59 protein-coding genes and 1 tRNA gene (1 of these 60 cut by a window edge) are annotated in these 55,058 nt (G+C 61.1%); 44 read left to right on the top strand and 16 right to left on the bottom strand.

Annotated features, from left to right (window positions below):
- The 4 genes in view from bcsA to bcsN are tightly spaced (at most 2 nt apart) and all read left to right on the top strand, a layout consistent with a single transcriptional unit that may run on beyond the window.
- Positions 1-1,502, top strand: the 3' portion of a protein-coding gene (gene bcsA / locus ADU59_RS25460; protein ID WP_244506510.1) for a UDP-forming cellulose synthase catalytic subunit. The gene continues 718 nt to the left of window position 1, outside the view; only the last 1,502 of its 2,220 coding nucleotides appear in the window; its start codon lies off the left edge, out of view; it ends in the stop codon at positions 1,500-1,502.
- Positions 1,495-3,882 carry a cellulose biosynthesis cyclic di-GMP-binding regulatory protein BcsB gene (locus ADU59_RS25455; protein WP_068957906.1) on the top strand — a complete coding sequence of 796 codons (2,388 nt, stop codon included), beginning with the start codon at positions 1,495-1,497 and terminating at the stop codon, positions 3,880-3,882. The genes bcsA and ADU59_RS25455 overlap by 8 nt, the downstream gene beginning before the upstream one ends.
- A gap of 2 nt (positions 3,883-3,884) precedes the next feature.
- Complete coding sequence (locus ADU59_RS25450) at positions 3,885-5,975, top strand: bacterial transcriptional activator domain-containing protein (RefSeq protein WP_139093224.1); 2,091 nt, start codon at positions 3,885-3,887, stop codon at positions 5,973-5,975.
- Entirely contained in the window at positions 5,972-6,898 is a 927-nt protein-coding gene (gene bcsN / locus ADU59_RS25445; protein ID WP_068957902.1) for a cellulose biosynthesis protein BcsN, read from the top strand. The genes ADU59_RS25450 and bcsN overlap by 4 nt, the downstream gene beginning before the upstream one ends.
- Before the next feature lie 10 nt (positions 6,899-6,908).
- Here the strand turns inward: bcsN and ADU59_RS25440 are convergent, their stop codons facing one another.
- Both ADU59_RS25440 and ADU59_RS25435 read right to left on the bottom strand, forming a co-directional pair.
- On the bottom strand, positions 6,909-7,790 hold the full coding sequence (locus ADU59_RS25440; RefSeq protein ID WP_068957899.1) for a LysR family transcriptional regulator: 882 nt from the start codon (positions 7,788-7,790) through the stop codon (positions 6,909-6,911).
- Positions 7,791-7,803: 13 nt separating this feature from the next.
- Entirely contained in the window at positions 7,804-8,121 is a 318-nt protein-coding gene (locus ADU59_RS25435; RefSeq protein WP_068957897.1) for a putative quinol monooxygenase, read from the bottom strand.
- A gap of 125 nt (positions 8,122-8,246) precedes the next feature.
- Here ADU59_RS25435 and ADU59_RS25430 point away from each other — a divergent pair, with 125 nt between their 5' ends.
- The 4 genes from ADU59_RS25430 to rirA all read left to right on the top strand — a co-directional run bounded on the left by ADU59_RS25430 (position 8,247) and on the right by rirA (position 12,824).
- Positions 8,247-9,743 carry a CoA-acylating methylmalonate-semialdehyde dehydrogenase gene (locus tag ADU59_RS25430; protein ID WP_068957895.1) on the top strand — a complete coding sequence of 499 codons (1,497 nt, stop codon included), beginning with the start codon at positions 8,247-8,249 and terminating at the stop codon, positions 9,741-9,743.
- A 197-nt stretch (positions 9,744-9,940) separates the two neighbouring features.
- Positions 9,941-11,032 (top strand): YjgN family protein, encoded by a 1,092-nt coding sequence (locus ADU59_RS25425; RefSeq protein WP_068957893.1) that lies wholly within the window; start codon positions 9,941-9,943, stop codon positions 11,030-11,032.
- On the top strand, positions 11,022-12,092 hold the full coding sequence (locus ADU59_RS25420; RefSeq protein ID WP_068957891.1) for a M48 family metallopeptidase: 1,071 nt from the start codon (positions 11,022-11,024) through the stop codon (positions 12,090-12,092). Before ADU59_RS25425 ends, ADU59_RS25420 begins: the two co-directional genes overlap by 11 nt.
- A 267-nt stretch (positions 12,093-12,359) precedes the next feature.
- Positions 12,360-12,824: an iron-responsive transcriptional regulator RirA gene (gene rirA, locus ADU59_RS25415; RefSeq protein ID WP_068957889.1), complete on the top strand. Its 465-nt coding sequence runs from the start codon at positions 12,360-12,362 to the stop codon at positions 12,822-12,824.
- Positions 12,825-12,844: 20 nt separating this feature from the next.
- On the opposite strand, the gene ADU59_RS25410 is transcribed toward rirA, so the two are convergent.
- Positions 12,845-13,267 carry a response regulator gene (locus tag ADU59_RS25410; protein WP_083198418.1) on the bottom strand — a complete coding sequence of 141 codons (423 nt, stop codon included), beginning with the start codon at positions 13,265-13,267 and terminating at the stop codon, positions 12,845-12,847.
- An 85-nt stretch (positions 13,268-13,352) separates the two neighbouring features.
- Positions 13,353-13,970: a helix-turn-helix domain-containing protein gene (locus ADU59_RS25405; RefSeq protein WP_158515767.1), complete on the bottom strand. Its 618-nt coding sequence runs from the start codon at positions 13,968-13,970 to the stop codon at positions 13,353-13,355.
- 413 nt (positions 13,971-14,383) lie between these two features.
- Here ADU59_RS25405 and ADU59_RS30745 point away from each other — a divergent pair, with 413 nt between their 5' ends.
- The 9 genes from ADU59_RS30745 to ADU59_RS25370 all read left to right on the top strand — a co-directional run bounded on the left by ADU59_RS30745 (position 14,384) and on the right by ADU59_RS25370 (position 22,276).
- On the top strand, positions 14,384-14,557 hold the full coding sequence (locus ADU59_RS30745; RefSeq protein WP_158515766.1) for a hypothetical protein: 174 nt from the start codon (positions 14,384-14,386) through the stop codon (positions 14,555-14,557).
- Entirely contained in the window at positions 14,554-16,149 is a 1,596-nt protein-coding gene (locus ADU59_RS25400) for an ABC transporter substrate-binding protein (RefSeq protein WP_068957883.1), read from the top strand. The genes ADU59_RS30745 and ADU59_RS25400 overlap by 4 nt, the downstream gene beginning before the upstream one ends.
- A 96-nt stretch (positions 16,150-16,245) precedes the next feature.
- Positions 16,246-17,250, top strand: coding sequence for an ABC transporter permease subunit (locus ADU59_RS25395; RefSeq protein ID WP_068957880.1), 1,005 nt, complete (start codon positions 16,246-16,248; stop codon positions 17,248-17,250).
- A 9-nt stretch (positions 17,251-17,259) separates the two neighbouring features.
- The gene (locus ADU59_RS25390; protein WP_068957878.1) at positions 17,260-18,153 is read left to right on the top strand and encodes an ABC transporter permease subunit; all 894 of its coding nucleotides are present in this window, start codon (positions 17,260-17,262) and stop codon (positions 18,151-18,153) included.
- Entirely contained in the window at positions 18,153-19,007 is an 855-nt protein-coding gene (locus ADU59_RS25385; RefSeq protein WP_083198426.1) for an ABC transporter ATP-binding protein, read from the top strand. The genes ADU59_RS25390 and ADU59_RS25385 overlap by 1 nt, the downstream gene beginning before the upstream one ends.
- The gene (locus ADU59_RS25380; protein WP_068957876.1) at positions 19,004-19,831 is read left to right on the top strand and encodes a dipeptide ABC transporter ATP-binding protein; all 828 of its coding nucleotides are present in this window, start codon (positions 19,004-19,006) and stop codon (positions 19,829-19,831) included. Before ADU59_RS25385 ends, ADU59_RS25380 begins: the two co-directional genes overlap by 4 nt.
- 110 nt (positions 19,832-19,941) lie before the next feature.
- A complete protein-coding gene (locus ADU59_RS25375) occupies positions 19,942-20,286 on the top strand; it encodes a RidA family protein (RefSeq protein ID WP_068957874.1) in 345 nt (114 codons plus the stop codon).
- A 370-nt stretch (positions 20,287-20,656) separates the two neighbouring features.
- A complete protein-coding gene (locus tag ADU59_RS30955) occupies positions 20,657-20,827 on the top strand; it encodes a hypothetical protein (protein WP_099050934.1) in 171 nt (56 codons plus the stop codon).
- Positions 20,828-21,148: 321 nt separating this feature from the next.
- Positions 21,149-22,276 (top strand): AI-2E family transporter, encoded by a 1,128-nt coding sequence (locus tag ADU59_RS25370; RefSeq protein WP_068957872.1) that lies wholly within the window; start codon positions 21,149-21,151, stop codon positions 22,274-22,276.
- 61 nt (positions 22,277-22,337) lie between these two features.
- On the opposite strand, the gene ADU59_RS25365 is transcribed toward ADU59_RS25370, so the two are convergent.
- Positions 22,338-23,135 carry a response regulator gene (locus tag ADU59_RS25365; RefSeq protein ID WP_068957870.1) on the bottom strand — a complete coding sequence of 266 codons (798 nt, stop codon included), beginning with the start codon at positions 23,133-23,135 and terminating at the stop codon, positions 22,338-22,340.
- A gap of 249 nt (positions 23,136-23,384) precedes the next feature.
- Between ADU59_RS25365 and ADU59_RS25360 the strand changes: the two genes are divergently transcribed.
- Entirely contained in the window at positions 23,385-23,585 is a 201-nt protein-coding gene (locus ADU59_RS25360) for a NepR family anti-sigma factor (RefSeq protein WP_068957868.1), read from the top strand.
- A gap of 82 nt (positions 23,586-23,667) precedes the next feature.
- Here ADU59_RS25360 and ADU59_RS25355 read toward each other — a convergent pair whose 3' ends face one another.
- The 3 genes from ADU59_RS25355 to ADU59_RS25345 all read right to left on the bottom strand — a co-directional run bounded on the left by ADU59_RS25355 (position 23,668) and on the right by ADU59_RS25345 (position 25,094).
- Entirely contained in the window at positions 23,668-23,916 is a 249-nt protein-coding gene (locus ADU59_RS25355; protein WP_068957866.1) for a YMGG-like glycine zipper-containing protein, read from the bottom strand.
- Between the two features lie 55 nt (positions 23,917-23,971).
- Positions 23,972-24,127 (bottom strand): DUF3309 family protein, encoded by a 156-nt coding sequence (locus tag ADU59_RS25350; RefSeq protein WP_068957864.1) that lies wholly within the window; start codon positions 24,125-24,127, stop codon positions 23,972-23,974.
- 97 nt (positions 24,128-24,224) lie between these two features.
- Positions 24,225-25,094 carry an alpha/beta fold hydrolase gene (locus tag ADU59_RS25345; protein WP_068957862.1) on the bottom strand — a complete coding sequence of 290 codons (870 nt, stop codon included), beginning with the start codon at positions 25,092-25,094 and terminating at the stop codon, positions 24,225-24,227.
- Between the two features lie 296 nt (positions 25,095-25,390).
- On the opposite strand from ADU59_RS25345, the gene ADU59_RS25340 reads away from it, so the two are divergent.
- The gene (locus ADU59_RS25340; protein ID WP_068957860.1) at positions 25,391-25,720 is read left to right on the top strand and encodes a hypothetical protein; all 330 of its coding nucleotides are present in this window, start codon (positions 25,391-25,393) and stop codon (positions 25,718-25,720) included.
- A gap of 197 nt (positions 25,721-25,917) precedes the next feature.
- Positions 25,918-26,898 carry a PRC-barrel domain-containing protein gene (locus ADU59_RS25335; protein ID WP_158515765.1) on the top strand — a complete coding sequence of 327 codons (981 nt, stop codon included), beginning with the start codon at positions 25,918-25,920 and terminating at the stop codon, positions 26,896-26,898.
- Positions 26,899-27,030: 132 nt separating this feature from the next.
- Here the strand turns inward: ADU59_RS25335 and ADU59_RS30430 are convergent, their stop codons facing one another.
- On the bottom strand, positions 27,031-27,240 hold the full coding sequence (locus ADU59_RS30430; protein WP_139093222.1) for a hypothetical protein: 210 nt from the start codon (positions 27,238-27,240) through the stop codon (positions 27,031-27,033).
- A 219-nt stretch (positions 27,241-27,459) separates the two neighbouring features.
- Between ADU59_RS30430 and ADU59_RS25330 the strand changes: the two genes are divergently transcribed.
- From ADU59_RS25330 to ADU59_RS30980, 4 genes are all read left to right on the top strand, one after another.
- On the top strand, positions 27,460-27,624 hold the full coding sequence (locus tag ADU59_RS25330; RefSeq protein WP_037119568.1) for a DUF1328 domain-containing protein: 165 nt from the start codon (positions 27,460-27,462) through the stop codon (positions 27,622-27,624).
- Positions 27,625-27,794: 170 nt separating this feature from the next.
- Positions 27,795-28,295, top strand: a complete 501-nt coding sequence (locus ADU59_RS25325) for a TIGR00645 family protein (RefSeq protein WP_083198414.1) — start codon at positions 27,795-27,797, stop codon at positions 28,293-28,295.
- A 26-nt stretch (positions 28,296-28,321) separates the two neighbouring features.
- Positions 28,322-29,575 carry an NAD(P)/FAD-dependent oxidoreductase gene (locus tag ADU59_RS25320; protein ID WP_068957857.1) on the top strand — a complete coding sequence of 418 codons (1,254 nt, stop codon included), beginning with the start codon at positions 28,322-28,324 and terminating at the stop codon, positions 29,573-29,575.
- Positions 29,576-29,783: 208 nt separating this feature from the next.
- Positions 29,784-30,077, top strand: a complete 294-nt coding sequence (locus tag ADU59_RS30980; RefSeq protein WP_068957855.1) for a hypothetical protein — start codon at positions 29,784-29,786, stop codon at positions 30,075-30,077.
- A 21-nt stretch (positions 30,078-30,098) separates the two neighbouring features.
- On the opposite strand, the gene ADU59_RS25310 is transcribed toward ADU59_RS30980, so the two are convergent.
- From ADU59_RS25310 to ADU59_RS25300, 3 genes are all read right to left on the bottom strand, one after another.
- Positions 30,099-30,587 (bottom strand): BON domain-containing protein, encoded by a 489-nt coding sequence (locus ADU59_RS25310; RefSeq protein WP_158515764.1) that lies wholly within the window; start codon positions 30,585-30,587, stop codon positions 30,099-30,101.
- Between the two features lie 139 nt (positions 30,588-30,726).
- On the bottom strand, positions 30,727-31,212 hold the full coding sequence (locus ADU59_RS30420; protein ID WP_139093221.1) for a hypothetical protein: 486 nt from the start codon (positions 31,210-31,212) through the stop codon (positions 30,727-30,729).
- Between the two features lie 191 nt (positions 31,213-31,403).
- A complete protein-coding gene (locus tag ADU59_RS25300; protein WP_068957849.1) occupies positions 31,404-31,637 on the bottom strand; it encodes a hypothetical protein in 234 nt (77 codons plus the stop codon).
- Between the two features lie 501 nt (positions 31,638-32,138).
- On the opposite strand from ADU59_RS25300, the gene ADU59_RS25295 reads away from it, so the two are divergent.
- The 8 genes from ADU59_RS25295 to ADU59_RS25260 all read left to right on the top strand — a co-directional run bounded on the left by ADU59_RS25295 (position 32,139) and on the right by ADU59_RS25260 (position 37,204).
- Entirely contained in the window at positions 32,139-32,618 is a 480-nt protein-coding gene (locus ADU59_RS25295) for a hypothetical protein (protein WP_068957847.1), read from the top strand.
- Positions 32,619-32,812: 194 nt separating this feature from the next.
- Positions 32,813-33,127, top strand: coding sequence for a hypothetical protein (locus ADU59_RS25290; protein WP_068957845.1), 315 nt, complete (start codon positions 32,813-32,815; stop codon positions 33,125-33,127).
- Positions 33,128-33,240: 113 nt separating this feature from the next.
- Positions 33,241-33,558 (top strand): hypothetical protein, encoded by a 318-nt coding sequence (locus ADU59_RS25285; protein WP_068957843.1) that lies wholly within the window; start codon positions 33,241-33,243, stop codon positions 33,556-33,558.
- Between the two features lie 77 nt (positions 33,559-33,635).
- On the top strand, positions 33,636-34,370 hold the full coding sequence (locus ADU59_RS25280; RefSeq protein ID WP_068957841.1) for a response regulator: 735 nt from the start codon (positions 33,636-33,638) through the stop codon (positions 34,368-34,370).
- Positions 34,367-35,692 carry an ATP-binding protein gene (locus ADU59_RS25275; RefSeq protein ID WP_068957839.1) on the top strand — a complete coding sequence of 442 codons (1,326 nt, stop codon included), beginning with the start codon at positions 34,367-34,369 and terminating at the stop codon, positions 35,690-35,692. The genes ADU59_RS25280 and ADU59_RS25275 overlap by 4 nt, the downstream gene beginning before the upstream one ends.
- A gap of 133 nt (positions 35,693-35,825) precedes the next feature.
- A complete protein-coding gene (locus ADU59_RS25270) occupies positions 35,826-36,482 on the top strand; it encodes a DUF3313 domain-containing protein (protein ID WP_068957837.1) in 657 nt (218 codons plus the stop codon).
- Positions 36,483-36,575: 93 nt separating this feature from the next.
- The gene (locus ADU59_RS25265; RefSeq protein ID WP_068957835.1) at positions 36,576-36,848 is read left to right on the top strand and encodes a hypothetical protein; all 273 of its coding nucleotides are present in this window, start codon (positions 36,576-36,578) and stop codon (positions 36,846-36,848) included.
- Between the two features lie 167 nt (positions 36,849-37,015).
- Complete coding sequence (locus tag ADU59_RS25260; protein WP_068957833.1) at positions 37,016-37,204, top strand: hypothetical protein; 189 nt, start codon at positions 37,016-37,018, stop codon at positions 37,202-37,204.
- 346 nt (positions 37,205-37,550) lie between these two features.
- Here the strand turns inward: ADU59_RS25260 and ADU59_RS25255 are convergent.
- Positions 37,551-37,624, bottom strand: a tRNA-Gln gene (locus ADU59_RS25255).
- A gap of 257 nt (positions 37,625-37,881) precedes the next feature.
- Here ADU59_RS25255 and ADU59_RS25250 point away from each other — a divergent pair.
- From ADU59_RS25250 to ADU59_RS25240, 3 genes are read left to right on the top strand one after another with little or no spacing between them, the layout of a single operon-like run.
- The gene (locus tag ADU59_RS25250; protein WP_068957831.1) at positions 37,882-39,468 is read left to right on the top strand and encodes a Ppx/GppA phosphatase family protein; all 1,587 of its coding nucleotides are present in this window, start codon (positions 37,882-37,884) and stop codon (positions 39,466-39,468) included.
- Positions 39,465-40,244 carry an RlmE family RNA methyltransferase gene (locus ADU59_RS25245; protein ID WP_068957829.1) on the top strand — a complete coding sequence of 260 codons (780 nt, stop codon included), beginning with the start codon at positions 39,465-39,467 and terminating at the stop codon, positions 40,242-40,244. The genes ADU59_RS25250 and ADU59_RS25245 overlap by 4 nt, the downstream gene beginning before the upstream one ends.
- A 3-nt stretch (positions 40,245-40,247) precedes the next feature.
- On the top strand, positions 40,248-40,631 hold the full coding sequence (locus tag ADU59_RS25240; RefSeq protein ID WP_068957827.1) for a VOC family protein: 384 nt from the start codon (positions 40,248-40,250) through the stop codon (positions 40,629-40,631).
- A 12-nt stretch (positions 40,632-40,643) separates the two neighbouring features.
- On the opposite strand, the gene ADU59_RS25235 is transcribed toward ADU59_RS25240, so the two are convergent.
- The gene (locus tag ADU59_RS25235) at positions 40,644-42,056 is read right to left on the bottom strand and encodes a DHA2 family efflux MFS transporter permease subunit (RefSeq protein ID WP_068957826.1); all 1,413 of its coding nucleotides are present in this window, start codon (positions 42,054-42,056) and stop codon (positions 40,644-40,646) included.
- 313 nt (positions 42,057-42,369) lie between these two features.
- Between ADU59_RS25235 and ADU59_RS25230 the strand changes: the two genes are divergently transcribed.
- The 7 genes from ADU59_RS25230 (at position 42,370) to ADU59_RS25200 (ending at position 49,841) form a co-directional block, all read left to right on the top strand.
- A complete protein-coding gene (locus tag ADU59_RS25230; protein ID WP_425332055.1) occupies positions 42,370-43,239 on the top strand; it encodes an MBL fold metallo-hydrolase in 870 nt (289 codons plus the stop codon).
- A 532-nt stretch (positions 43,240-43,771) separates the two neighbouring features.
- Positions 43,772-45,268: an IMP dehydrogenase gene (gene guaB / locus ADU59_RS25225; protein WP_068957824.1), complete on the top strand. Its 1,497-nt coding sequence runs from the start codon at positions 43,772-43,774 to the stop codon at positions 45,266-45,268.
- 147 nt (positions 45,269-45,415) lie between these two features.
- Positions 45,416-45,835 carry an MAPEG family protein gene (locus ADU59_RS25220; protein ID WP_068957822.1) on the top strand — a complete coding sequence of 140 codons (420 nt, stop codon included), beginning with the start codon at positions 45,416-45,418 and terminating at the stop codon, positions 45,833-45,835.
- Between the two features lie 232 nt (positions 45,836-46,067).
- The gene (locus ADU59_RS25215; RefSeq protein WP_244506509.1) at positions 46,068-47,216 is read left to right on the top strand and encodes a DUF3734 domain-containing protein; all 1,149 of its coding nucleotides are present in this window, start codon (positions 46,068-46,070) and stop codon (positions 47,214-47,216) included.
- Entirely contained in the window at positions 47,213-47,953 is a 741-nt protein-coding gene (locus ADU59_RS25210; protein ID WP_068957820.1) for an acetoacetate decarboxylase, read from the top strand. Before ADU59_RS25215 ends, ADU59_RS25210 begins: the two co-directional genes overlap by 4 nt.
- A gap of 12 nt (positions 47,954-47,965) precedes the next feature.
- Entirely contained in the window at positions 47,966-48,748 is a 783-nt protein-coding gene (locus tag ADU59_RS25205; protein ID WP_068957818.1) for a 3-hydroxybutyrate dehydrogenase, read from the top strand.
- A gap of 217 nt (positions 48,749-48,965) precedes the next feature.
- Positions 48,966-49,841, top strand: coding sequence for a dienelactone hydrolase family protein (locus ADU59_RS25200; protein WP_068957815.1), 876 nt, complete (start codon positions 48,966-48,968; stop codon positions 49,839-49,841).
- Between the two features lies 1 nt (position 49,842).
- On the opposite strand, the gene ADU59_RS25195 is transcribed toward ADU59_RS25200, so the two are convergent.
- Complete coding sequence (locus tag ADU59_RS25195; protein WP_068957813.1) at positions 49,843-50,742, bottom strand: hydrogen peroxide-inducible genes activator; 900 nt, start codon at positions 50,740-50,742, stop codon at positions 49,843-49,845.
- 108 nt (positions 50,743-50,850) lie between these two features.
- Between ADU59_RS25195 and katG the strand changes: the two genes are divergently transcribed.
- The gene (gene katG, locus ADU59_RS25190) at positions 50,851-53,058 is read left to right on the top strand and encodes a catalase/peroxidase HPI (protein ID WP_068957811.1); all 2,208 of its coding nucleotides are present in this window, start codon (positions 50,851-50,853) and stop codon (positions 53,056-53,058) included.
- A gap of 353 nt (positions 53,059-53,411) precedes the next feature.
- Here katG and ADU59_RS25180 read toward each other — a convergent pair whose 3' ends face one another.
- Complete coding sequence (locus ADU59_RS25180; protein WP_068957807.1) at positions 53,412-54,362, bottom strand: LysR substrate-binding domain-containing protein; 951 nt, start codon at positions 54,360-54,362, stop codon at positions 53,412-53,414.
- 230 nt (positions 54,363-54,592) lie between these two features.
- Here ADU59_RS25180 and ADU59_RS25170 point away from each other — a divergent pair, with 230 nt between their 5' ends.
- Positions 54,593-54,886, top strand: coding sequence for a DUF1127 domain-containing protein (locus tag ADU59_RS25170; protein ID WP_068957803.1), 294 nt, complete (start codon positions 54,593-54,595; stop codon positions 54,884-54,886).
- Positions 54,887-55,058: the final 172 nt, after the last annotated feature.

Below are 55,058 nucleotides of genomic sequence, written 5' to 3'. Positions count from 1 at the left end.
TCTTCCTCGTCCAGACCCCGCATTATTTCCTCAATCCGGATCCGCTGGAAAAGAACCTCCAGACCTTTGCGCGCATGCCGTCGGAAAACGAGATGTTCTATTCGATCCTGCAGCGCGGGCTCGACAAGTGGAATGCATCATTCTTCTGCGGTTCGGCTGCCGTTCTGCGCCGCTCGGCGCTGATGACCACGGATGGTTTTTCCGGCCAGTCGATCACCGAGGATTGCGAAACCGCGCTGTCGCTGCATTGCCAGGGCTGGCACTCGGTCTATGTCGACAAGCCGCTGATCGCCGGCCTGCAGCCGGAAACCTTCGTCTCCTTCATCGGCCAGCGTGCCCGCTGGTGCCAGGGCATGCTGCAGATCCTCATCCTGAAGCGGCCGTTCCTCGCCAAGGGCCTGACGATCCCGCAGCGCATCTGCTACGCGGGCATCAACATGTTCTGGCTGTTTCCGCTGTCGCGGCTGGCCTTCATGTTCTCGCCGCTGCTGTACATCTTCTTCTCGCTGGAGATCTACAAGGCCAATATCCTGGAGTTTGCCTCCTATGCAGTGCCCTATCTGATCAGCTCGTTTGCCATGCAGAGCTATCTCTACGGCCGCGTCCGCTGGCCGTGGATTTCCGAGCTTTATGAATATGTGCAGGCCGTCTTCCTGTTCGGCAGCATCGTCAGCGTCGTGCGCAATCCGCGCAAACCGACCTTCAATGTCACCGCCAAGGGCCAGACGCTGGACAAGAGCAAGCTGTCGCCGCTGGCAAAGCCGTATTTTGCCATCTTCTTCCTGCTGCTCGCGGCCGCGCTCTATTCCGGATATCGCGTGCTGACCGAGCCGGTCGCCAGCGAACTGCTTTTGATCGTCGCCCTGTGGAACCTGATCAATCTCGGCCTTGCCGGTGCCGCACTCGGCGCCATTGCCGAGCGCCGCGAGCTGCGCCGCAACCAGCGCCTGCCGGTCAAGCGGCATGCGCTGATGCATATCGACGATATCATCCACCATGTCATCATCCAGGATGCCTCCAGCGGTGGCGTCTCCATCGAATTCGTCGACAAGGAGCCTCGGCTAGACCTCGTCAACCCGACGACGGCCAGGATCGAGGTGCGCCGCGGCGGCCAGACGGTGACGTTCAACGTCATCTACCGTTCCCGCCGGATACTCGACAAGGCGGCGATCTGCGGTTTCGCCTATGCCGAGCGCACGCCCGAAACGGTGATGGCCATCGCCGAGCTGATGTATTCCGACCAGTCGGTGCTGCAGGATCGTCTCGTTCGCCGCCAGATCCGCAAGAACTTCTTCTGGGGCACCAGCCGGTTCGCGCTCTGGAGCCTGACGGAATCGCTGCGCGCCATCCGCTACAGCGCCGGCCTGATCCGCGAAACCGTCGTCCAATCCTTCGAGGATGCGCCGATGGTGCTCAACGACAACAAGATCGTCCAGGTGCCTCTGCCCGTCAAAACGGCCGAAATCGGCCCGGTTCTCAAGGGAGAGCAGCTCTATGGCTAAGCTTTTTCGCGTCCAAAGCGCCCATCTCGCTGTCGGCCTGTCGGTTGCCCTGCTCGTGGCGCAGACGTTGCCTGTGTCTGCGCAGAGCCTTCTGGATGCAGCCCCCACCGTTCCCCGCATGGTGTCCGGCGAAAGCGAGAGCATTCTGTCGACCCGTCCGGCACCGGTGGCAGCCGCTGCTGTTCAGGTAAACCGCCCGGTTCCGTTCGAACAGGCGCTGCCGGCCTATCGCCTGTCCGGCGAAGACGATGTTGTGCGGTTGAGCTTCAATCTCTCGCCGGAGCAGGCCGCAAGCGGCGGCCAGCTGGCGCTTGCCTATCGCAATGCCGTTTCGGTCTTGCCGGATAGCTCGGTGATGGCGGTCGAAATCAACGGCAAGGCCGCCGGCACGTTCCCGATCGCCTCGCCGAACGGCTTCAAGACGGAGGCGCTGAAGATCGGTGCCGATTTCCTGAAGCCGGGCCGCAATCAGGTGCTGCTCAGGGCGCGGCAATTCCACCGGGTCGACTGTTCGCTGGAAGCAACCTATGAACTCTGGAGCGAGCTCGATCCCGCAGCCAGCGGCTTCATTGCCGCCAAAAGCCAGGGCTTCCGCTCGTTCGACGATCTGCTGACCATCGCCCGGACCGATGCCGCCGTGACCGATATCCGGCTGATTCTGCCACGGACGGCGACGGCAGAGATGCTCAACGACGCAGCCCCGGTGCTGCAGACGCTGGCGCTGTTTCTCAATCGCGACGATCTGGCCGTGACCGTCGGCGAAAAGCCCGGTACCGGGCCGGGCATCGATCTCTATGTCTCGACCGACAAGACCCGCGCGCAGACGCAGAATGCCGATGTCCCAATCATGCCCTATGGCTTTTCCGTCCGCAGTGCCGGTGAGGCCGGCCGCGCCGTGGTCGGCTTGCGCGGTGCCACGCGCGCCGAGATGAGCGGCCAGCTGCTGGAGGCTATTCGCGGTCCGCTGAAGGAGAGCCTCGACAGCGGCATCTTTTCCAGCCGGTCGGGAACGATCCTTGCCGATGCGTCGAGCCGCTATACGCTGGCCGATACCGGCTACGAGACCCGCGTCTTTTCCGGCCGCCTGTCGCGCACCGGCTTCAACATGGTCATGCCCGCCGACTTCTATCCGGCCGACTATGCGACGATCGGCCTGAAGCTGCATGCCGCCACGTCGCCGGGCCTGAAACATACGGCGCAGTTCCTCGTCCGGGTCAACGATCTCGTCGTCACCAGCTATCCCTTCCGCAATGCCGAGGGCGAGCAGTTCGACGGCAAGCTGATCGAGCTGCCGTTGCGTGCGTTTCGTCCGGGCAACAACAAGGTCGAGCTTCTGGCCGAGCTGCCGGTCGAAGCCGACGAGACCTGCGCACCCGAGGCCCGTGACGACACCCGGCCGCGCTTCATCCTCCTGCAGGATACCGAGATCGAGATCCCGGCGCTCGCCCGTATCGGCCGCCTGCCGGATATCGGCGCCTTTGCCGGCACCGCCTATCCCTATGCCGACGGCAAGCCGTTCGACATCATCATCGAGCGTCCGGACGCCCAGTCCGCAGGTGCCGCCCTGACCATGCTTTCCCGCCTGGCGCTGGCCGCCCGCAATCCGCTCAGTGCCGATTTTCACTTGGGTGCCGCCAGCACGCCGAGCGACCGCAACGCACTGGTCATCACCACCCAGAATGCTTTTGCCGATCTTGGAAAGGCCGGCAAAAGTGGTTTCCCCCTCGATCTCTTGCAGGCAAATGCGATGGCCGCGCCCATCACGGACGCCGATCTGATGAAAACGGCCGCCATCGGCGATACGGCTTTGGCGGCAGGCGTCGGGGAAACCGGTGGCAACGATTCCAATGCACTGCTGGAGGCCTTCCGGAAATCGACCACGCGTGCCGAGGACGGCCTGTCGGCAACGTCAAAACTGCGGAGCTGGTTTGCCGCCGCGAGTGGACGCTTCGGCAATTGGTTGAACTATCAGGATGGGCAGGGCTCAGCGGCGACACTGAAGGAAGGTCGGTCTCTCCTGACGTTGACGCAGGCCCCGTCGCCCTCCGGCAATGCCGTCTGGACGGTGGTGCACGCGGGCTCGCCCGGCGATATCGCGCTTGGTGTTCGCCGGCTGGTCGAGCCTGCTGTCTGGACGGGGCTGAATGGTGGTTCGGCCGAAATCGAAACCGCGAGTCTTACGGTGAACAGCGTGCCGGCCGGATCGCGGTTCGTCGCCGGCATGACGGATCAGAGCCCCGGCAATATCCGGCGTCTTGCCGCCGCCTGGTTCTCCGACAATTTCCAGTTCTATGTGCTGCTGATCGTCGCTTCGATGGGTGTTTTCGCCGTGTGGCTCGGGTTGGCCATTCCGCGCAAGGGTGTGAGGTCGGATCAATGATCGTGATGAGGAAACACTGGATAGGGTTGCTGGCCGCCTCCACTTTGTTGGTGCCATGCGTCGGCTTTTCGCAGGATTCCGCAGCCCTGCTGACGCAGGCGGCCGGTTCCTTCCGGCTGGTCGACGACGCGATGACGGCTGCTGCGTCCGGACAGGCCGAAACTCCGGCTGCTGCAAGTAGCGATCAGGCGGTAAAGGCGGTGGCGGATGGCAAGGACAGTCCCGATGAGGTCGAACTGGCCGCACTCTATTATTATGCCGAACAGAAGCAGGATGACCGGGTTGCCGCCGAGGCTGCGCGGCTGAGGCTCAAGTTCCCGCAGTTCGAAATGCCGCACGATCTGTTCCTGCCGCAATCGGCACGTGGTGCCGACGAGACCGCACTGTGGCAACTCTACGACAAAAGCGATTTCACCGGTGTCGACGCCGAGATCATCCGCCGCAAGAGCGAGACGCCGGACTGGGCGCCGACCGCCGATTTTGCCGACAAGCTCGCCCGCAAGAAGCAGCGCGTGCTGATGACCGAGGCGGCAAAGGACAAGAACTGGACGGATGTCATCCAGGCCGCAGGCAGCATCGATCCGGCAACGGAAACAGAGCCGGATCTGCTGTGGATGCTGATTGACGCCTATTCCGCTGTTGGCATGAAGCAGCCGTTGGCGGATGTCTATCGCGGTATTCTGCTGCGCGAAGGCGACAAACGCCTGCCCGATACCGTGCTGGTGCCGACGCTGCAAAAGGCCATCCGGGATTTTCCGGCATCCGAGGTTCAGGTTGTCATTCAAAAGCTGGCGGTGACGCCGGCCATGCAGGCAGACCTTCAGCCCGTCGCGTTCGATCTGCTGCGCAAGACGGTCGCCGATTTCAATGCCGATGCAAAGCAGACGGCGCCCTTGCCCGAAGACGGCTTGGCGCTGCTCAAGGCCTCGGTGCCGCCGAAGCCGGACGATATGGCCTTGCTGGGCTGGTATTATCTCAAGATCAAGCAACCGGCCGTGAGCGCGCAATGGTTCGGCAAGGCGCTGGACCTGCAGGCGGATGCTGCCAATGCCAAGGGGCTTTATCTCAGCCTTGCCGCGCAGGGGCTGGAAGAGCAGGCCTATCAGGTGGCTGCCACCCATCTGCAGGATCTGGCCGGCGATCCGGAATTCCTGATGAACGCGCTGTCGCTGCGTTTCGCCAAACCGGACATGGCCGTGATCGACGAGACGATCGTCGCCTCCTATTCGACGACGATCCTGCAGACGCTGAATGCCGATCATGCCGAGATTCTGGCGTGGTACGCCTATAACTCCAAGCAGTACGAGGCTGCTTCCGCCTGGTTCCAGAAGTCCGTCGACTGGAAGGTGGCACCCGCCCGCGTCAAGGGACTGGCTCTCTCCTATCTGCGTCTGTCGCAGAAGCGGGAATTTGTCGGGCTGCAGGAAAAATACGGCACGGCCTATCCGGATATCTGGAGCGAGATCAAGGCGGCGGCTCCGCCGAAGGGCGAGAAGGCCGCTGCCGTCATCAAGCCGCGCGGCGCGATCCAGGCCAATTACTTCCGCAATTTCCAGGCCAAACGCTACAGCGCCTGCATCAACGATCTGAGCGACCTGCAGGCGAGGGGGCAGCTGTCTCCCGATGCAGCCCAGATCGGCGGCTGGTGCTATCTGGGCTTGAGCCGCTTGTCGGAAGCCCGTGCGTCCTTTGCGCAAGGGCTGAATGCCAGCGGCCAGATCCGCGCTGACGCTGCCTACGGCACGGCATTGACGCTCCTGCGCGGCCGCCTGACCGATGATGCCGAAGCGATCCTTACGGCCTATCCGCTCAATGCCGAACGCGACCGGGAAATCCGCGCGGAAATCTACATCCAGCGAGCACGCGCGTCGTTCGATCAGAAACAATACCAGAATACGCTGGATGCCCTGAATGCGCGCGCCAGTCTGGTGGCCGAGCCGTCCGACCTCAGCCAGCTTCGCGGCTGGGCCTATTATCACCTCGGCAACAGGGTCATGGCCAAGCAGGTGTTCCAGCGCCTGAACGACCACCTCTCCGATGCCGGCGTTCGCCGCGGGCTGATGGTGACGAGCCAGTGGGATACGCGCCGATGAACAGGATTTTCCTTGCTCTCGCGGTGATGATGCCGCTTGCTGCCTGCACGACTGTCGATGATCCCTTCCTGCAGACCGGCGCGCTGAAAGCGAATGGTCCGTCTCTGGCGACCGCCGTTTCTGCGGATTATGCGCTGGCGATTGTGCCGGGGATCGGGGCTGCGTCCGTGCGCCAGACCGTGGGCGAAAACCATGTCGAACAGACGATCCTCTATGCCAATGCCACCGACCTTGCCGGCGAAAACGCCCTGACGGTGACGATCGGCAAGGGGGGCAAGAGCATCCGGCGCGCGCCGTCGCAATCCGAGGTCGAGGCGGAAATGCGGGGTGCCCTTTCCGGCGTGCGCATGCGCGTCAGCCCGGTGATCGGCGACAATGCCTATGGCATTTTCGGTTACGCAACAGGGGCCTTGGGCAAAGGTGGCAGTTGCATCTATGCCTGGCAGCAGGCCAGAAACATCACGCCGGATGGCGGGGTTGGCTCCGGCTACGCGGCCCAGATCCGGCTTCGCTATTGCAATCCATCCATGTCGCAGGATCGCATCGCCGTCCTGATGCAGGGGCTGCGGATCAAACCGGTTTCGTCCCAGACATTCCAGACGCTACGCTTTGCAGCGGGTTCGGGGAAAGTATCTGCTACACCGCTGTATATGCCGCAACCCTCTGTGATGGACGTCGCCGTCATGGCCCCGGTGCGCCCTGTGCCGAAACGCATTGTCATTGCGGAGGCTTCATCTGACGCTGTGAAGAGCGACGAGAAAACGATCGTCGGCGCGGTCAAGGTACCGATGCCGGGGGAAGCAGCCGTTCTTGCCGCCACCGATACGGTTCCCGCCGTCGTCGGGCAGACTGTTTCCGGCAAGGCGATCGTCAAGCCGGCGATCATTTTGGCGCCGGCAGCCGTTGCTTCCGCCACGGAGTAAGTAATCGTCTTCAAAGGAAGATGTGATGTTCCTCGGTGACCAGTTCCTGAAGGAAATCGACGACGGTGCGGACGCGGACGAGTTCGCGGGCGCTCTCGTGATAGGTGGTCCAGTAGCCCCGCCGGATGGTCGTTTCCGGCAGGATGCGGATCAGTTCGGGATATTGCCGGGCGATGTAATTGTGCAGGATGCCGATCCCGGCGCTGGAGCGGACGGCCTCGGTCTGGCCGGTGGCGCTGGAGATTTCGAAGGCGGCGTCCCAGCTGCGCATGATCTCGCCGGTGAAATTGAGCGAGGCGGTGAAGATCAGGTCCTCGACATAGCCGATGCGGCGATGGCTTTTCAGGTCCTCGATCGTTTCGGGCGTGCCGTGGGATGTCAGATAGTCCTGCGAAGCGTAGAGCCCTAGCGTGTAGTCCGTCAGTTTCGATGAGATCAGCCGGCCCTGTTCCGGCCGCTCCAGCGTGATGGCGATATCCGCCTCGCGCTGTGACAGCGAAAAGGAGCGTGGCACCGGCACCAGCTGGATGCGCAGTTCGGGAAAACGCGCCGTCAGCCTGCCGAGCCGCGGGGCAAGGAACGACACGCCGAAACCATCCGGCGCCCCGACGCGCACGGTACCGGCGACCGCCGTATCGATCCGGCCGATCTGCGCCTGCGCTGCCAGCATCTCGGTTTCCATCCGCTCGGCCGCATGCAGGAAGATCTCGCCCTCCGCCGTCAGGTCGCAACCATTGGTGCGGCGGATCAACAGCCGCGTCTTCAACGATTCCTCCAGCGCGGTGACGCGCCGGCTCAGCGTCGCGTGATTGAGGCCCAGCCGCTTGGAGGCGGACAGGATCTGGCCGCTGCGCGCGACCGCCAGGAACATGCGGACGTCATCCCAGTTCATTGGTCGGCATTCCTTACTTGGCGCACAGGACGATCGGGTCCACGTCAACAAGATTGAGCGCCTTCACCATGTCGGCAGTCAGCGTTTTGTATTTGAGGAAGTGCGGTGTCTGGATATGGGCTTCGTAATCCTGCCGGTTGGCATAAACTTCAAGGATGCGAACGTTCTCAGGCGCGCCTTTGACCGTGACGGCATGGAGCATGAGGACACCGGGTTCCTTTGCCACCGAGGCTTCGATCTCCTCCCTCAGCAAAGCGATGTAGTCCCCAATCCGGGCCGGATCGATTTCCAGCTCTGCCATCCTGACCATTCTTTCGGCGTCGGCTTTCATCCGCAGGACCTCCTCGATCTCTTGGCAACATCAATTCTTGCACAACGGTTGCTGAATATCGCGCGTTGATTTGTGGATATTGTAGTGCGACACTCCTGCCATAATCAAGATCAGGAGGATCACCCATGTACGAGATCGGTCATTTCATCGGCGGCAAGCGTGTTGCCGGCACCAGCGGCCGTACCGCCAATGTCTTCAATCCGGCAACCGGCGAAGTTCAGGCGACCGTGGCGCTGGCCAGCGACGCGGAAATGGCGGCAGCCGTTGAAAATGCAAAGGCCGCACAGCCGAAATGGGCAGCCACCAACCCGCAGCGCCGCGCCCGCGTCTTCATGAAGTTTGTTCAGCTCCTGAACGACAACATGGACGAGCTGGCCGAGATGCTGTCGCGCGAGCATGGCAAGACCATTGACGACGCCAAGGGCGACGTCATCCGCGGCCTCGAAGTCTGCGAATTCGTCATCGGCATTCCGCATCTTTCCAAGAGCGAGTTCACCGAAGGTGCCGGCCCGAACATCGACATGTATTCGATCCGCCAGGCCGTCGGCATCGGTGCCGGCATTACCCCGTTCAACTTCCCGGCGATGATCCCGATGTGGATGTTTGCCCCGGCGATCGCCTGCGGCAACGCCTTCATCCTCAAGCCATCCGAGCGCGATCCGTCCGTTCCGATCCGCCTGGCCGAACTGATGATCGAGGCTGGTCTTCCGGCCGGCATCCTCAATGTCGTCAACGGCGATAAGAGCGCGGTCGATGCGATCCTGACGCATCCCGATATTTCCGCCGTCTCCTTCGTCGGCTCGACGCCGATCGCCCGTTATGTCTATGGCACGGCTGCGATGAACGGCAAGCGCGCCCAGTGCTTCGGCGGCGCCAAGAACCACATGATCATCATGCCGGATGCCGATCTCGACCAGGCCGCCAACGCCCTGATGGGGGCCGGCTACGGCTCGGCCGGCGAGCGCTGCATGGCGATCTCGGTTGCCGTTCCCGTCGGCAAGGAAACCGCTGACCGCCTGATCGAAAAGCTCACTCCGATGGTCGAATCCTTGCGCATCGGTCCTTACACCGACGAGAAGGCCGACATGGGCCCGGTCGTTACCAAGGAAGCCAAGGAACGTATTCTCGGCCTGATCAACAAGGGTGTCGAAGAAGGCGCGAACCTCGTCGTCGACGGCCGCGATTTCAAGCTGCAGGGCTATGAAAATGGGCATTTCGTCGGCGGTTGCCTGTTCGACAATGTCACGCCGGACATGGACATCTACAAGCAGGAAATCTTCGGTCCGGTTCTCTCCGTTGTTCGCGCCAAGAACTACGAGGAAGCCCTCGATCTGCCGATGAAGCACGAATACGGCAATGGCGTTGCAATCTACACCCGTGACGGTGACGCAGCCCGCGATTTCGCCAGCCGCATTAACATCGGCATGGTCGGCGTCAACGTTCCGATCCCGGTTCCGCTGGCCTACCACTCGTTCGGCGGCTGGAAGTCCTCGTCCTTCGGCGACCTCAACCAGCATGGCACGGACTCGATCAAGTTCTGGACCAAGACCAAGACGATCACCTCGCGCTGGCCGTCCGGCATCAAGGATGGTGCCGAGTTCGTCATGCCGACGATGAAATAACGTCGCCAGTTTCTGTATCCTCCCTGAATTGGGCCTCCTCGCGGAGGCCCTTTTTTTATGGCAGTCACCTCGGCGCGGTTGACGCGCGGAGGGGGCCGTCTAAGACTTCCGGCGTGGATGAATATCGGGGGCCGAATATCGGGGGATGGCCGGCCGTTTCTTCAAGTGCATCGAATGGATATGGAAGAGGGGCAACTATGAGCATGACCGAAACGGCGCCACTGCCGGCGGCATCACAGGAATTTCACCGGCTGTCGTTTACCGGAAAGGCCACGGAATATTTCGGCATCTGGATCGTCAACATCCTTTTGACGATCATTACGCTCGGCATCTATTCGGCCTGGGCGAAGGTGCGGCGCAACCGCTATTTCTATGGCAACACGATGCTGCTCGGCCGCGCCTTCGAATATCATGCCCGGGGCAAGCAGATCTTCATCGGCCGTCTGATCGTCTTTGCCTATCTCGTCGTCTACAATATTCTGCTGGCGGCATTGCCGATTGCGGGCATCGTTTTGGCCGTTATTCTTTTCTTCTTCTTTCCGTGGCTGATCATGCGCGGTCTGCGCTTCGGTGCCCGGGTGACAAGCTATCGCAACGTTCGCTTCGATTTCGTCGGCAAGATGGGCGGCGCCTTTATCGCTTTTATGGCCGGTCCGGTGATGGCCGTTCTGTCGCTCGGCATTCTCGCGCCGCTCGCCAGCCGCTGGATGTATCGCTATATGGGCAACAATCTGCGCTATGGCGGCCGGGCATTCACAACGGATCCAGCGTTGGGACCAATCTACAAGACCTGGTTCTTTTCGGCACTGATTGTCATTCTCGGATTGCTGATCATTGTTGTCGCAGCATTTGCCAATCTGTCCCTGATCATCGCGCTGATCGACAATCCGGAGGCGATCCCGCCTGAGCTCAGGACATCCTTGGTCTTCCTGGGAGTATTCGGTTATCTGGCCGTGCTGCTTTCCTTCGGCATCGCCGCGCTGTTCTACCGCGCCGGCGTGCGCAACATTGCCTGGTCGTCGGCGCACTTCGATGGCAAACACGCATTGAAGAGCGACCTGCCGCGGTTCGGCTATGTCTGGATCGCGGTGTCGAATGTGATCGTCACAGTCTTGACGCTTGGCCTGATGCGCCCCTGGGCGGCGGTTCGCATGGCACGGTATGTCTATGAGCATACGGCCGTCCGCTTTGACGGCGATGTCGGGGAAATTCTTGCGACGGTTCAGCAGGAGGGCTCAGCCGTCGGCGCGGAGTTCATGGAATTCGAGGGCTTCGATTTTGGCTTCTGACGAAAAGCCGATTTGCCGTGGCGACTGGCATCCGCGCGATTCCAGCCGCTCGGTTGCGGCGCGCCTCGTCGAAAGGGATGGGCGGATTGAGGCCGTCGCCGAAGATGGCGCGGCGCTCGCATCGGCCGTCTTCTCCGCTCTCGATATATCGGCGCGGGTCGGCTCGATCCCGCGCCGCATCACGTTTCCCGATGGTTCGCTGTTCGAAACCACGGACAACGATGCGATCGACAGCTTTCAAAGCGCCAACGGGCGCAAGAGGGCAGGGTTTGTCCACAGCCTCGAGCGGTTTCATCCGCGCCTGCTGGTCTTCGTCGCGGCGGTTTTCCTGCTGTCCGGCCTAGTCTACCGGTTTGCGCTGCCGGTGCTGGTCGAGATTGCCGTCGCCGTCACCCCTCCGGTGGTGCCGAAGCTGATGTCGATCAGCACGCTGGAAACGCTGGACCGCACCGTGCTTGACGAGACGGGGCTGGACGAGGCGCAGACGCGCGCGATTTCCGATGGTTTTGCCCGCATCGCGGCACAGTCTGTCAGCGGTGCCACCGCGTATACGTTGAATTTCCGGAAGGGCGGGGCGATCGGTCCGAACGCCTTTGCGCTGCCGGACGGTACGCTGATCATCACCGATGAACTGGTCGAACTCGCCGGCGGCGATACCGAGATGCTGATCGGCGTGCTGGCGCACGAGATCGGCCATGTCGAGCTGGAGCACAGCCTGCGGCAGATCTATCGCGCCGCCGGCATGGCTGGTCTGATCATGCTGATTGCCGGTGACGTGGGCGACAGTGTCGAGGATCTGCTGGTCCAGGGCGGCGGGCTTGCTGCACTCTCCTATTCCAGATCGGCGGAAAGCGCTGCCGACCGGCGTTCGGTCGAGTTGATGGAAAAGGCCGGATACGATCCTGCCGCCATTGCGCGTTTCTTTGAGGCTATCGAGAAAAAGCTCGGCGATACATCGGGCACGTCTATTTTTTCCACGCATCCGGGGACCCCGGAGCGCAAGACGGCGATTCTCGAATACGAAGCGGAGCTGCGCCAGAAGCAGGCGCCGAATAACTAGAGCATCGACCGCAGACTATAACATGACTTGTGATTTCAACTTTTTCCCGTTTGAAGGGTAGACAGCCCGCAAGAAGCTGATCATGATCACGTTCAGATGATTTTCTGCTTTTTGGAATTGTTCCAAACTAGGATCCGTCCTATATGGGAAGCAGAATGTGAGGCAGACGGTAGATTCGCCGCATGCCCGCGATTTCTTGAGTGCCGCTATGGCTCATAGGTTCAGCCGAACCGAGGGGCGCCGAAAGTTCGAAGCCTGGAGTAAATAATGCGCCTGACGAAGCAAACGAACTACGCAGTCCGCATGCTCATGTATTGCGCCGCCAATGACGGCCATCTCAGCCGCATCCCGGAAATTGCGAAGGCCTATGGAGTGTCGGAGCTCTTCCTTTTCAAGATCCTGCAGCCGCTCAACAAGGCTGGCCTGGTCGAGACGGTTCGCGGCCGCAATGGTGGCGTGCGCCTGCCCAAGCCGGCAGCCGAGATCAGCCTCTTCGATATCGTCAAGGTTACCGAGGACAGCTTTGCCATGGCGGAGTGCTTCGAGGCTGGCGAGATCGATTGCCCGCTCGTCGACAGCTGTGGTCTGAACTCGGCGTTGCGCAAGGCGCTGAATGCCTTCTTCGAAGTGCTGCAGCAATATTCGATCGACGACCTGGTGAAGGCCCGGCCGCAGATCAACTTCCTGCTTGGCCTCGACCAGATCACGCACCCGAAGACAGCCGCTGCCTGATTTGATCGGCAGCGTGAACATCAGGAGCCCGGTTCGTCCGGGCTTTTTGCTGTCCATGATTTCGTCACATATTCCCGCAGGATGAATTCGATGGCGGTCGGATCGAGCTCCGCCTTGTCGATGCGGAAATCGACGCCGTATTCCTCGAAGGTCTGGAAATAGGGATCGGCGAGCGATGCGGAAATCACCCCGATCGGGCCGATGAAACCGTGTTGGCGCAGGGCGGGCACGGTTTCGCGAAAATCCGCGTGGGGCTGCAGGCGATTGTCCATCAGCACCATGGAAACCGGTTTTCCGGATGTGATGAAATCGAGCGCGGCATCGATCGTTTCACAGTAGTGCAGATGGATATCGGCGCTTGAGACCTTTTTCATCACGCTGCGCATGATCAGGTTCTCGGCCGGGTCGTCGTCAACGAGCAGGATGTGGATGGGCTGCGTCATGACCCGCCTGTTCCGTCTGGTGGACTGGCTGCCGATGACGGCGCGGAGCTGCGCCGGGCCATGGCGATCGGTTTCGGCTCGGGTGTCATTGTATGATCTGCTCCCGTATCGCCTTGGCCACCATCTGGGTTCTGTTGACGACGTCGAGCTTCTTCAGGATGGTCGCGGTGTGCGAGTTGACCGTGTGCTCGGAGACGGAGACGATCAGCGCGATCTCGCTTGCGGTTTTGCCGTGTGAGATCCAGCGCAATATTTCCGTCTCTCGCGGCGTCAGACCCAGCCCCGCCTTGTTGGACAGGACCAGCCGGTAGAAATAATCGAAAGCACAAACGGCATCGTAGCAGAGCGCGAAATGCGCCGGCTGATCCATGTCCTCGCCGTCGCCCAGAAACAGCACGGCATAACGCGCGCCAGTGATGCCGGTCACCGGCACGCACACCAGCATCTCGAAGCCCAGCTGATCGAGAAGATTGCCGCCATTGCCGAGATGCGGATCGTCGGCCTTCCAGATGGAGGGAATGGATGAGGTGTGGAGGCTTTTGAAAACGACGGAATCGCCAAAACGATGACGCTTGTCGTATTCTTCCGCCAATCCGGAGGGGAGGTCGTGCAGGGCCAGCCGGTTCGTCAGCATGCAGGCATCGCCCTCGTTTCCGAGTTGCAGGATGCCGAAATGGTCGAAACCATAGCGGAGCGCCATCATATGGAAAATTCGAAAGAAATCGACCCGATTGAGAGCTTTCTCCAAATCGCTGTCGGATTGGTATCGCCGGTGGTTTTTCAGAAGAGTTGCCACGACGCGGCCGTCCCCCAGGTATCCCGCGACCACCAGTTTAACGTGCGATTCGCCATAAGCAACCGGCATCTCAACCGGAAAGGGGGATTGCCGGCAGTTTTGAACTGCTGAATTCGAGCCGGGAAGGGGGTGGCGAGAGGGAGGACCGCTTACAACCACTTTCATCTATCCCCGCCTGGCAGATAAAAGCCTGACAGTCCTCCCCGCCCCGCACATGGCTTATGCCACGGCACGCAACCTGCCGCTATCCGTGCAATTTGGGATTGACTTTTTGCGTGCGCGCGAAGTGATTCGATTGACGGCTTTCGAGGGAGAAAGTCGTGGATAGCGCCGCCTCCGTCGCATTCGGAGAATTTTTCCAATTGGACAAATTTTTTGGGATGCTTATTGCAATGCCGTCGCAAATGTCGTTCCATCCGGCCTTGACCGGAAACAATGGCTTCTGCGTCAGAAAAATACGAGAACAAGAACAAAGCTGGGAAGCAAACTCATGAAAAAGCTCTCTACTCTCCTTGCTGCAACCGCGATCGCCACTTTGATGGCCGGTTCTGCATGGTCGAAGACATTGGTTTATTGCTCCGAAGCCTCACCGGAAGGTTTCGACCCGGGCCTCTACACGGGTGGCCAGACATTCGATGCTTCGTCGCGCACGGTGTACAACCGGCTCGTCGAATTCAAGCATGGCGGGACGGAACTCGAGCCTGGCCTCGCGGAAAGCTATGAAGTTTCCGCTGACGGCACCGAATACACCTTCAAGCTGCGCCCGGGCGTCAAGTTCCAGACCACCGACTATTTCACACCGACGCGCGACTTCAACGCCGACGACGTGATCTTCTCGTTCGAGCGCCAGTACAAGGCTGACAATCCCTGGAACAAGTATGTTGCCGGCGCCTCCTGGGAATATTTCTCCGGCATGGGCTTCCCGGACCTGATCCAGTCGATCACCAAGGTCGACGACCTGACCGTCAAGTTCAAGCTGAAGCAGGCTGAAGCGCCGTTCATCGCCAACCTCGGCATGGATTTCGCCTCGATCCTCTCGAAGGAATATGCCGACAAGCTTGCTGCCGATGGCAAGATGGAGCTGATGAACCAGCAGCCGCTCGGCACCGGTCCGTTCACCTTCGTCGCCTACCAGACGGACGCCGCGATTCGCTACAAGGCCAACCCGGACTACTGGGCCGGCAAGGAAAAGATCGACGACCTCGTCTTCGCCATCACCACCGATGCCGCAATCCGCGCGCAGAAGCTGAAGGCCGGCGAATGCCATGTCATGGCCTATCCGAACGCAGCCGACGTTGCCGAGTTGAAGAAGGACGAGAACCTGACGATTCTCGAGCAGGAAGGCCTCAACGTCTCCTACCTCGCCTACAACACGCTGGTTGCTCCGTTCGACAAGGTTGAAGTCCGCAAGGCGCTCAACATGGCCGTCAACAAGCAGGCCATCGTCGATGCCGTGTTCCAGGGAGCCGCAACGGTTGCCAAGAACCCGATCCCGCCGACGATGTGGTCGTATAACGACAAGGTCGAGGACGACAAGTACGATCCGGCAGCGGCCAAGAAGATGCTTGAAGACGCTGGCGTCAAGGATCTCAAGATGAAGATCTGGGCCATGCCGGTTGCCCGTCCGTACATGCTGAACGCCCGCCGCGCGGCAGAACTGATGCAGGCCGATCTGGCCGCCATCGGTGTAACGGTGGAAATCGTCTCCTACGAATGGGCCGAGTACCTGAAGCTTTCGTCCGCCAAGGACCGCGACGGCGCGGCCATCCTCGGCTGGACCGGCGACAATGGCGATCCGGACAACTTCCTCGACACCCTGCTCGGTTGCGACGCTGTCGGCGGCAACAACCGCGCTCAGTGGTGCAACAAGGAGTTCGACGATCTGATGACCAAGGCAAAGGCAACTGCCGACGTCGCGGAGCGCACGAAATTCTATGAAGAGGCCCAGGTCATCTTCAAGAAGGAAGCACCGTGGAACACGCTGGACCACTCGCTCGTTTTCGTTCCGCTGAACAAGAAGGTCACCGGCTTCGTCATGGACCCGCTTGGTATTCACCGCTTCAACGGCGTTGATATTGCTGAATAATCCTTCCGTATGACCTATGCCCGCCGCAACCGCGGTGGCGGTTTCCGGCGGCTCGAATTCCTCGAGCCGCCGGTTTTACAATCGGACTAAACGCCCATGTTGCGCTTTATTTTCGGACGGTTGGCCGTCCTCATCCCCACTTTCATCGGGGTTTCCATTATCGCCTTCTCGTTCATCCGCCTGTTGCCCGGTGATCCGGTCATGCTGATGTCGGGCGAACGCGTGATGGCACCCGAGCGTCATGCCCAGATCATGACCGACCTCGGCCTCGACCGGCCGATCTACATTCAGTATTTCGACTATCTCGTGAACCTGCTGCACGGCGATTTCGGAAGCTCGATCGTGACCAAACGGGCCGTGCTGACCGATTTCCTGCAATTGTTTCCGGCAACCGTCGAGCTGTCGCTCTGTGCCATCATTCTGGCCGTCGCCCTCGGGGTTCCGGCCGGCGTTCTGGCGGCCGTCAAGCGCGGCACCTGGCTTGACCAGTCGCTGATGGGAACGGCGCTGATCGGTTACTCCATGCCGATCTTCTGGTGGGGCCTGCTGCTCGTCATCTTCTTTTCCGGCTATCTCGGCTGGACGCCCGTCTCGGGCCGCATCTCGCTGATGTATTTCTTCCCGCAGGTCACCGGCTTCATGCTGATCGACAGCCTGATCTCGGGGCAGGCGGGCGCTTTCAAGTCGGCGGTCACCTATCTGATCCTGCCGACAATCGTGCTGGCGACCATTCCGCTCGCCGTGATTGCCCGCCAGACACGCTCCGCCATGCTGGAAGTGCTCGGCGAGGACTATGTCCGCACCGCTCGCTCGAAGGGCCTGTCGCCGTTTAGGGTGATCGGCGTGCATGCGCTGCGCAACGCGCTGATCCCGGTCATCACCACCATCGGGCTTCAGGTCGGGGTGCTGCTTGCCGGAGCGATCCTGACCGAAACGATCTTCTCCTGGCCGGGCATCGGCAAGTGGATGGTCGATTCCGTCTTCAAGCGCGACTATCAGGTCGTGCAGGGCGGGCTGATGCTGATCGCCGCCGTGATCATGATCGTCAACCTCATCGTTGATGTGCTTTACGGCTTCATCAATCCGCGTATCCGGCACTAGGAGGGTCTGATGGCTGTCGCCGAAATCAAAACGATCACGCCGCCGACCGGTCTCGCCGAGTTCTGGTTCTATTTCTCCCGTAACAAGGGCGCGGTGATCGGCCTTGTGATCTTCACGATCATTCTGCTGCTGGCAATCTTTGCGCCGCTCGTCACGCCGCATAGCCCAAGCATCCAGAACCGCGATGTTCTGCTGCTGCCGCCGGCGCTCGCGACCGGTGGGCAATGGACCTATTTTCTGGGCACCGATGCCGTCGGCCGCGATATCCTGTCCCGCCTGATCTATGGCGCGCGTTTCTCGCTGTTCATCGGCCTCGTAGTGGTGACGATCTCGGTCATCTCCGGCGTGCTCGTCGGCCTGATCGCCGGCTATTTCCGTGGCCGCACCGATACGATCATCATGCGCGTCATGGATATCATCCTGGCCTTTCCGTCGCTGCTTCTGGCCCTTGTGCTGGTGGCTGTTCTCGGGCCGGGGCTGGTCAATGCGATGATTGCGATCTCGCTCGTCAACCTGCCGCATTTCGTCCGCCTGACGCGCGCCGCTGTGATGACCGAGCGCACCAAGGATTATGTCATCGCCTCCCGGGTCGCCGGTGCCGGCACCCTGCGCCTGATGTTCCTGACCATCCTGCCCAATTGCCTCGCACCGCTGATCGTCCAGGCAACGCTCGCCTTTTCGGCAGCGATCCTCGATGCGGCCGCCCTCGGGTTTCTCGGTATGGGCGCCCAGCCGCCGACGCCGGAATGGGGCACGATGCTGGCCGAAGCGCGTGAATTCATCCAGCGCGCCTGGTGGGTCGTGACCTTCCCCGGCCTTGCCATTCTCATCACCGTTCTGGCCATCAATCTGATGGGTGACGGCCTGCGCGATGCGCTTGATCCCAAGTTGAAGAGGTCATGATGTCCCTTTTCGAAATCGAAAATCTGGTCGTCGAATTCCAGACGGCTGCCGGTCCCTTCCGGGCCGTCGACGGCGTATCGATGAAAGTTGACGCAGGCGAGGTCCTGGCGATCGTCGGCGAGTCCGGCTCCGGCAAGTCGGTCTCCATGCTGGCCGCCATGGGCCTGTTGCCGTGGACGGCGAAGGTGACCGCCGACAAGCTGCAGTTCAACGGCATCGATCTTCTCGGCCTGTCGCCGTCCGATCGCCGCAAGATCGTCGGCAAGGACATTGCCATGATCTTCCAGGAGCCGGTCGCCAGCCTCAATCCCTGCTTCACGGTGGGATTCCAGATCGAGGAAGTGCTGCGCATTCATCTGGGCCTCGACAAGAAAGCCCGCCGGGCGCGCGCCATCGAGCTGTTCGATCTGGTCGGCATTCCCAACCCGGCCGACCGGCTCGGCCATTTCCCGCACCAGATGTCGGGCGGCCAGTGCCAGCGCGTGATGATCGCGATTGCGCTCTCGTGCAATCCGAAGCTCCTGATCGCCGACGAGCCGACCACCGCGCTCGACGTCACCATCCAGAAACAGATCCTCGATCTGTTGATGCGGCTGCAGGCCGAACATGGCATGGGCCTGATCATCATCACCCACAATATGGGCGTGGTGGCGGAAACAGCCGACCGCGTCATCGTCCAGTACAAGGGCCGCAAGATCGAGGAGGCGGACGTGCTGTCGCTGTTCGAAGCCCCGAAGAGCGAATATACCCGCGCGCTGCTTTCGGCCCTTCCTGACAACGCCACCGGCGACCGTCTGCCGACGATCGCGCAATTCCTCAGCGACGACCAGATCTTTGCAGGAGCTGTTCGATGACCCCCGTTCTCGAAGCCAGAAACCTCGTCCGCGATTATCACATTCCGGGCAGCCTTCTGAAAAAAGGCAAGACCGTTCACGCCGTCAAGGGCGTGAGCTTCTCGGTCGAGCAGGGCAAGACGCTTGCCATCGTCGGTGAAAGCGGTTGCGGAAAGTCGACCCTTGCCCGTATCGTCACCATGATCGACCCGGCAACCTCGGGCGACATGCTGGTCGATGGGGTCAAGGTCGATATCGCCCGGGAGCGGCTGACGCCGGAAATGCGCCAGAAGGTGCAGATCGTTTTCCAGAACCCCTACGGCACGCTCAACCCGCGCAAGAAGATCGGTGAAATCCTCACCGAACCGCTGATCATCAACACGAAGATGAAGGCGGACGACCGGCGCGACAAGGCGATGGCCATGCTGAAGAAGGTCGGACTCGAGGAAAAGCATTACGGCCGCTATCCGCACATGTTTTCCGGCGGCCAGCGCCAGCGTGTGGCGATTGCCCGTGCGCTGATGCTCAACCCGCGGCTCCTGGTGCTGGACGAGCCGGTTTCGGCGCTCGACCTGTCGGTGCAGGCCCAGGTGCTCAACCTGCTCGCCGATCTGCAGGACGAGTTCCAGCTGACCTATGTCTTCATCAGCCATGACCTGTCGGTGGTGCGCTACATCGCCGATGACGTGATGGTGATGTATTACGGCGAGGCCGTCGAATATGGCAGCCGCGAAGAGGTCTTCAGCGATCCCAAGCACAGCTACACCAAGACGCTTTTTGCTGCGACGCCCCGCGCCGATGTCGAAAGCATCAAGGCGCGCCTCGCCCGGAAAAATGCGGCCTGATAGGTGCGCGTTTGTCGCAATGACGGTTTCGCTGATCGGAAATCTGCGATAAAGCGCCAGCGTTACAGCAATTCACATGCGGCCTGCCGCACTTTACGAGGAATATGAAAATGGACATCAAACGCTTCGAAACCGGTCCGCGCATGAGCCAGGCTGTCGTTCACAACGGTACGGTCTATCTCGCAGGCCAGGTTGGTGAGGCTGGCTCCGATGTTGCCGAGCAGACCAAGCAGGCACTCGCATCCGTCGATCGCCTGCTGGCGCAGGCTGGCACCGACAAGTCGCGTATCCTGTCGGCAACCGTCTGGCTGGCCGACATGGTCGACTTCCCGAAGATGAACGCCGTCTGGGATGCCTGGGCCTCGCAGGGCAACACGCCGGCCCGCGCGACCGGCGAAGCCAAGCTGGCAACCCCGGAATACCTCGTCGAAGTCATCGTCATCGCCGCTCTCTGACGACAGCGATGGATTGAGGAAAGGCCGGCGCTTTCAACAGGCGCCGGCTTTTCCGTTTCTGGGCGCCGGTGGCCGATGCGCGCGGTACCGGTCTCGGCATGTCGTGCATCCGTTTGATCGTGCTCCGCCCGGCTTGCGCCGCCGTGGCGATGTTTGGAACCGCAATTCTCAGTCAGCCAATCACCAGCAGCGTCTTGCTGATCGCCTCCATCGCGTTGTGACAGTGATCCGTCGCGATTGGATATTGGATCACCCCGGCCGGTCTCGAATGTTTCTCGATTTTTGAGACGAATGGACGGAACAATCCCGTCAACTCTGCGTTAGTCGATGCATCCTTTCGGGATGTTCTCCAACGCAAAAGGAATGTGCCATGCTATACTGGTTGCCAAGGCTATGCCTGTTCCTGTTCATTGGTGCGGTTGTGGGGCTCGGTATTCTCCCTGCAACGTCGGAAGACATTGCCAATACTTTGATCGTCGTGAGCGTGGGTCTCGGCCTGTTCTCCCTGACACTCCATGTCTTTCCTCCGGAACGATATTGATCTGTCCTGCGAAAAGCAGGTTGCATAACCTTTTTATTTCTGGCGAGCGCTGCACAGCCTGCGGCGCGAGCCATGTATAGAATACGTATAGAAATGGAAATCCGATTTCATTCTGCCTGAAATTGCGTTTCGCCGCGCATGCCCGTCATGTGCCAGCGCCTGTGTTGGTTCTGACGGGCGTTGCCGCCCCGGGAACCATTTCCGTAAGCCGCGAGTTAATAAGCATTATGCCGGCAGGGTCTCGCTCCGGCATTTTCCGTACATTGTTATTCGTCCGCCCGGTGGAGACCGCACGGGAGGGGCCATATGGAGAGACGGAAGATGAGGGCTGCCTTGCCGGGGAGTGGGATTTTCAGGACGCAACAGCAGGCGGAGGCAGAAGCACGGGTGGCCGCAGCGGACATTCCGGAAACCTCGCCGAAAACGGGGCTCGACCTGGTGGTCGCCTGGAGCATCGTCGGAACGTTCGTCATTCTCGCATCAACGGCCATCTATATGATGGAGGCGATCCTGATGCCGGTAACCCTTGCCATCGTCATCGGCATGGTGCTGGGACTTGCCGCCGATCGGCTGGCGCAATTCGGCGTGCCGCCGGTTCTTGGCGGGCTGCTTCTCGCAATCGTTTTTGTTGTCGGTCTCTTCTTCCTGATCAATGCGCTGATCGAGCCTCTGACATCGCTGGCGGGGCAAGCCCCCGGCATGCTGGAACGCGCCATCGCGCGCGTCCTTCCCTATATCCAGCGGTTCGAATGGGCGAAGACGGCGATTGCCGGCACCGATGAAAAAGCCGTGACCGATGTTGCCATCCAGAATGCCGGCGCCATGCTCGGCCTCGTCGCATCGGGGGTCACGCCGGCCTTCGTCCAGACGCTGATTTTCCTCGCGGCACTCGGGCTTTTTCTCGTCGGACGCGCGCACCTGCGCAAGACGATCATCCTTGCCTTTGCGACGCGCGACCGCCGGCTGGCCGCGATCCGCATCATGAACGCCACGGAAAATGCCGTGGGGTTCTATTTTTCGACGGCAAGCATCATTTACATGATCCTCGGCACGATCACGGCGGTGATCGCCTTTGCCGGCGGTTTGACGGCGGCCCCGCTCTGGGGGCTGTTCGCCTTCGTGTCCAGCTTCATCCCCTATCTTGGCGTCACGGTCATGACGGTCGCACTTCTGTGCGGGGGGCTGATGACCCATGATGCCCTGCTGCTGGCGATCGTGCCCGCTGCGGCATTCTTCGTGCTGCATCTGGTGATGGAAAACCTGGTAACACCGGCGATCCTCGGTCACCGGCTGGAGATCAATCCGTTCCTGATCTTCCTGGCGATCATCTTCTGGACCTGGATGTGGGGCGCCGTCGGCGCCATGCTGGCCCTGCCGCTAGCCCTGATCGCGATGACCATCTTCAACGAGGTCCGCACCCACCCGCCGGAACGGCAATTGCCGGGCTGAGAAAAGGAGGGCTGGTTCGATGCCTTTGCGATCGACCGGCCAGCACCCGCCGGATGAGCCGTCAGGGTTTTCCGGCGCGGGCGTTCTCGTCGAAGAACAGGGCCTGGCTGATCAGCGCCTTGACCATCTCCGGATTGAACGGTTTCGTCACCAGAAAGGCCGGTTCGGGTTTCGTCCCCGTCAGCAGCCGTTCCGGGAAGGCGGTGATGAAGATCACCGGGATCGTCGCGCTTTTCAGGATCTCGTTGACCGCGTCGATGCCCGAGCTGCCGTCGGCAAGTTGAATATCGGCAAGGATCATCTTCGGCGCGGTCTTCTCAAACAGCGTGATGGCCTCGCCGTAGGTTCTGGCCACGCCTGCGACCTTGTGGCCGAGGCTGGTCACCATATCCTCGATATCCATGGCGATCAGCGGTTCATCCTCGATGATCAGGATTTCGGTGGCGACCTGTTTCGAGATGTCTTCGGAAGCTTCGCGCAGCAGCACGGCGGCTTCGACATCGGTGACGCCGAGAATTTCGGCCGCCTCGTCCGGCGTGAAGCCTTCGACCGCGACCAGCAGAAAAGCCTTGCGGGCTGCCGGCGGGATCACCGAAAGGTTTGCCGCCGCCCGCGCTTCCCAGCTGAAGGGCGACGTGGTGTCGGGCAGATCGATGGTGAGCGTATCGAACAGCGTGCAAAACAGCTTGAAAAGATTGACCCGGTCGTTGGCGCCTTGCGGAAAAAGCGTGATATCGGCGATCAACGCTTCCAGCACGGCGGCGACATAGGCGTCACCTGACGCTTGCGATCCGGTCACCGCACGGGAGAAGCGCCGCAGATAGGGAAGATGGGCTGCGATCCGCATGGAAAGTGACATTTGGGACTTCCTTCAGTATGATGGCGCCGAAATTTGCCGGTGCCCGACGCTATCGCGAGTCGAAACATGGCATTGGTTTGAACATGTTTTATGGTCTATGGGAAGTTTCTCGGCGGAACGAATTTTGAGCGGGCGAAAGCGAAACCGTTGAAAGTTCGGAATATCGCAACGTTTTAAGTGTATCAAAAGGACGCGTGGAAGCGTCGCGGCGTGGCGATCGCTGCCGCGGGGTCAGGAGTGAAACTGTCTATGAGCGACATCCCGGAAAATCAGCGGCGCGCCGGTGTGGCGCGCAGGGCAGGTGATGGCATCACGGACCCCAACAACCAGATCGCTTCCAAACTGAAAGCGCTCTACAGCGCCGTCGAGCAGGAACCCATTCCTGATATGTTTCTCGATCTTCTCGAAAAGCTCGACAAGGCCGAACAGGTCGGCAAGCCTCAGATCTGAGCATCATCATCACGCATCCATAAAGACGTGAAAAACGGGCCGAGGCCCGTTTTCCTTGTTATGCGTTGCCGTTGCCGGCCGATCAGCAGGCTGCGGTATAGCGGCGGCCGTAGCGATCGCGGTAGTAGCACTGGCCAGGCTCGCTGGCATTGCCGATCAGGGCGCCGGCGACACCACCGACGGCGGCACCGACAGCGGCGCCGCGGACATTACCAGTCGCCACCCCACCGATGATCGCACCGGATGCTGCGCCGATACCGGCCCCTTTTTCCGTCTGGGAGCAGGCTGCGAGCGGAAGAATAAGCAGTGCTGCGAGGAGGATCTTTTTCATGTCTGGTTCCTTTTCGAGGGACGTGGATGGTCTGGTGGTAAAAGTGGAGGGCCGCTCAGATGCGGCCCATCAGGACGAGGACGAGGAGGATCACGACGACCAGCCCGAGCCCGCCCGAAGGTCCATAGCCCCAGTTGCGGCTGTGGCCCCAGCTCGGGAGCGCACCGACCAGCAACAGGACGAGAACAATCAGGAGAATGGTACCGATCATGATATTTCCTCTTCGGGGGAAGGCCTCTAGCAGGCCACGGGGGTCTGCTGCGGTAACGTCTGTCACGCAATTTTGTTCCAGCGGAGGCAGCTCCCTCTTAAAGCCCGAGCGGTACGGCATTCGCAAAGGGTTCGGCCCGGGTTTCCTTGAGAAAAGCGTTCCTGCGGTCGGCGGTCAGGGGGCCGAACAGCAGGAAGGCACCGATCAACCGGTCGACCTTGTCGCGGGCCTCGGCCATGGGCAGGTGGCCGACCTTGTCGAGGATGACGGTCTGCGCGCGCGGCAGCCGTCCTGAGAGATGGATCTGGTGCGACGGCGGAACGATGGCATCGCGCGCGCCGATGATGTTGAGGATGGGGACGTCGATCAAGGGCAGTTCGTCGATGACCGATGTCTGTGACATCCAGAAGACGAAGGCGGCGATTTCGGCGGCCCGTGATTTCAGCAGGTGCTCGCGAACCTGTTCCATGGCCGCGATCGTTTCGTTCGTCTCCCAGCCGACAGTCTTGTCGAACACGCATTCGAGCGCGCCCCATCGGAAGGTTTCGCGTGTGGCGATCCAGCGGGTGAAAAGCCGGATGAAAAGGTGCCGGCCGAGCAGCGGAAGACGCAGGATGCGGGCCGCCAGCCGCTCCTGTCCCTCAAACCGTCCGCAGGCGAACGCCCCCATCAGAATGACGTTGCTGACGAGATCGGGCCGGTGGCGGGCCAGCAGCAGCGAGACGAAGCCGCCGGTCGAATGACCGATCAAGGTTACCGGCTCGCCATCGAAATCGCGTTCGATCGCCGCGGCATAGGCATTGACGATATCCGCAGTGTTCAGCCCGCGGGAAAGGCCATCCAGCGCCCACGGATTGTGGCCGGGCAGCGGATAGGCGGCAGCGCGCCCTTCGCGCACGATGCCCGGGGTAAAGCAGCTCCAGAACGCCGGTGCCATGACCATGCCGTGGATGAGCACGGTCTTCATGCCGGGATCCTGAGAAAGCCAATGGGGAGGGGGAGGACACAACATTGCCGGCATTCCTTTGATGCGCGTCACCAAGCATGCCTTTGGGAGTTTGGTTGTCTGGGGCAGGCGCGGCCGGTGCGGTCGCGGGTATCCGGGTTCACCAAGTCACGCCAGGCATTCCTTGACGCGCTGTCAGAACGCGATCCGGTGAAAAAGGTTCCCCCAGGGCAACGCTAGAAAAGAGCAACGATGGAACTTCTTGAGCCCCATCGCCGTTGTCTTGGCACGTGAATCTTTGTGCAAGGAGCACGATGATGGAACATATCGCCGCAATCATGATGCTTGTCGGATGCGCCCAGGGCAATATCGAATGCAAGGAATTGCCGGCGCCGGCCGTCGGTTTCGAAACCGCCGAGGAATGCCGGCAGCTGCTGCAGCCGTCGATCAATGATGCCAGAGGCCATTACAGGATCGTCTACGGCACATGCACTGAGATCGATCCGGCCCTGTATCTCGAGGATGCGACCATAACCTGGGATATCACGCCGTCCGACCAGCTGGACGTTCAGGTCACCTTCGATGACCCGGCACTGCCGGTCGTCGTCGCCCAACAGTCCGGTCACAAGGCTGCCTTGAGCAATTGATCGCCGCCCTGGCGAGGTGCATTCAGCGTTTTTACACAGCCCGTCCGGCTGCCGTTTCGGTGCCCGGCCTGAAGCATTGCCGATAAAATTCGGAACAAAAACAGGGGGGCTCCGTTTCCCAAAGGCAATCACGGCCGGCAGAACGCCGGCTTTTCCGCTGTAATGGCGTTATCCAGACTTGCATGAAGGAATACACAATGATCCGCACCCTCTTGGCGACGACAGCGCTTGCCGCGCTTCTGGCCTCCGGCGTTCCAACACCCAGTGCATGGGCGCAGGAGGCCGCCACAAAGGCCGATCCGGCCAAGGCTGCAAGCAGCAATTCGGATCCCTCCAAGCAAGGTCCGGCCGGCTATTCTTCGGCGGCGCCCGAGCAGGTTCTGGCGACGTCGGTTCTCGGGAAAACCGTTTACACCGGGGTCGATGAGCAGGGCGAGGCGATCGGCGATGTCAACGATGTCGTCATCAACGCCAATGGCGGGGCGGAGGCTCTTGTGATCGGCGTCGGCGGCTTCCTTGGCATGGGCGAAAAGGATGTGGCGATCAACTTCGATCGGGTTTCCTGGTCGGATAGGGACGGCCAGCGCATCATCGTCGTTTCCGCCACCAAGGAAGAACTCCAGGCCGCCCCCGAATTCGAGCGGACAGCCATCATGGATGGTGTCGCGGCGACGGTGCCGGAGGATAAAAATGCAGCAGCCCCCTCGGCGGCACCGGTCATAACCGATGAGGCGGCGGAGGCGACAGCGCCCGCCATCGGCACGACCCCCGAGATGACCGATCCGGATATCAAGCCTCCGGTGGATCCCGGCGTGACGGCCGCAACGCCTCCTGATGAAATGCAGCCGGTCGATCCGGCCCTGATCAGTGCCGACAAGCTGATCGGCACGGATGTGAAGGTTGCCGACGATACCAAGGTCGGTGAAATCGGCGACGTCATCCTCAGCAAGGACGGCAAGGTCGAGGCCTATGTCATCGATGTCGGCGGTTTCCTCGGCATCGGGCAGAAGCCGGTTGCCATGAGTGCCGAAAGCGTTGAGGTGATGGCGGATGCGAGCGGCACGATGACCATCTACTCGCCGTTCACCAAGGCGCAACTGGAAAGTCAGGCGGCCTATGACGCGGAGGCCTACAAGGCCAATCCGCGTGGCGTCATTCTGGCCACTCCGGCAAACTAGACCGTTTTTGAAAAACCGGCGCCGAAACAGCGCCGGTTTTTTATGACCTTAATCGGTCTTGCCGGCTGGAAAGCGGGCACAAAAAAAGCGGCTCGGGCCGCTGTTTTTTTGTTCTGCAAGAGTGGGATATGCTCAACGGCGGCCAGGGCCACCGGACGATTTTTCCGTCGCATCCAGTTCGGACAGCAGGTCGGAAAAAGCCTCTTCCGTTGCTGCTGCGCCTTCCGCAAAGTACAGATCGCGCAATGTCCTGCCGATGTGCAGGTTCTTGTCGCGCATCTGGCTCGGCTGGCGGACTACCGTTGCTGCGGACTTCCATAGGTTTGTTGTCGATACGGTCATTTTACTATCTCGCATGAGGTATGTGCCTTCACAACGTTCCCCGGCTTGTTAATGTTCCGCGAGATACGTGGCTTATCCGTGTCAAATCGGGGCAATCTTTCGGCCCGTGGTTAATGAATGGTTTCGTGCGCGGTGGGGTGCCGCAGAGCGCCTTTTTCCGGAACAAAGTTTCTCTTTCAGAGTTTATCCAGCAAAGGAACAAACAAAGGAGAATTTCCGATGCTGTACTACGCTCTCGTCTTCCTCGTTGTCGCCATCATCGCCGGCGTTCTGGGTTTTGGCGGTATTGCCGGCGCTTCTGCGGGTATTGCGCAGATCCTGTTCTTCCTGTTCCTCGCCTTCCTGATTATCTCGCTGGTGGCCGGCCTGATGCGCAGGACCTGATCCCATCCCCAATACGGTGATTGAAAGGGAGTGTTGCGAAAGCAGCGCTCCCTTTTTCGATGTCAAATTTCCAGCAGCGCCGCAATTGGCGCCGCCTTGCCGAACGGGATCGGCTTGGCTATGCATGACCGGAGTATCTCGCAACCGCACACTCCGGAGCCGCGCGAAGCATGAAGTCGCTGGAACTCATCGTTGAACGGATCATCCTGTCGAGCCGCTGGCTCCTGGTGGTCTTCTATCTCGGGCTGGTCGCAGCGCTTGCGCTCTACGCCGTTTCCTTCATCTACAAGTTCTACAAGGTGGCGATCATGGTCTTCACCTATGACGAGGCCGATATGATCCTCGCCATGCTGAGCCTGATCGACGCGGCCCTTGTCGCCAGCCTGATCGTCATGGTGATGATCTCCGGCTACGAGAATTTCGTCAGCCGCTTCGACGAGGCAGACGCCGAGGTCTCGTTTCTCGGCAAGCTCGATTCCGGCAGTCTGAAGATCAAGGTGGCCTCATCGATCGTGGCGATCTCGTCCATTCATCTGTTGCAGATTTTCCTGAATACCCAGCAATATACCAGCGAGCAGCTGATGTGGGCGACGATCATGCACATCGCGTTTGTGGTTTCCGCGCTGATGCTCGGGTTCCTTGAGCAGATCATGAACAGACTGAAGAAATAGACAGACAGAAGAATGGGGAGCCGGGCATGAAGACAGACGTCGTTGTTTTGGGCGCAGGCATCGTTGGCCTGTCGACGGCTATCCACCTCGCACGGCGGGGCAAGTCCGTGGTGCTGCTTGATCGCCGCGGCGCCGGCGAGGAAACCTCCTATGGCAATGCCGGGCTGATCCAGCGTGAAGGCGTGTTTCCCTATGGCTTCCCGCATGATTTCGGCGCGCTGTTTCGCTATGCGCTGAACAATACCATCGATGCGCATTACCATTTCCGGGCGCTGCCCGGGCTCGTCCCGTTCCTGATCCGCTACTGGTGGAACTCCGGCTTCACCCAGCATCAGAACATCGCCTCGATGTATGCGCCGCTGATCGAGAATTCGATCGCCGAACACAGCGACCTGATCGATGCGTCGGGTGCTGGCGACCTTATCCGCAAGGACGGCTGGATGAAGGTCTTTCGCACGGAAGCGGCGCGCGATGCGGCCTATAAGGAGGCTGAAAAGCTCTCGTCGACATTTGGCGTCAATCACCAGAAGCTGTCGAGCAGCGAGCTGAAGGTGATGGAGCCGTCGATCAGGGCGGAGCTCACCGGCGGCCTGCGCTGGACCGATCCCTGGTCGATCCGCGATCCGCACAGCCTCAACAAGGCCTATCTCAGCTATTTCCAGTCGCTCGGCGGCCGTCTCGTCTCCGGTGATGCGGCAACGCTCGAACATATTCTCGAAGGTGCCGGCTGGCGTGTCGCCACGCCCGAAGGTCCGCTGGAGGCCAAGGAAGTCGTCGTCGCACTTGGCCCCTGGGCGGATACGGTCACAAAGAAACTCGGCTATCGTTTCCCGCTTGCCGTCAAGCGCGGCTATCACATGCATTACGGCATGGAGGAGGGGGCGCAGTTGAACAATTGGGTGCTCGATGCCGAGAAGGGCTATTTCCTGGCGCCGATGCTACGCGGCATACGGCTGACGACGGGCGCGGAGTTCGCCAATCGCGACGCGCCGAAGACACCGGTGCAATTGACCCGCGCCGAACGCGTTGCCCGCGAGTTCTTTCCGCTCGCCGAACGCCGCGATGAGGAGCCGTGGATGGGCGCGCGTCCCTGCACGCCGGACATGATGCCGATCATCGGCAAGGCACCGCGGCACGAAGGGCTCTGGTTTGCCTTCGGCCATGCCCATCATGGCATGACCCTTGGTCCGGTCACCGGCCGTGCGCTTGCCGAAAAGATGACCGGCGAAAAGACGGTGATCGATATCAAGCCCTTCAGGCCGGACCGGTTTCTCGCCTGATCAAAGGCGGAGGATGGCGGCGAGAGGGAAAAAACCTCTCGGCCCCCAATCCATCCGCTGCTCTTCCCGATTATTTTTTCCGCGGGCCGGAACAAACGTCACCTTCATCCGTTAAGGCGGTTGGCTGAAGGCGAGGGCTCGGTCTGTTGCGCCATGCGCAACGAATGGAAATGACTGCCGTGGAAAGCGGCAGCGGGAGTGGTATTTCATGCACAAGCAGGTGATAGAGTTCAACGGCGAAGCCGTGGGCGCCCTCATGCCCGAGGATGAGCGGTTTCGTTTCGTCGCGGTCAAGTATGGTGTCTGGAGCCTGGATGGCCGTCTGTTTTCTCGCCCGGTGGAAGCAAAACGGGCGGTGATGATGCTCCTGTCGAAACCCGCCGGGCGGTCGATGCCGGCGGCCAGCTTCTGGGTGCCGGGTGAGGGCGATCCTTCCAAAAGCCAGTTCGGCTGGAACGCGGCCTCTGCCGTTCCTGCGCGCCACAACGAGACCCGCGCCTGACGGCTTGCTATAATCGAACGATCAGTCGTCCCAATCCGCCGGAATGCCGCCATCGGCACCGCTCGTCGCCAGGTCGTTGCGGATGCCGGTCACGCCGGCAATTGCATAGACCAGGACCTCGATCTTGCGCCGTTCCTCAGCGGTATCGACAGCGCCCGTCAGCCAGACCGATCCACGTCTGGCTTTGATATCGACGCCTGACGTTTCGATGGCGCTGTCTTCAAGCGCGTTGGCAATCGTATCCTCAAGCGCGTCGTCGTCGACATCCGCGCCGGTCTCGTCGCCGAAAGGGTCGGGACCGTTCCTGCTCCGGATCGCGGTATTGCGGCTGCGCTCGAATCCGGGATTGCCGCTCTCGTCGAAATTTTCAGTGCCCTGTCCGTAGGAACGGTTGCCAACCTTTGTTTCCGATCCGGGTGTCCCGTCGGCATAGGGCCAGCCTTCGTCGAGGTCGCGTTCCTCGTAATCACGGTAGTCTTCCTCACGGCCGGTCGGCGTCTTGGCGATCATCGTCATATCCTCGTTCTGGCAGGGTCAGAGGGAAACGGATGGCGGGGCGTTTGGTTCACTCGCAAGAGGGGCCGTGCAGATATAAAAAAAGGCGGAGCCGCCGAAGCGGTTCCGCCCTCTGTCGTTGATTCCGCGCAGATCAGTTCTGCGGGGCAGTGCCGGTGGCCGGGGTCTGCGTGTCCGTACCGGTAGCCGGTGTCTGGGTATCGGGGGTCGCAGGCGTTGCGTTCGGCGTCGTCATGGTATTCGGAGTGGCATTGGTGTCCGGCGTCGCCGTGCCTGGGGTCGCGCTGTTGTCGACCGGCGGGGTGGCAGTGTCAGCCGGCGGCGTGGTCGTCTGATCGGTTGTTGCCGGCGGCGTTGCCGTGTCGGTTGTCCTGGTGGGGGACAATTCTGCCGGCAGCCAGACGAGCAATGCCAGAACCAGACCTGCCAGCAGGATGATCAAGATCGGCCAGCGGGAGCGGGCCGAGCGGGGTTCCATGTCGTCCGGCCGTCGCTGGTTAGCCAACGGATCGTTCACCGGAGCACCTGTCACCGGATCGATACGCGGGCCTGCCTGTTCGGCCGGCCATGCTGCAGGATTGACGTTGCGGTTTTCACTGGGTTCAAAACGTTGATTCATGGCGTTCATATCCTTTCGAGAAATGGTGCCTGTGCCAGCAAACGTTGAAGGCAACTGCCCGCTAAACGTCGCTGTTGAGCAAATGTTCCTTGAAAAGACGATTTTCAGACCGAAAAGCAGGCGAATGGCCGCTTTTTTGATCAAGTACGCGCTGGGGCCAGCAGAATGCGTCTCCTTGATCGCATGGTATTCTAGGCGGATGGCAGCTCGGCGATGTCTCCGAACTGCACAAGCAGGCGCGGACTGGTCATGTCGCCGGTCTCTTCGTCGACCTCAACGGCATAGGCCGCGACGCCGGCGAAGCGGCCCGCCATGGCGGCGGCGATCTTCTCGGCGCTGGCGGCATTGGATGCCTGGCGCATCTCTCCCGGTGCCATTCCGCCGCGGACCTTGCGATAGGGAAGAACGATGAATTTCTCGGCCATGATGGGCGCCTTTCAAGGATGTCCGGTGCCGATAAAGCCGGTGGTGGCCGTTCGGTCCGGTGTTCGGCGACATGGCGTCGCCGGAATGGCGCGCGGCCATGCCTCTGCTCATGCTGCGACCTGTAGCATTGATTGCCGAGCGGTGTATCCACAAAGCGCATTCAACGGGTACGCAAATCGCTGTTATGGATGGATCATGGGTTTGATGGGGGTCGTGCAAGGACGATCGGGGGCAGAATGGACGGCCACGTTTTTTCGTGGCAGCGAGAGAGACGTCAATCTGCCCGCCCGGCCCTATTCTAAATCTAATAGCAGCCGCGTCCGGTCCTTGCGGACGACAGCCCTTTCGCAGATTTTTCAGCCAATTGATACCATGATTTTTACAAGCAGGTTTTGATCAGCGCGCCCCGGAATCGGCCCTCGCAACAAAATCGAATAAAACGAAACACACCAATACAAGGACGTGCGGTACCTATTCTCCGAACAGACAGGAGAGCGGCCGTGACGTCGACTTTGCAAATCAACGACCAGAAGGCGATTCTGGTCTTTCTCCCGAACGGCGTAGCGCAGGTTATCGTGTCGAAGCTCATCGAGCATGGATATGCGGCGACGGCCGTGTTTTCGGTGCCGGAACTGTTCGATGCCTTGCGCTCGGACCGGCATTCCCTGGCGGTCACCACCCGGCCGGATATCGATATGGTGCGCAATATCAAATCCATGCCGGTCGTGAACCTGGAGGTGTTTTTCCACACCGTCGTCTCCTCCGGGGGCATGGTGAGCTCTTCAAAGCAGTTTGACGGCAAGGCGTTTCTGCAGCGGATCAAGGCTCTCCATGAACCAAGGGTGGCCAGGGGCGCGATTCTCCATGGCAAGCCGGCAACAGACACCAATTTGAATGCGCGTGCGCGGCAGATGTCTGGATGGTGGACTGCCGCAAGGGCCCTTTTCAGCGGCCGTATGCCCGCCGGCGCAAAGGATTGAGAGGCGGCTTCAGGATCCGGATGAGACCGATGGCGCCGGTAGGCCCGGTACCCGGCAACGGAGACCGGTCCGGAAATGTGGAGCCAGTCTTGGCCAACGGTCACGCAAACACGTCTTCGCGGTCAACCCTTCTTGACCAGTGTCAAATTGCAGCCCTGAGACGGGAGCTGCTTCTGTATGGCGGGTGCCTTTTGATGTTCTGGGCGATTGGTGCGGTATCCTTGAGCGGTTTCGTGATCACGGCTCTCTTCGTCATCGTGGCAACGGGGCAGTTCGTCAAACGGTCCGCGGCCAATCTTCTGGCAAAGTTCGGTAAGCGCTCTGTTCTGGGGCGTTATGGGGCTGGACTGGTTTCGCTCTGCGTCTTCGGTCTGGTGATCGTGCGGGCCTGCTATATCGCGACGGTTCTCGTCGATACCGAGCTTCGAGCGCCAACCGTTCCGCTCATGGCCGTTTCATCGAATGCGATTCCCGGCGCACAATCTTTCCGGCACAATGGGACGGATTGAACAGGCGCGGCTCCTGGTGCCTTCCGGCCGGCCGCAACATATCCCAACATGTTCGAACACAGAATTGCATCACAGTTGATATCCTGCAGCCTGTATCGCCTTGAGGATGTCCCATGCTGCAAACGTGTAATCCAAGCCGGACGCAGGTCCTGCTCTGCCTGCCGGACCCGGACGCCGCCACCGCTCTGACGGCATTCCTCACGGAGTATGGCTTTGCCGTTACCACCATCTGGCGGTTGAGCGAATTGACAGAGGCGGTCACGCTGGGCAGCTACACTGCCGTCGTCACGGTCACGGCCCTGGTTGGCCCGATACGCCGCCTCTCTCCCCTCCCGGTCGTCAATGTCGAGACCTATCTGGATGCGCATATGCTTGCCGGGAGCATTGCCGAGATGGCTGGTACGGCAGCGCGCCAGCAGCGCTTCGAATGAACCTAAATGACATCCGCCCGCTGAAATGAGATAATTTCACCGGCGGTAGAATTTCATCGACAGCAAAGCGATCGATCATGGCATATGAAATGGCAGTCTCCGACCAGACGCATATCCTGATCGTCGAGGACGATCCGGACATCGCCGGCATGCTGGTCGAGCTGATCAAGGGAAACGGCTTTGAGGCCACGTCGGCGGCGAGCGGCAGCGAGATGGATCGATTGCTGGCCCGGCACGCATTCGATCTGATCGTGCTGGACGCGATGCTGCCGGGAGAAGACGGCTTCAGCATCTGCAGGCGGCTGCGCGCGTCGCGGTCTATCCCGATCCTGATGCTGACGGCGCTGCGGGAGGATATCGACCGCATTCTGGGCCTCGAGCTCGGAGCCGACGATTATGTCACCAAGCCGTTCAACTCACGCGAGCTGATGGCACGGATCAAGAGCATCCTGCGCCGGGCATCCTACGCCCAGGAGCCGGAGGAGGATCGGGCGCCGATGACGTTCGCAGGCTGGCGTATCGATCCCAAAAGCCGGCAGCTCCACGACGCCGATGGCGCTCAGGTCTCGATGACAACAGCGGAGTTCGATCTTCTCCTGGCGTTCTGCTCCAACCCCAACAAGGTGCTGACGCGCGAGCAGCTCCTGTCGATGACGCATGCCGGATCGGCCGGCCCGGTCGAGCGCAGCATCGATGCCCATATCAGCCGGGTCCGGCAGAAAATAGAGCCGAACCTCAAGGATCCGACCTTCATCAAGACGGTGCGGCTCGGAGGCTATCTTTTCGCATCCAAAGTCGAGCGCCTGCCTTGAAAACCCTGCGCAGGGCTTCGATCCAGAAGCAGATACTGATCCTGGCGACTGTGCTTGTTGTCCTCGTTTCCGTCATTGCGATGGTGTCCGAGCCGTTCATCTACGGCCGCAACGATCGCGATTTCCGCAATGGGCTGTTTGCAGGGCAGGCGGAGATGGTTCTCGATCATTTCCGGGAGGCGGCATCGACGCAGGAGGAGGATGCCGTTTTAAGCGCTGCGGTGCGTCTGGGGGTGCGGGTGGAAAAGCTCGCTCCCGGCAACGCCGCCGCCGCCCGGGAGAAGATCATCTCTTCCAGCGATCTGGTCGAGCGGATCAAGTCCTTGCTGGCAAGCAGCATCCTGACATCGATCAGGGATACGCTGGCAAGGGAGCCGAAAGCCGATTTTCTGGTTGTCAGGGTCGACGCAGAGCGTGCGCTGATCTTTCACATGCCGGTATTTCCGCCCCGGCTCTGGCTTGCTCCGGCGGTGGCAAGCGGGCTTTTGAAAATCGTCATCCCGCTGCTGCTGCTGGCCGTCTTCAGCAGCTGGCTGATCACCGATCCGCTGACCCGGTTTGCCACCGCGGCAAAACGGGTCAGCGCCGATGACAATACCGACGAGCCCTTCGAGGCGGAAGGCGCATCGGAAATCCGCAGCCTGGCGGAATCGCTGAACGTCATGCGCAACCGGATCCAGAAGATGGCGCGGGATCGTACGATGGTGCTCAGCTCTGTCGGCCATGATCTGCGAACACCGCTGACGCGATTGCGCATGCGCGCCGAGCGGTCCGGCGATCCGGAGCTTCGCCGGCTGATGCTGGCCGATATCGAAACATTGGTCTCCATGATCGACGGCTGCCTGGCCTATTTCAACGATCCGTCTGAGGGGGAAACCGACCGGAAGGTCGATCTTTCCAGCCTGTTGCAGACGATCGCGTCGGATTTTTCGGATACGGGCGTCAACGTGGCCTATAGCGGACCGCGGCGGCTGGCCTATGTCTGCAAACCGCAGGCGCTGACGCGGGCGCTGACGAACCTGATCGACAACGCGTCTCGCTACGCAACGCAGATCGATCTCATCTTGCGCCATCGTGACGATGGCGGGGTTCAGATCAGGGTGGCCGACAACGGCCCCGGCCTGACCGATGAACTCAAGGCAAAGGTTCTGGAGCCGTTTTTCAAGGCGGACGAATCCCGGCAGATCGGACTGAAAGGCGGCTTCGGTCTTGGCCTTCCCATTGCGCAGGGCATCATCAAGAAGGCGCACAGGGGGCAATTCGCGCTGCTGGACGGGGAACCCAACGGTCTGGTCATCGCTATCGATCTTCCGGCTGTTTAGGCCGGTCAACTGACCGGTTTGCACCGCGAACATTTCCAGACATTTCAAAAGACACCGCAACATACCGATCGAATAGAAATGTCTCCAGCAAACCGTGCCGTTCGGCAAAATTCCCGCTGGAGCCCAAGACCCGATGACATTCCGCCCTATCCATGCCGCCCTGATCGCGCTGTCCGCGATCACAGCCGGATGCACGACCGCCGATCCCACCGTCTATGCCGGGCTGGCCTCGGCACCGCAGCTCCAGCCCAACCCCGAAGACAAGAGCGGCCGCGTTCCCTACCGCTACACGAGCAATGTCGATTGGCGGCAGTACGACAAGATCATCATCGATCCGGTGACGATCTATAGCGGCCCGGACAACCAGTTCGTCAAAATGGCCGAAAAAGACAAAGCCGTGCTGGCCAATTACATGCAGGATCGGTTCGCAGAAAAGCTGCGGCCGCGATTTGCAAGCGTCAACAGTGCCAGCCCCGGCACGCTCAGGCTTCATCTGACGCTGACGGGTGCCAAGGATACGACCCCGTTCCTGGGACCGTTCTCGCATCTCGATGTCGGCGGCAACGTCATCAACGCCGCCCAGGCGGTGCGCGGCCGGGAAGGGACGATGGCAGGCTCGGTCAACTACGCCGTCGAAATCTACGATGCCCCGAGCAATCGCCTGCTGTCGGCCTATGTCACCAAGCAATATCCGAACGCCATGAATGCCGGCGCGACCTTCTCCCCCTTGAAGGGCTCCAAGGTCGGCATCGACAAGGGCGCCGATGCGCTGCTGGCGCAGTTCAAATAGGGCGAGCCGAGACCGTCAGCTAAACGACGATAGCTCGAATTTTCCAAGGCAGGCAGCCGTGCCGCCCGCCAACGCCAATAGGCAGGAAGACAGATGATGCGTCCTTTTTTGTCCGGGGTTTTGATCGGATCGGCCTTGCTGCTTGCAGGCTGCGTCGATGACAGGGAGTATTATGAGGGCAGGCCCCGCCATGACGGTGACTTTCGCTGGTATCGCGACTTTGGCGACCGCCGGGCCGATCCGCGATGGAGGGATGGCTGGCGCGACGGCCGCAGGGACTGGGACCGCCCGGACCGCCGGCGCGACAGGGACCGCGACGTTCCGCGCGACCGTTACGGCCGCCCTATCTGGCCAGCCGCTTGGTGAAGACCGGCGTGCCCCACTGCCGTTGAAGGCGTGGGGTGGCCTCGCCGCAGAGCCCGCCATTCTTCCGCAACAAAATGGAACCAGCCGCCTTGTTTTGGTCCGGCTTTTGTCATCGCAGTGCTCACTGCCCCGGTTATTGTCAGGCTCTCTATCAAAGGGAAATGACCATGACCTACAAAGATCTTTCGATAGCCGATGTCCTGACCGATCCGCTGATCCGCCAGGTGATGCGCGCCGACGGGGTGTCGTTGAGCGGAATGGCTCTCCTGCTTCACACCGCCGCCCGGAAGCAGAAAACCCCACAGAAATCCCGCCATGTTCCCGAGGCGGCACTGCGCATGCGTGGAAGCGTGTGAGGGCATCAGGCGTGTTGAGATCGGCGACGCCAGTTGTTGCTATACGACGCCAGGCGCGTCAGGCTACGGCGTAGCCAATGCCAGAATGTCGAGAGTACGTCCGACCTCTCCGGCGACTTCGGCGTTTAAGCGAACCATTTCGTTGCGTCGGTCACTGCGGTGCATCGCACGGTTGCGACCGATGCCGATCAGTGCCAAAAGCCAAGATATGAAATCCATGGTGGGGTTTCTGATTCAAAACGGCAAATAGTTACGATCCGCATATTGATACGGAAATACAGCTCGGAAAAACTTTCCGCTTGTTTGTAAGCAGATTCTTTAGGGTGTTTTTCACTGACAAAAAGTTTGGCTGGGGAACCTGGATTCGAACCAGGACTAACGGAGTCAGAGTCCGTGGGTCTACCGTTAACCTATTCCCCAAAACTGCAAGGGCTATGCCCTGCCGGTGAGGCGGGCTTATAAACAAAAGATCAGCGGATGCAATAGATTTTGGCAAAAAATCCGCAGTGTCCGGCAAAATCCCTCCGCGATGCCCGCAGACGCGGGATTCCGGGGCTGCCGGAACGGTGTACAAAAAGAATTTGGCGATTTGCGGCGGCACTGGTAAAGTCAGTCCAACGAAAATCAAGAGAGCGCCTTGAGCGGCTATCGTTCCGCGCGGCGCAATGGACAGACACGTGAGAGACCCCGACAACGGCGAACAGCCGTCCGTTTCCGGGGCGTCGGCAGCAGGCCGCAACGACGGGCAGTCACCGCCCCGTTCCGGCAAAGGCAAGCGCAGACGGGGCAAACCGTCGCGCAATGCTTCTGCGAATGCCAGTTCCTCCGTTGGTAACGGAGAAACACGGCGTCCCGAAGTGACAGATGCCACCGGCGAGCCGGTGCGCAAACGCAAGCGCAGGCGCCGTTCCAAATCCGGCCAGGCACAGCAACCGGTTGCTTCCGCCACGGTGGGCGATGCCTCTGTTGCCCGGCCGCTCGCTGTTCCCGGCGGTGACAATTCCAGTCCGAAACGCAGCAAGAAGCACCGGCAGCGCCGCAGCCTGCAGGGCCGTCCGCTGGCGACCAGCGACAAGCCGCGACCCGTCACGGATACTGTCAGGCCGCCGTCCGCGGCCTCTGGCGCCGCCACGGTCGAACGGCCGGCGCCGGGCTATAACGGCCATGAGCGGCGCGGCAATGGCCCGGCATTTTCGCATGGTCTTGATCAGGGCTCGCCGCTCTATGCGGCGCTCGATCTCGGCACCAACAATTGCCGCCTTTTGATTGCGCAGCCGACCCGTCCCGGCCAGTTTCGCGTCGTCGATGCGTTTTCGCGGATCGTCCGGCTCGGCGAGGGGCTCGGTGCGTCCGGCCGCCTGTCGCAGGATGCGATGGACCGATCGATCGAGGCCTTGAAGGTCTGCGCCGCCAAGCTGAAGACCCGCGAGATCCGCAAGACCCGGCTGATTGCCACGGAGGCGGCCCGCGCCGCCGAAAATGGCGAGGCTTTCCTCGTGCGGGTGCTTGAGGAAACCGGGCTGGAACTCGAGATCATCAACCGCGAGACCGAGGCGCGGCTTGCCGTCTCCGGCTGCTCGTCGCTGGTCGGGCGCGAAACCAAATCGGTGGTGCTGTTTGATATCGGTGGCGGCTCGTCGGAAATCGCCGTCATCAAGATCGGTGACAACCGCTCCAGCCGGCTTGCCAACCATATCACCCACTGGACCTCGCTGCCGGTCGGCGTCGTGACGCTGTCGGAGCGCCATGGCGGTCAGGATGTCACGCCGCAGGGGTTCGAGGCGATGGTCCGGGAAGTTCAGGGCATGCTGGACAATTTCGATTGCCCGGCGATCCACACGCTGGAAAATCCCGGCGACGAGAACGGCTTCCATCTGATCGGCACCTCCGGCACGGTCACGACGCTGGCCGGCGTCCATCTCGACCTGCCGCGCTATGATCGCCGTAAGGTCGACGGTCTCTGGTTGTCGGACGACGAGGTGTCTGCGATGCAGGCGCGTCTGTTGTCCTGGGATTTCACCGCCCGCGCCGCCAATCCCTGCATCGGGCCGGACCGGGCCGATCTGGTTCTGGCCGGCTGCGCCATTCTCGAAGCCATTCGCCGCCGCTGGCCGTCGGAGCGCATGCGCGTTGCCGATCGCGGTTTGCGCGAAGGGCTTCTCACCGACATGATGGCCGATGACGGCGTCTGGCGGCGCGGCCGCGCGCGCCGGCATGGGCGCGGCCCGGCGCAATACGGTTCCCACGAAGGAAACACGCAATGACCAAACCCCCGATCGGCGGAAACCGCACCGGGCGCAAGCTTGGCCAGAAGGTCAAGAAGGGCAAGCTCAAGGCGTCGTCGCGGCGCTGGATCGAGCGCCATATCAACGATCCCTATGTGCAGCGCGCCCAGCTCGAAGGTTATCGCGCCCGCGCGGCGTTCAAGCTCCTGGAGATCGACGAGAAGCACAAGATCCTCTCCGGTGCCAAGCGCATCATCGATCTCGGCGCTGCCCCGGGTAGCTGGTCGCAGATCGCCGCCAAGGTGACGAACTCCACCGACAGCGATCCCAAGGTGGTGGCGATCGATTTTCTCGAGCTCGATCCGCTGGCGGGCGTTCATATCCTGCAGCTCGATTTCCTCGATCCGACAGCACCGGAAAAGCTGATGACGGCGCTGGGCGGGACGCCGGATCTGGTGCTCTCCGACATGGCAGCGCCGACGACGGGCCATCGCCAGACCGACCATATCCGCACCATGCATCTGTGCGAAGTCGCCGCCTATTTCGCCATCGACGTTCTCGGCGAGGGTGGGCACTTCCTGGCCAAGACCTTCCAGGGCGGCGCCGAGCGTGAGCTTCTGACGCTGCTGAAGCAGAATTTCAAACAGGTCATCCATGTCAAGCCGGCGGCCTCGCGGGCCGAATCGGTCGAGATGTTCCTGCTCGCCAAGGGCTTCAAGGGTCGCAAGCCGGGTGCCGCTTCGCTCTATGACAGCGGGACCGAGATCGACGACAGGGAAGTGGCCGATGAGCGGGATTCGGTCGAGGCCGAGTAAGCGATGCTGCTCTACGTCACCATCGGCAGCAACGATCTCAGCCGCGCCCAGTATTTCTACGATGCGGCGCTGGCCCCACTCGGCCTGAAGCGCCGCAAGCAGGATGATGTCGAGATCGGTTATGCGGCCGAAAGCGACAGCCGCTGCCGCCTCTGGGTCGTCACGCCGCATGACCGGAATGCCGCGACGATCGGCAACGGCTCGATGGTGGCGCTTGAAGCCGAAAGCCGGGCTGCCGTCGATGCTTTCCATCGTGCAGCGCTTGCCCATGGCGGCATCGACGAGGGCGCTCCGGGCCTGCGGCCGTTTCACGCCCATTTCTACGCCGCCTATGTCCGCGATCCCGACGGCAACAAGCTTTCGGCGGTCTGCGAGCGGCCGGAGTGAAGCCGCGGCCGGCTATTTCACGGGGATGGTTTCGACCTTATCTTCCGTGCGCATTTTGTGTCCGGAAACGGAGGATCCCGCCGTTTTCGACATACGGATCAGCGGGATGACCGCCGTCAGCGTGATGGCGGAGATCAGCATGAAGGCGATCTGAAAATCCTGCAGCTCCAGCTTCGATCCTGTCAGCGTCGTCTCGATTTCGAGGATGGCGCCGGCCGTGGCGACGCCGAAGGCGAGGCTCATCTGCTGCAGCACGGCGCTCATCGAGGTTGCCTTGCTGGCGTCCGAATCCGGCAGATCCGCGAAGGCCAGCGCATTGACGCTGGTGAAGAAGAACGACCGGGCAAAGCCTGCAAGCAGCAGAGTGAACATCATGACGACGTAGGGTGTTGCCGGGGTGAACAGGCCGTTGACGAAGGTCAGGATCGTGCCGGCGATGCAGGCAAGGATCAGCGTCGTGCGGAAGCCGGCAAAGATCAGCACGCGCTTGGCGAAGAACTTGGTCGTCAGTGCGCCGACAGCGCCGACGAAGGTGATCATGCCGGATTGAAACGGCGTCAGGCCGAAACCGACCTGCAGCATCAGCGGCATCAGGAAGGGCACGGCGCCGATCGAGATGCGGAACAGTGAGCCGCCGATGGCCGCGGCCCGGAAGGCGCTGTCCTTGAACAGGTTGAGATCGAGCAGGGGGGCCGGATGGCGCCGCGCGTGGCGGACATAAAGGACGCCGCAGACAATGCCGATGACGACGGCAGCAGCGCCGATCTGCGGCGGCAACGCCGGCAGGCTCATCACCGACAGCCCGAACATGACGCCCGACGCGGCGACGGCGCTGAGAAAGAAGCCCTTGATATCGATCGGCGGCGGCGCTGCGCTTACGATCTCCGGCAGGTAGATGCCCGACAGGATATAGCCGAGAATGCCGACCGGCACGTTGATCAGGAAGATCCAGTGCCAGGAAAAATAGGTGGTGATGAAACCGCCGAGCGGCGGGCCGGCCAGCGGCCCGACCAGCGCCGGGATGGTCAAAAGCGCCATGGCGCCGACCAGTTCGCTGCGCTGCGTCGAGCGCACGAGAACGAGACGCGCCACCGGCGTCATCATCGCGCCGCCCATGCCCTGCAGGAAGCGGGAGACGACGAAGGCAAGCACGCTGTCGGATGCGGCGCACAGGATCGAGCCGAAGACGAAGACAAGGATGGCGGCGCGAAAGATACGCTTGGCCCCGAAACGGTCGGCCATCCAGCCGCTGAGTGGAATGAAGATCGCCAGTGATACCATGTAGGCGGTCAGCGCCAGCTTCAGTGTGATCGGCCCGACACCAAGATCATGGGCAATCGCCGGCAGCGATGTGGCAATGACGGTGGAGTCCATCTGCTCCATGAACAGAGCGACGGCGAGGATCATCGGGACGATGCGGTTCATGTGGGGTGGCCTTGCGCGGTAGGGCGGAGCGAAGGGAACATAGGACTTTTGAGGCAAAAGTCGTCATGCCCCGTTCAACTTGCGATCACATCCCTGTGAGTCCTGCGGGCATCTCCTGTCAAGACCCTAGATGTTGCCTTGCCGGATGGACGCCGCCGCGATCCAATCCTGAAAAACAATGGAGGGCAGCATGACGACATCTATTCCCCTGAGCCGACGTACCCTATTTGGAGCGGCAACAGCCGGGGCTTTGGCGACGCCGTTCCTGATGAGCAGGGCTGCTTTTGCGCAGAGCGAACCGAAAGCGGACACGATGGCATCACCGGCAGGCAGGACCAACAGCTTCAAGATCGGCAATTTCGGCGTCACCGTCATCAGCGACGGCATCCGGATCGGCGAGAAGCCCGAGGAAACGTTCGGGACCAACCAGACGCCGGAAGCGGTGCGCGATCTGCTCACGGCAAATTTCCTGCCCACCGACAAATTCGTCAACGGCTTCTCGCCGACGCTGATCGATACCGGCTCCGAGGTGATTCTGTTCGATACCGGCATGGGTGAGGGCGGCCGGGCGGCTGGTGCCGGTCATCTGCTGGAGGGAATATCTGCTGCGGGCTATGCGCCGGATCAGGTCAGCATCGTCGTTCTCACCCATATGCACGGCGATCATATCGGTGGGCTGATGGAGGGCGGTGCTCCGGCCTTCAAGAATGCGCGCTATGTTGCCGGCCAGACGGAGTTCGATTTCTGGAAGGACGAGGCCCGTGTCGGAACGCCGGCCGAGGGCGGACACAATGGCGTGCTGAAGAATGTCGTGCCGCTTGCCGAAAAGATGACGTTCATCGGCGATGGTGCAGAAGTGGTCCCGGGGATCACCGCCATGGCAGCCTTCGGCCATTCGCCGGGCCATATGGTGTTCAAGGTCGAATCGGATGGCAAGGGCCTGGTTCTGACAGCCGATACCGCCAACCATTTCGTGCTGTCGCTGCAGCGGCCGGACTGGGAGGTGAAGTTCGACATGGACAAGGCAAAGGCCGCCGCCGCCCGCAAAAAGGTCTTCGATATGGTCGCCACCGATCGTCTGCCCTTCGTCGGCTATCACATGCCGTTCCCAGCCGTCGGCTTCATCGAGAAGCAGGATCAGGGTTATCGTTTCGTGCCGGAAACCTACCAGTTCGAACTCTGATACGGCGTCGCGACGTGCTGCCCTGCCGGTTAGTCCCGTGGCTTGCAGCCCGTACCGGGTTTGGTAAAGTTGTCCGGGGCGAAGACAGAAGCAGCGGCGTCGTGCCGGCCGGCGCATCGGGGAGATGAGCTTTCCCGACTGTGGCATCAGCTTTGTCTTCGAACTTGGATGTGATCTATGTGGTATCTGCCATTTAGCATCACGCTGACGCTAAAGAAAAACCGGACAGGCTGGCAAGCCTCTGTCCGGTTCCAAATCCTCAGATAAGCAGTAAACGTCGGTGCAGGTTCGCCCCTGCGCCGACACTCCAAAAATAGCGCATCGGTGCTCGAATGCAAGTCCCGGGCTCCGCGCACGGCATTCCGGCAGATCGATGGCACGGCGATCCCGTCATTTGCGGGCTTTTGCTATTTCCATTCCGTCATATCCGTGTTACGAGCCCTCGCCAACTTCCAAGAAACTCTTGCAAGTCTCCCGCCGGACCGTTCCCAAGACCGTCCGCGGAGCGTTTCATCTATTGAAGGGATTGGCCATGGCTCGCATCATCGAAACGGCAACCGGTTTGGAGGCTCTGACCTTCGACGACGTTCTTCTGCAACCCGGACATTCCGAGGTCATGCCGGGGCAGACGAACATCGCCACCCGCATCGCCCAGGATATCGATCTCAATCTGCCGATCCTCTCGTCCGCCATGGACACCGTCACCGAAGGACGACTGGCGATCGCCATGGCGCAGGCCGGCGGCATCGGCGTTATCCATCGCAACCTGACCCCGATCGAACAGGCCGAGCAGGTCCGCCAGGTCAAGAAGTTCGAAAGCGGCATGGTCGTCAATCCGGTAACCATCGGTCCGGATGCAACGCTTGCCGACGCGCTGGCGCTGATGAAGATGTATTCGATCTCCGGTATTCCGGTCGTCGAAAACGCCACGGGCGGCGTTCCCGGCCGTCTGGTCGGCATCGTCACCAACCGCGACGTGCGCTTCGCCTCCGACCCGGGCCAGAAGATTTACGAACTGATGACCCGCGACAACCTGATCACGGTCACCGAAAATGTCGATCAGCAGGAAGCCAAGCGCCTCCTGCACTCGCACCGCATCGAAAAGCTTCTGGTCATCGATGGCGACGGCCGTTGCGTCGGTCTGATCACCGTCAAGGACATCGAGAAGTCGCAGCTCAACCCGAATGCCTCGAAGGACGCGCAAGGGCGCCTGCGGGCCGCCGCCGCCATCAGTGTCGGCGATGACGGCATCGAGCGCGCCGAGCGCCTGATCGAGGCCGGTGTCGACCTGATCGTTGTCGATACCGCGCATGGCCATTCGCAGCGCGTTCTCGACGCGGTGACCAAGGTCAAGACCATGTCGAATTCGGTGCGTATCATGGCTGGCAATGTTGCCACATCTGAGGGCACCAAGGCACTGATCGACGCGGGTGCCGATGCCGTCAAGGTCGGGATCGGCCCGGGCTCGATCTGCACCACGCGCATCGTCGCCGGTGTCGGCGTACCGCAGCTCGCCGCCATCATGGCGGCGGTCGAGGCAGCGCAGGCGGCCAATATCCCGGTGATCGCCGATGGCGGCATCAAGTTCTCCGGCGATCTGGCCAAGGCGATCGCCGCCGGTGCGTCCGCCTGCATGATCGGCTCGCTGCTGGCCGGTACCGACGAAAGCCCGGGCGAGGTGTTCCTCCACCAGGGCCGTTCGTTCAAGGCCTATCGCGGCATGGGCTCCGTCGGCGCCATGGCGCGCGGCTCGGCTGACCGTTATTTCCAGGCGGAAGTGCGCGACACGCTGAAGCTGGTGCCGGAAGGCATCGAAGGCCAGGTTCCCTACAAGGGTCCGGTTTCCGGCGTTCTGCATCAGCTCGCTGGCGGCCTGAAGGCCTCGATGGGTTATGTCGGCGGCGCGACGATCAAGGACTTCCAGGAGCGGGCCACCTTCGTGCGCATCTCCGGCGCGGGCCTGCGCGAAAGCCACGCCCATGACGTGACGATCACCCGAGAAAGCCCGAACTATCCGGGCGCGATGTAAGATCATTCCCCAGCGCCGTTTCAGCGCGGCAATGGGAGTTCTGATGGAAAAGGCGGCGGAGACATCTTCGCCGCCTTTCTTGTCTCTGCTCTGGATTTCCAATCTGTTGGCGATACATCTTGGATGGTTCGAACCGACGGAGTGATCATGTCCACATCGACTGCGATCTTCTGGCCTGTCATCGCACAGGTTGCCCTGATCCATGCCGTCTATATTCTGATGTTGAAGCGCCGCTCTCGCGCCGTGCGCGCCGGTCTTGCCAAATTGCAGGACTATTGCATTCCGGCCATCGAACCTGAGCCCAGCGCAACTGTCGCCCACAGTCTGATCAACCAGTTCGAACTGCCCGTGCTTTTCTTTTTCGTCTGCATTCTGTTTTATCTGACCGCCGGCGTGAACCATGCCGTGCTCGCGGTCGCCTGGCTCTTTGTTTTGAGCCGCTTTGCGCATGCCTATGTGCATGTCACCTCGAACCGGCTGAAGTTCCGTCAGCGTCTGTTCGTGAGTGGGTTCGTCTTGAATGTCATGTTGTGGGTGCTTTTCGCCGTTCATATCGCCGCGGGTTGACAAGCCGTGCCGTCACATTCTGTTGCATTGCGCAGTGCACAATGCTGAATTATCATCCAGCTTCCCGATGGAGGGGCAACGCAGCGTGCAGAACGCAAGTATCTGAATCGAATAAAAGATTTCCTTCCCAATTGCCTTTCCGGATTACCAAAACTTAATCTGCCGGTGCGGAACCCGTTAATCTCCAGGGCGTTTTCCATTTGCATCGCAGCAATTCAGAGGAAAGCACTCCGTGAGCAGCATACCGGTCGAAAAAACCGTACCGACAGAGAAAACCGTCTTGGTGTTTCAGGGCGGCGGCGCTCTCGGCGCCTATCAGGCGGGTGCCTACGAGGCGTTGCACGAAGCGGGCATTCGTCCCGACTGGCTTGCCGGCATCTCCATCGGCGCCATCAATTCGGCGATCATCGCCGGCAGCCCGGTGGATGCCCGGATCGACAATCTGCGAACCTTCTGGCATCGCGTCTCTTCCGGCCTTCCCGGACATTTCCTCGGCAATGGCGACGCGATGCGGAAGTGGTTCAACGAATCCTCCGCCGTTCTCGGCTCTTTGACCGGTGTTCCCGGCTTCTTCACGCCGCGTGCCTTCGCGCCGTGGAACATCCCTGGCGATCCGATGGCCGCGATCAGCCTTTACGATACGGCGCCGCTGCAGGAGACGCTCGCCGGCCTCATCGATTTCGATCTGATCAATTCCGGCGCCATCCGCCTCAGCCTCGGGGCGGTCGATGTGGTGAACGGCAATTTCAATTATTTCGACAACCGGCATTGCGATTTCACGACCAAGCATGTGGCGGCCTCCGGCGCCCTGCCGCCCGGCTTTGCGCCGATCGAGATCGATGGCCGCTATTATTGGGATGGCGGCATCGTGTCCAACACGCCGCTGCAGCGGATCCTCGGCGGCGAGGAGCTGGAGGCTGACCTCTGCATCTTCCAGGTCGACCTGTTCAGCGCGCGGGGCCAGTTGCCCAAGGACCTGTTCGATGTCGAGGCCCGGGAAAAGGAAATCCGCTTTTCCAGCCGCACGCGTTTGAACACCGACCAGTTCCGCAAGCTGCAGACCATTCGCATGGCCGCCAAGCGGCTGATGGAAAAACTACCGGATGAGCTGAAGGACGATCCCGACGCGCGGCTTCTCGAAAAGATCGGCAATGACTGCGCCGTCACCATGGTGCATCTGATCTACCGTCATGCCGCTTATGAAAGCGGATCCAAGGACTATGAGTTTTCCCGGCTGTCAGTGGAGGAACACTGGAAGGCCGGGCACGACGATGTGGTCGAGACGCTGAATCACCCCGATTGGCTGAATCGCACCCGTCCGACCAACGGCATCGGGGTCTTCGATCTTGCCGAGAAACGCCTGCGTGGGAAAAAATCATGAAAATCGATGATGTGATCCGCAATGCCTTCGCCATGCCGCTGACCAGCCCGTCCTATCCGCCGGGGCCATACCGGTTCGTCAACCGTGAATATATGATCATCACCTACCGCACCGATCCGGAAGCGCTTCGCCGGGTGGTGCCCGAGCCGCTGCAATTCGACGAGCCGCTGGTCAAATACGAATTCATCCGCATGCCGGATTCCACCGGTTTCGGCGACTATACCGAATCCGGCCAGGTGATCCCGGTCACCTATGAGGGCGTGCATGGCGGCTACGTGCATTCCATGTATCTCAACGACGACGCGCCGATCGCCGGCGGCCGTGAAATCTGGGGGTTCCCGAAGAAGCTCGCCGACCCGTCCTTGCATGCGGTCAAGGATGCGCTGGTCGGCACGCTCGACTATGGCGGCCAGCGGGTTGCCACCGCGACCATGGGCTTCAAGCACCGCACGCTCGACACGGCGAAAATCCTCGAAAGCCTGAAACAGCCGAATTTCATGCTGAAGATCATTCCGCATGTCGATTGCACGCCGCGCATCTGCGAATTGGTGCGCTACTATCTCGAGGACCTGACGGTGAAAGGCGCCTGGGAAGGGCCGGGCGCTCTGGCGCTGTTTCCGCATGCGCTGGCGCCGGTTGCCGACCTGCCGGTGCTCGAAGTCAAATCCGCCGTCCACATTCTCTCCGACCTGACGCTGGGCCTCGGCGAAGTGGTCCATGATTATCTTGCAAAATAGGGAGTAAAAACCATGAAACTCAAGGACAAGGTCTGCATCGTCACCGGCTCGGCCAGCGGCATCGGCCTGGCGATCGCCAAGAAATATGTCTCCGAAGGTGCCAAGGTCGCCATTGCCGACCTGAAACTCGACGCCGCCGAAGCGACGGCCAAGGATCTGACGGCGATGGGACCGGGGGAAGCCATCGGCATTGCCATGGATGTCACCAGCGAGGAAGCCGTCAACACCGGTGTCGCCGCTGTCGTTGCAAAATGGGGCCGGGTGGATGTTCTCGTCTCCAATGCGGGCATCCAGATCGTCAACAAGATCGAGGATTATGCCTTTTCCGACTGGAAGAAGATGCTCGCCATCCATCTGGATGGCGCGTTCCTCACCACCAAGGCCTGCGTCCCGCACATGAAGGCGCAGAAGGGTGGCGCCATCATCTATATGGGCTCGGTGCATAGCCACGAGGCTTCGCCGCTCAAATCGGCCTATGTCACCGCCAAGCACGGCCTGCTCGGTCTTGCCCGGGTGGTGGCCAAGGAAGGCGGACCGGACGGCGTGCGTGCCAACGTCATCTGCCCCGGCTTCGTCAAGACGCCGCTGGTCGAAAAGCAGATCCCCGAGCAGGCCAAGGCGCTCGGCATTTCCGAGGCCGATGTCGTCAAGACGATGATGCTCGGCGGTACGGTCGATACCGAATTCACCACCGTCGAGGACGTCGCGGAAGTGGCCCTGCTGTTTGCCGGTTTCGAGACCAATGCGCTGACCGGTCAGTCGCTGGTCGTCAGCCACGGCTGGTACATGCAGTAGCAGCAATGTCGATCCGGCCGCTTCGATCTGCATCCAGGCGGTCACGGCCGGATCACGATTGCGTCAGGTGGCGGGCCGATTGTTGTCAGCGGCCGTCCATGCCGCAATTCTGTTGTCCCGTTCCGCCATCATGGAGGCGTGCCGTGATCAGGATGTCACCAACGAGCACCGTCATATCCGCTTGCGGATCTGTCGGTGCAGGCCACAGGAGGAAACCATGGACAAGCCCATCATCACCCAGGCGATGATCAATGCCTATGACGAATACACGCATCTGAGCCTCGACAGGCGATCCTTCATGCAGAAGCTGACGGTGCTGACCGGATCCGCTGCCAGTGCGGCGGCGATTGCGCCGTTGCTGGCCGCCAACAGCGCCCAAGCCGAAATCATCGCCGAAGCGGACCCGCGGTTGAAGGTCGAGGATATCACCTATCCCGGTGCCGGCGGCGATATGAAGGGCTATCTGGTGCGCCCGGCCGATGCATCCGGCAAACTGCCCGCCGTCATCGTCATCCATGAGAACCGTGGCCTCAACCCGCATATCAAGGATGTCGCCCGCCGCATGGCGCTGGAAGGTTTCGTCGCTCTGGCGCCAGATTTTCTCTCTCCCGCAGGCGGAACCCCGGCCGACGAAGACAAGGCGCGCGAAATGATCGGTGCACTCGACGCCAAGCAGACCGTTGACAATGCGGCTGCGACCGTGACCTATCTCGAAGGCAATGACATCACCACCGGCAAGGCCGGCGCCATCGGCTTCTGCTGGGGCGGCGGTCTGGTCAACAAGCTGGCCGTCGCCTCGCCGGATCTCAAGGCGGGCGTCGCCTACTACGGCGCCCAGCCGCCGACGGAAGACGTGCCGAAGATCAAGGCGGCGCTCCTCCTGCAATATGCCGGCCTCGACGACCGCATCAATGCCGGCATCGATGCCTATAAAAAGGCGCTGACCGACAACGGCAAGGACTTCACCATCCACATCTACGACGGCGTCAACCACGCCTTCAACAACGACACCTCGGCTGCCCGCTATGACAAGGCAGCAGCCGATCTGGCCTGGGGCCGGACGGTGGAGTTTTTGAAGGCGAAGGTGGTGTGATCTATTGCAGCAACCGCTTGGCCGCCTCCGAGATCAGGCTGGCCAGCGCGTGCTGGTCGTTCTGGCGGCCGCTTCGGGTGCGCCAGACGAGGCCGATCCTGCGCGACGGCTGCGGCTCGGCGAAGGGAACGATCCGCATGCGGTTGCGGGTCTTTTCGTCGTTGACGGCGATCTCCGGGATCAGCGTGATGCCCATGCCGTGGCTGACCATCTGCAGCAATGTGGCCATCGAGGTTGCGCCATAATTGGCGACGCGCCGGCCGGAGTTGATGCCGCAGACGGCCAGCGCATGGTCGCGCAGGCAGTGGCCTTCCTCCAGCAGAAGCAGCCGTTCGACATCGACCTTGTCCTCGGTCATCGGCGACATCAGGATGGTATTTTCATCCTCCGTGCTGGCGATCAGGAACCGGTCCTCGAACAGCAATGCGCTCGACAGGTTTTCCTCGTCGATGGGGAGAGCGACGATGACGCTGTCGAGCCGGCCGTGGCGCAGGTCGTCGAGGCAGGGGCCTGTCAGAAGCTCCTTCAGCTCGATCTGCAGGTTCGGGTAGCGCTCGCGCACGAGCGGAATGAGGACAGGCACGAGATAGGGGGCAACGGTCGGGATCATTCCCAGCCGGTGTTTGCCTTCCAGCACGCCGGTGACCTGCCGTGCCTGCTGATAGAGCTGGTCGATGCCGCCCAGAAGCTTGCGTATTTCCGGCAGAAGCGCCTCGCCTTCGCGCGTCAGCAGCGTCGGGCCCTTGCCGCGCTCCACCAGCGTGACGCCGAGCTCACGTTCCATTTCGGCGATCTGCGCCGATAGCGCCGGCTGGCTGACATTGACGATCTGGGCCGCCCGGCCGAAGTGCCGGGCACTGGCGAGCGCATCGAAATAACGCATTTGACGGATCGTGATCATGATAGGAATATCTTATCGATTTTTCAATTAAATACAATTGGAAATTATGAAATGGATGGAGGATGTTGCGTACGAACCAACGCCATAGCAGATCAACAGGAGGCCAATATGGACGCCAAAGTCGAGAAAACGGGCAAGTGTCCGGTCATGCACGGATCGCTCACCAGCAACGCAGGTGAGGGGACGTCGAACCGGGAATGGTGGCCCAATCAGCTCAATCTCAGGATCCTCCACCAGAACTCGGCGCTCTCCGATCCGTTGGGCAAGAGCTTCGATTATGCCGAGGCGTTCAAGACGCTCGATCTTGCCGAGGTCAAGCAGGATCTCTTCGCTCTGATGACGGATTCGAAGGAATGGTGGCCGGCAGACTTCGGTCACTATGGCCCCTTCTTCATCCGCATGGCCTGGCACAGCGCCGGCACCTACCGCACGGGCGATGGCCGTGGCGGTGCTTCCTCCGGCACCCAGCGTTTTGCGCCGCTCAACAGCTGGCCGGATAACGTCAACCTCGACAAGGCCCGCCGCCTTCTCTGGCCGATCAAGCAGAAATACGGCAACAAGCTTTCCTGGGCGGACCTGTTGATCCTGACCGGCAACGTCGCGCTGGAATCCATGGGTTTCAAGACCTTCGGTTTCGGCGGCGGCCGTCCCGATGTCTGGGAGCCGGAAGAGGACATCTACTGGGGCGCGGAGCGCACCTGGCTCGATGACAAGCGCTACAGCGGCGACCGTGACCTGGAAAACCCGCTTGCCGCCGTGCAGATGGGTCTGATCTACGTCAACCCGGAAGGCCCGAACGGCAATCCGGACCCGCTGGCCTCCGCCCGCGACATCCGCGAGACCTTCGCCCGCATGGCCATGAATGACGAGGAAACCGTCGCCCTGATCGCCGGCGGCCATACCTTCGGCAAGACCCATGGTGCCGGCGATGCGGCCCATGTCGGTGCTGAGCCAGAAGCGGCCGGTATCGAGGAGCAGGGTCTCGGCTGGGCCAGCAGCTACGGCAGCGGCAAGGGTGGCGACACGATCTCCAGCGGTCTCGAAGTCACCTGGACGACGACGCCGACCCGGTGGAGCAACAACTTCTTCGAAAACCTGTTCGGTTTCGAATGGGAGCTGACGAAGAGCCCCGCCGGTGCCCATCAGTGGCGCCCGAAGGACGGTGCGGCCGCGAATGCGGTGCCGGATGCGCACGATCCGTCCAAGCGCCACGCGCCGAATATGCTGACCAGTGACCTCGCCTTGCGTTTCGACCCGGTCTACGAGCCGATCGCGCGCCGCTTCTTCGAGCATCCCGACCAGTTCGCCGATGCCTTTGCCCGCGCCTGGTATAAACTGACCCACCGCGACATGGGGCCGCGTGTGCGTTATCTCGGGCCGGAAGTTCCGAGTGAAGAACTGATCTGGCAGGATCCGGTTCCGGACGCCGACCACCCGCTGATCGACGCCGGGGACATCGCCTCCCTCAAGGAGAAGATCCTCGCATCGGGCCTGTCGATTTCCCAGCTCGTATCGACTGCCTGGGCGTCGGCCTCGACCTTCCGCGGCTCCGACAAGCGCGGCGGCGCCAATGGCGCGCGTATCCGTCTTGCCCCGCAGAAGGATTGGGAAGCCAACCAGCCGGCCCAGCTGGCCAAGGTTCTGGAAACCCTTGAAGGCATCCAGAAGGCCTTCAACGATGCGCAGACCAGCATCAAGAAGGTTTCGCTTGCCGATCTGATCGTGCTCGGCGGTGCCGCTGCGGTGGAAAAGGCGGCGAAGAGTGCCGGCCACGACATTTCCGTTCCCTTCGCGCCCGGCCGTACCGATGCGTCGCAGGAACAGACCGATGTCGAGGCCTTCGCGGTGCTCGAGCCTGTTGTGGAAGGTTTCCGCAATTATCAGGGAACCCGCTTCACGGTATCGGCCGAGGAACTGCTGATCGACAAGGCCCAGCTTCTCACCTTGACCGCCCCGGAACTGACGGTGCTTGTCGGCGGCCTGCGCGCGCTGAATGCCAATTACGGCCAGTCCCAGCACGGTGTCTTCACCAAGCGTTCCGAAACGCTGACCAACGACTTCTTCGTCAACCTGCTCGACATGGGCACGGTGTGGAAGGCGGTCTCGGCGGACAAGGACGTCTTCGAGGGGCGTGACCGCACGACCGGCGACCTGAAATGGACCGCCACCCGCGTCGATCTCGTCTTCGGCTCGAATTCTCAGCTCCGCGCTCTGGCCGAAGTCTATGGCCAGGACGATGCTCAGGAGAAATTCGTCCGTGACTTCGTCGCCGCGTGGAACAAGGTGATGAACGCGGACCGGTTTGATCTGGTCTGATCTGAACTCAGCGATACCGGCCGCTGCCCGATAGGTGGCGGTCAAGCATCACGGCAACGATGGACCGGGTTCCGAAAGGGATCCGGTCCTTTTGCATGGAGCGAAGACTTAAAGGCTGCGATCCAACCAAAAATGGTCCGTCTCGCCGTCTTGGGCAGATATTCGGATTGAACTATAAATGCCCAGCCGGCCTCCCAGGGGGATGGTTTTTAGAACGAAAGCATAATGCAGCATATTGCAGTCGATTTTTACGGCCGCGTTTATGGGCCGGATATCCATATTGGGGAATACAAAAAGGCCGCGCTTCAACAGGAGCACGGCCTTTTCTTTCGGGGAGGCGGCAAGGCTTGGTATTACCAGCCCGGCAGCATATGGCTCTGGCGCAGCCGCGGGTAACGCGGGAAATTCTTCATGTCGCCATCGAGATCGTCGGTGCCTGTTGCGGGCGTGATATTGTCGAGGCAGGCGGTGATGTGGTTGGTGATGGCATTCGACAGCGAGGGCGAAAGGCCCGGCCGCTTCATGATACCGATCTGCACCGGCGCCAGCGCCGGGAAACCGTCCGCCTGGGTCAGCACCTTCATCCCGGTGCGCAGTGCCGATTCCGGCAGCACCGAAACAGCCATGCCGGCCAGCACGGCGGCCGCGACAACGGTTGTCGACCAGCTTGTGAACAGGATGCTGTATTCCCTGCCGGTGGCATCGAGCGCCGAGCAGGCGGCCTGGCGCCACTGGCAGTCGCGCTTGCCGACGGCAAGCGGCACCGGCGCGTTTTCCGGCAGCGGATGGTTGATCGAGCTCACCCAGCAGAGCGGCTCTGTGCGCACCACGTCGGAAGCGCGGGCCCGCGGGTTGTGCGTCACCAGCGCGATGTCGAGATCGCCCTTGGCCATCTTCTCGGCGAGATCCACCGAGGGTTCGCAGACGATGTAGAGTTCGACATTCGGATGGGTCTTGGCGAAGCGGACGATGATCTCCGGCATGTAGCGGTCGGCATAGTCGTCGGGCGTGCCGATCCTCAGCATGCCTTCCAGCCTGTTGTCATCGAAGGAGGCGATCGCCTCGTTGTTGAGACGGATCATCCGCCGGGCGAAATTGAGCAGCCGGTCGCCTTCGGTCGTCAGCCGGTTGCCGCGGCCGTCCTTGGCAAAGAGCTGTTTGCCGATCCGCTCCTCGAGCCGGCGCATTTGCATCGAAACGGCCGACTGTGTCTTGAAAACGCGATCGGCTGCCTTGGTGAAGCTGCCCGTGTCGGCGATGGCAACAAAGGTTTGCAGCTGGTCGATATCGAGCGGTGCGGACATGGTCCCAGTCCTCAAAGAGAGTACCCATAAAATTGTTTGATGAATATCATTAGAAACATTCGTTGGACTGATCAATAAGGATTTGCGAACTTAGGCGTGCAAACCGCATCAAAGACCGCTTCGGCCGCATCAACCCGAACCGGATCACCATCATAGTTTCGACCCGGCCCCCGCGCAGACCTCCCTGCGGGGGAAGGGTCGCTTCGTGCCTGACCAAAAGGAGCAGTATCATGCGCACGACCGATCACACCCTCGATCTCACCCTCACCGGGACGCTGCCTGCCGCATCCCGCCAGACGGGACTGATGGGCGTGCTGAAATCGGTATGGCGCCTGCTGCGAAGCCGCAATGCGATCGGCAGCCTGCACGATCTCGATGACCACCAGTTGCTCGACATGGGGCTCTGCCGCCACGAAGTGCGCGAGGCGCTGACCTCGTCCTTCTTCGAGGATCCGGGCCGTCATCTGACGCGGGCGTCACGCAACCGTGCGAACACGTTTTACAGGAATGCACGCCTCGATTGACGCGCGTATTGGCTGCGCTAGGTTTCAAACCGGTCGGTGGAAGACTTTCGCAGCGGTTCAGAATTTTGTTGCGCGCCTCAGACGTTGAAAAACGTTCCGCGCAACAGGGACGCGCAGCCGCCTCTGCGCGTTACCGTTCCCCGCAGGGTTAGAGCCAATTGCCCTGCTGCTT

Origin of the sequence: Pararhizobium polonicum (assembly GCF_001687365.1) — a bacterium.
Taxonomy (GTDB): Bacteria; Pseudomonadota; Alphaproteobacteria; order Rhizobiales; family Rhizobiaceae; genus Pararhizobium; species Pararhizobium polonicum.
The sequence above is the reverse complement of the archived record's forward strand: the minus strand, read 5'-3'. Positions and strand labels throughout refer to the sequence as shown.

Excerpts from the sequence above, each read along its gene's own strand:
- ADU59_RS25455 (WP_068957906.1), top strand. The coding sequence starts at position 1,495 with ATGGCTAAGCTTTTTCGCGTCCAAAGCGCCCATCTCGCTGTCGGCCTG.
- bcsN (WP_068957902.1), top strand. The coding sequence starts at position 5,972 with ATGAACAGGATTTTCCTTGCTCTCGCGGTGATGATGCCGCTTGCTGCC.
- ADU59_RS25440 (WP_068957899.1), bottom strand. The coding sequence starts at position 7,790 with ATGAACTGGGATGACGTCCGCATGTTCCTGGCGGTCGCGCGCAGCGGC.
- ADU59_RS25435 (WP_068957897.1), bottom strand. The coding sequence starts at position 8,121 with ATGAAAGCCGACGCCGAAAGAATGGTCAGGATGGCAGAGCTGGAAATC.
- ADU59_RS25430 (WP_068957895.1), top strand. The coding sequence starts at position 8,247 with ATGTACGAGATCGGTCATTTCATCGGCGGCAAGCGTGTTGCCGGCACC.
- ADU59_RS25425 (WP_068957893.1), top strand. The coding sequence starts at position 9,941 with ATGAGCATGACCGAAACGGCGCCACTGCCGGCGGCATCACAGGAATTT.
- rirA (WP_068957889.1), top strand. The coding sequence starts at position 12,360 with ATGCGCCTGACGAAGCAAACGAACTACGCAGTCCGCATGCTCATGTAT.
- ADU59_RS25410 (WP_083198418.1), bottom strand. The coding sequence starts at position 13,267 with ATGACGCAGCCCATCCACATCCTGCTCGTTGACGACGACCCGGCCGAG.
- ADU59_RS25405 (WP_158515767.1), bottom strand. The coding sequence starts at position 13,970 with ATGATGGCGCTCCGCTATGGTTTCGACCATTTCGGCATCCTGCAACTC.
- ADU59_RS25400 (WP_068957883.1), top strand. The coding sequence starts at position 14,554 with ATGAAAAAGCTCTCTACTCTCCTTGCTGCAACCGCGATCGCCACTTTG.
- ADU59_RS25395 (WP_068957880.1), top strand. The coding sequence starts at position 16,246 with ATGTTGCGCTTTATTTTCGGACGGTTGGCCGTCCTCATCCCCACTTTC.
- ADU59_RS25390 (WP_068957878.1), top strand. The coding sequence starts at position 17,260 with ATGGCTGTCGCCGAAATCAAAACGATCACGCCGCCGACCGGTCTCGCC.
- ADU59_RS25385 (WP_083198426.1), top strand. The coding sequence starts at position 18,153 with ATGTCCCTTTTCGAAATCGAAAATCTGGTCGTCGAATTCCAGACGGCT.
- ADU59_RS25380 (WP_068957876.1), top strand. The coding sequence starts at position 19,004 with ATGACCCCCGTTCTCGAAGCCAGAAACCTCGTCCGCGATTATCACATT.
- ADU59_RS25375 (WP_068957874.1), top strand. The coding sequence starts at position 19,942 with ATGGACATCAAACGCTTCGAAACCGGTCCGCGCATGAGCCAGGCTGTC.
- ADU59_RS30955 (WP_099050934.1), top strand. The coding sequence starts at position 20,657 with ATGCTATACTGGTTGCCAAGGCTATGCCTGTTCCTGTTCATTGGTGCG.
- ADU59_RS25370 (WP_068957872.1), top strand. The coding sequence starts at position 21,149 with ATGAGGGCTGCCTTGCCGGGGAGTGGGATTTTCAGGACGCAACAGCAG.
- ADU59_RS25365 (WP_068957870.1), bottom strand. The coding sequence starts at position 23,135 with ATGTCACTTTCCATGCGGATCGCAGCCCATCTTCCCTATCTGCGGCGC.
- ADU59_RS25360 (WP_068957868.1), top strand. The coding sequence starts at position 23,385 with ATGAGCGACATCCCGGAAAATCAGCGGCGCGCCGGTGTGGCGCGCAGG.
- ADU59_RS25355 (WP_068957866.1), bottom strand. The coding sequence starts at position 23,916 with ATGAAAAAGATCCTCCTCGCAGCACTGCTTATTCTTCCGCTCGCAGCC.
- ADU59_RS25350 (WP_068957864.1), bottom strand. The coding sequence starts at position 24,127 with ATGATCGGTACCATTCTCCTGATTGTTCTCGTCCTGTTGCTGGTCGGT.
- ADU59_RS25345 (WP_068957862.1), bottom strand. The coding sequence starts at position 25,094 with ATGAAGACCGTGCTCATCCACGGCATGGTCATGGCACCGGCGTTCTGG.
- ADU59_RS25340 (WP_068957860.1), top strand. The coding sequence starts at position 25,391 with ATGGAACATATCGCCGCAATCATGATGCTTGTCGGATGCGCCCAGGGC.
- ADU59_RS25335 (WP_158515765.1), top strand. The coding sequence starts at position 25,918 with ATGATCCGCACCCTCTTGGCGACGACAGCGCTTGCCGCGCTTCTGGCC.
- ADU59_RS30430 (WP_139093222.1), bottom strand. The coding sequence starts at position 27,240 with ATGACCGTATCGACAACAAACCTATGGAAGTCCGCAGCAACGGTAGTC.
- ADU59_RS25330 (WP_037119568.1), top strand. The coding sequence starts at position 27,460 with ATGCTGTACTACGCTCTCGTCTTCCTCGTTGTCGCCATCATCGCCGGC.
- ADU59_RS25325 (WP_083198414.1), top strand. The coding sequence starts at position 27,795 with ATGAAGTCGCTGGAACTCATCGTTGAACGGATCATCCTGTCGAGCCGC.
- ADU59_RS25320 (WP_068957857.1), top strand. The coding sequence starts at position 28,322 with ATGAAGACAGACGTCGTTGTTTTGGGCGCAGGCATCGTTGGCCTGTCG.
- ADU59_RS30980 (WP_068957855.1), top strand. The coding sequence starts at position 29,784 with ATGCACAAGCAGGTGATAGAGTTCAACGGCGAAGCCGTGGGCGCCCTC.
- ADU59_RS25310 (WP_158515764.1), bottom strand. The coding sequence starts at position 30,587 with ATGATCGCCAAGACGCCGACCGGCCGTGAGGAAGACTACCGTGATTAC.
- ADU59_RS30420 (WP_139093221.1), bottom strand. The coding sequence starts at position 31,212 with ATGAATCAACGTTTTGAACCCAGTGAAAACCGCAACGTCAATCCTGCA.
- ADU59_RS25300 (WP_068957849.1), bottom strand. The coding sequence starts at position 31,637 with ATGGCCGAGAAATTCATCGTTCTTCCCTATCGCAAGGTCCGCGGCGGA.
- ADU59_RS25290 (WP_068957845.1), top strand. The coding sequence starts at position 32,813 with ATGTTCTGGGCGATTGGTGCGGTATCCTTGAGCGGTTTCGTGATCACG.
- ADU59_RS25285 (WP_068957843.1), top strand. The coding sequence starts at position 33,241 with ATGCTGCAAACGTGTAATCCAAGCCGGACGCAGGTCCTGCTCTGCCTG.
- ADU59_RS25280 (WP_068957841.1), top strand. The coding sequence starts at position 33,636 with ATGGCATATGAAATGGCAGTCTCCGACCAGACGCATATCCTGATCGTC.
- ADU59_RS25270 (WP_068957837.1), top strand. The coding sequence starts at position 35,826 with ATGACATTCCGCCCTATCCATGCCGCCCTGATCGCGCTGTCCGCGATC.
- ADU59_RS25265 (WP_068957835.1), top strand. The coding sequence starts at position 36,576 with ATGATGCGTCCTTTTTTGTCCGGGGTTTTGATCGGATCGGCCTTGCTG.
- ADU59_RS25260 (WP_068957833.1), top strand. The coding sequence starts at position 37,016 with ATGACCTACAAAGATCTTTCGATAGCCGATGTCCTGACCGATCCGCTG.
- ADU59_RS25245 (WP_068957829.1), top strand. The coding sequence starts at position 39,465 with ATGACCAAACCCCCGATCGGCGGAAACCGCACCGGGCGCAAGCTTGGC.
- ADU59_RS25240 (WP_068957827.1), top strand. The coding sequence starts at position 40,248 with ATGCTGCTCTACGTCACCATCGGCAGCAACGATCTCAGCCGCGCCCAG.
- ADU59_RS25235 (WP_068957826.1), bottom strand. The coding sequence starts at position 42,056 with ATGAACCGCATCGTCCCGATGATCCTCGCCGTCGCTCTGTTCATGGAG.
- ADU59_RS25230 (WP_425332055.1), top strand. The coding sequence starts at position 42,370 with ATGGCATCACCGGCAGGCAGGACCAACAGCTTCAAGATCGGCAATTTC.
- guaB (WP_068957824.1), top strand. The coding sequence starts at position 43,772 with ATGGCTCGCATCATCGAAACGGCAACCGGTTTGGAGGCTCTGACCTTC.
- ADU59_RS25220 (WP_068957822.1), top strand. The coding sequence starts at position 45,416 with ATGTCCACATCGACTGCGATCTTCTGGCCTGTCATCGCACAGGTTGCC.
- ADU59_RS25210 (WP_068957820.1), top strand. The coding sequence starts at position 47,213 with ATGAAAATCGATGATGTGATCCGCAATGCCTTCGCCATGCCGCTGACC.
- ADU59_RS25205 (WP_068957818.1), top strand. The coding sequence starts at position 47,966 with ATGAAACTCAAGGACAAGGTCTGCATCGTCACCGGCTCGGCCAGCGGC.
- ADU59_RS25200 (WP_068957815.1), top strand. The coding sequence starts at position 48,966 with ATGGACAAGCCCATCATCACCCAGGCGATGATCAATGCCTATGACGAA.
- ADU59_RS25195 (WP_068957813.1), bottom strand. The coding sequence starts at position 50,742 with ATGATCACGATCCGTCAAATGCGTTATTTCGATGCGCTCGCCAGTGCC.
- katG (WP_068957811.1), top strand. The coding sequence starts at position 50,851 with ATGGACGCCAAAGTCGAGAAAACGGGCAAGTGTCCGGTCATGCACGGA.
- ADU59_RS25180 (WP_068957807.1), bottom strand. The coding sequence starts at position 54,362 with ATGTCCGCACCGCTCGATATCGACCAGCTGCAAACCTTTGTTGCCATC.
- ADU59_RS25170 (WP_068957803.1), top strand. The coding sequence starts at position 54,593 with ATGCGCACGACCGATCACACCCTCGATCTCACCCTCACCGGGACGCTG.